The following is a 56585-nucleotide window of genomic DNA, read 5'->3' as shown; positions in this document are numbered from 1 at the left end:
AACGGCTCGTTGAGGGGGTGCGGCTCGTCGGTGGCGATGGTGTGCGCGAAGGAGTAGCCGGCGCCGGGCGTTCCCTTGAACCCGCCCGTGCCCCACCCGCAGTTCACGTACATCTGCTCCACCGGGGTCTTGGACACGATCGGGGAGGCGTCCAGGGTGATGTCCACGATCCCGCCCCACGTGCGCAGCACGTGGGCTCGCGCGAACACCGGGAACAGCTCCACGGCGGCGGCCATCTGCTCCTCGATCACGTGGAACGCCCCGCGCTGGCCGTAGCCGTTGTAGGCGTCCACACCGGCACCCATGACCAGTTCGCCCTTGTGGGCCTGGGACACGTACACGTGCACGTGGTTGGACATCACCACGGTGGGGTGCACCTTCTCGTGCAGCTCCGAGACGAGCGCCTGCAGCGGGTGGGACTGGATGGGCAGCCGGAACCCGGCCAGCTCCGCGAGCACCGAGCTGTGGCCGGCGGCGCACAGGCCCACCTTGCCGGTGCTGATCCGCCCGCGGGAGGTCTCCACGGTCACCACGCGGTCGCCGTCCTTGACGAAGCCGGTGACCTCGCAGTTCTGGATGATGTCCACGCCCATCTCGTCGCACTTGCGGGCGAACGCCCAGGCCACGTGGTCGTGCTTGGCGATGCCCGCGCGCGGCTGGTAGGTGGCCCCCATGACCGGGTAGCGCAGGTCGTCGTCGATGTTGATGATCGGGCACAGCTCCTTGACCTGCTGCGGGTCGATCCACTCGGCGTCGATGCCGTTGAGCTTGTTGGCGTTCACCCGGCGCACGGACTCACGGACGTCCCCGAGGGTGTGGGCCAGATTCATCACCCCGCGCTGGGAGAACAGGAAGTCGTACTCCAGCTCCTCCGGCAGCCCCTCCCACAGCTTCAGCGAGTGCTCGTACATGGCCGCGGACTCGTCCCACAGGTAGTTGGAGCGGATGATCGTGGTGTTGCGCGCCATGTTCCCGCCGGCCAGCCACCCGCGCTCTAGCACCGCCACGTTCGTGATGCCGTGGTTCTTGGCCAGGTAGTAAGCGGTGGCCAGCCCGTGGCCGCCGCCGCCCACGATCACGGCGTCGTAGGAGGGCTTGGGGTCCGGGTTGTGCCACAGGAAGTCCGGGTGCTCCGGGAGCAGGTCGGCCATCGGGAGACTCCGTTCGGATCGGCTTGGGATCGGGCGGCGGGGACGAGCGCGTTGCCGCGGCAAGGGCCTGCCCGGGCTCGACTGCCGGTTGTCGGCATCTGATATATCTGTTGTCCGTACACGGTATGTGAGCCGTGTCACCCTCGTCAACGGGGTGGTCCACCGCCTTGCGGCAGAGCATGTGATCTGGCTAACGTGGCCCAACAGCCTACGGCGGGTCCGGATCGGACTATCTACCGGGCGAGCACACACGCACTGCACTGGTTCCGCGCCAGCGAGCTCCCGGTACGGCTGGGCACTGATCCGCTGCGCGCTGCACCCGGTGGCTTGTCACGAGGAGCCAGCGCCATGAACGACATCCGGTTGACCGTCAACGGACGGGAGCGGGAACTCTCCGCGCTCGCCCCGCACACGCGACTGCTCGACGCGCTGCGGGAGCAGGGCCTGACCGGGGCCAAGGAGGGGTGCGCCGAGGGGGAGTGCGGGGCGTGCGCCGTGCTCGTGGCCCGGCCCGACGGTGACGACCGCACCCGGTGGACCTCCGTCAACGCATGCCTGCCCGCCGCAGCGGCCTTCGACGGCCAGGAGGTGGTCACGGCCGAGGGGCTGGGCACGGCTCCTGGCCCGCGCGGTCCGGGCACCCTTCACCCCGTCCAGCGCGAGATGGCCACGCGCGGCGGCTCCCAGTGCGGGTACTGCACCCCCGGTTTCGTGTGCGCCATGGCCGCCGAGTACTACCGCCCCGAACGCTGCGCGCCCGCAGAACCGGCGTCGCAGGGCGGGGCGGGGGAGACCGGAACGGAGGCGGTGGGCGAGGAGCACGCCACCGACCACGAGTGCGGCCCCAACGGCTTCGACCTCCACGCCCTGAGCGGCAACCTGTGCCGCTGCACCGGCTACCGGCCCATCCGCGACGCCGCCTACGCCCTGGGCCGGCCCGAGGACACGGACCTGCTGCGCCGTCGCCAGGAGGATCCCGCCCCTGCAGCGCGCCCCACCCGGCTCGAGGTGGACGGCGCCCGTTTCGTGCGCCCCGCACGCATGGCGGAGCTGTTCGAGGCCCTCGCCGAGGATCCCGAGGCACGGCTCGTCGCGGGCTCCACGGACCTCGGGGTGGAGGTCAACATCCGTCACGTCCGGCCCCGCACGGTGCTGGCGGTGGACCGGCTGGAGGAGATGCGCGATCTCACCGTCAGCGCGGACCGGCTCGAGATCGGCGCCGGGCTCAGCCTCTCCGAGGTCGAGCGGGCCCTGGAGCACCGGGTGCCGCTGCTGGACGAGCTGTTCCCCCAGTTTGCATCCCGCCTGATCCGCAACGCCGCCACGTTCGGCGGCAACCTGGGCACGGGCTCGCCCATCGGCGACTCCGCCCCGGTGCTGCTGGCCCTGGGCGCGTCACTGGCCCTGGCGTCGTCGTCCGGGGAGCGGGAGGTGCCGCTGGACGAGTACTACACCGGGTACCGAGAGAGCGTGCGCCGCCCGGACGAGATCATCCGCGCGGTGCGCATCCCGCTGCCGGTCGCGAACACGGCCGCGTTCCACAAGATCGCCAAACGCCGCTTCGACGACATCTCCAGCGTCTCGGTGGCCATCGCCCTGCAGGTCGACGACGCCGCCGTGACCCACGCGCGGATCGGCCTGGGCGGCGTCGCCGCCACGCCCCTGCGGGCGCGGGAGGTCGAGGAGGAGCTGACGGGCAGGCCGTGGAACCGGGAGACGGCGGTGGCCGCGGCCCTCGCCCTGAGCCGGCAGGGCACCCCGATCGACGACATGCGTGCGAGCTCCCGCTACCGCTCGGCCATGCTCCAGCAGTCCATGCTCAAGTTCTGGGCTGGTGCGCAGCCCGTGCAGGCCCAGGAGGTGCGCTCATGACATCGCTCGCGGATCGTCCCGAGAACCCGGTGGTGGGCCGCGCCGTGGCCCACGACAGCGCGGCGGAGCACGCCACCGGCGAGGCGCTGTACACGGACGACCTGATCCACCGGAGCCAGAACGTGCTGCACGCGTGGCCCGTGCAGGCCCCGCACGCCCATGCGCGGATCACGTCCCTGGACGCCGCTCCCGCGCTGCAGGTCCCCGGCGTGGTGCGCGTGCTGACGGCGGAGGACGTCCCCGGGACCAACGACTCCGGGATCAAGGGGGACGAGCCCCTGTTCCCCCGCGAGGTGATGTTCCACGGCCAGGCGGTGTGCTGGGTGCTGGGCGAGACCCTCGAGGCCGCGCGCCTCGGGGCGCAGGCCGTGGCCGTGGAGTACGAGCCCCTGGAATCGATCGTCACCCTCACGGAGGCGATCGCGGCCGGGAGCTTCCAGGGCGGTCAGCCCACGGTCAGCCGGGGGGACGCAGAGGCCGGGCTCGCGGGTGCGCCCCACCGTTTCAGCGGCGAGTTCGAGTTCGGCGGACAGGAGCACTTCTACCTGGAGACGCACGCGTCCCTCGCGCACGTGGACGAGGGCGGGCAGGTGTTCATCCAGTGCAGCACGCAGCACCCCACCGAGACCCAGGAGATCGTGGCCCACGTGCTGGGCCTGCACAACCATGACGTGACGGTCCAGTGCCTGCGCATGGGCGGCGGGTTCGGCGGCAAGGAGATGCAGCCCCACGGCTTCGCGGCGGTCGCAGCACTGGGCGCCACCCTCACCGGCCGGCCCGTGCGGGTGCGGCTCACGCGCAACCAGGACATCACCCTGTCCGGCAAGCGCCACCCGTACCACGCGCAGTGGGAGGTGGGCTTCGACGAGGACGGCCGCCTCCTCGCGCTGCGGGCCACCGTCACGTCCGACGGCGGGTGGAGCCTGGACCTGTCCGAGCCGGTGCTGCAGCGCACCCTGTGCCACATCGAGAACGCGTACTGGATCCCGGACATCGAGGTGCACGGCCGGGTCGCACGGACGAACAAGACCTCTCAGACGGCCTTCCGCGGCTTCGGCGGACCCCAGGGGATGCTCGTGATCGAGGACGTCCTGGGCCGCTGCGCGCCGCTGCTGGGTCTGGACCCCACGGAGCTGCGCAGCCGCAACCTCTACACCCCCGGCCAGCTCACCCCCTACGGGCAGCCCGTCCGCCACGCGGAGCGCCTGAGCGCCATCTGGAACGAGCTGCACCGGCGCGCGGACATCACCCGGCGGCGTCGGGAGATCGATGAGTTCAACGCCACCCACCCGGACGTGCACCGCGCGCTCGCGGTGACGCCCGTGAAGTTCGGGATCTCCTTCAACCTCACCGCCTTCAACCAGGCCGGGGCCCTGGTGCACGTGTACCGGGACGGGTCCGTGCTGATCAACCACGGCGGCACCGAGATGGGCCAGGGGCTGCACACCAAGATGCGCCAGGTGGCGGCCACCGCACTGGGTGTCCCGCTGGAGGCCGTGCGGCTCGCCCCCACCCGCACCGACAAGGTCCCCAACACCTCGGCCACCGCCGCCAGCTCCGGCTCGGACCTCAACGGCGGGGCCGTGAAGAACGCGTGCGAGCAGATCCGGGAACGGCTCGCCGAGGTCGCGGCCCGCGAGTTCACCATCCACCCGGACGACGTCCGCTTCGTGGACGGGATCGTCACCGGGCTCGGTTTCCACGACCGCGAGATGACGTTCGCGGAACTGGCCCACACGGCCTACTTCCAGCGGATCTCCCTGTGGGCCGCGGGCTACTACCGCACCGACGGGCTGCACTGGGACGCCCAGCGGATGCAGGGCGAGCCCTTCAAGTACTTCTCCTACGGGGCCTCCGTGTCCGAGGTGGAGGTGGACGGCTTCACCGGGGCGTACCGGCTGCTGCGCACGGACATCGTCCACGACGTGGGAGACAGCCTCTCCCCGCTCATCGACGTGGGACAGATCGAGGGCGGATTCGTGCAGGGCACCGGGTGGCTCACCCTGGAGGACCTGCGCTGGGACGAGTCCGACGGGCCCGCCCGCGGTCGGCTCACCACCCAGGCGGCGAGCACCTACAAGCTCCCGAGCTTCTCCGAGATGCCCGAGGAGTTCAACGTGCACCTCTTCGAGAGGGCGACCGAGAGCGGCGTCGTCTACGGCTCCAAGGCCGTGGGGGAACCGCCGCTGATGCTCGCGTTCAGCGTGCGCGAGGCGCTGCGCGACGCGGCGGCGTCGTTCGGGCCGGAGGGGCACAGTGTGCGGCTCGCGAGCCCGGCCACCCCCGAGGCCGTGTTCTGGGCCGTCCAGGAGGCGCGGGAGGCCGCCGACGCCGCAGAGCCCGCCCGGTCGCCGGACGCCCCGGCAGCCGTCTGACGTGGACTGGCTGGACGCCCTGCAGCTGCTGCGCGAGGAGGGCTCGCCGGGCGTGCTCGTGACCGTCACGGACGTGCGGGGCCACGCGCCACGACGGGCCGGGACCAAGATGGTGGTGGCGGCCGAGCGCACGTGGGACACCGTGGGCGGCGGCAACCTCGAGGCCACGGTGGTCGAGCGGGCACGGGCCCTGATCGCCGCGGACACGGACGAACCGCAGACCCTGGAGTTCTCCCTGACCGAGCACGCGCCCGTGGAGCACGCCCGGCAGTGCTGCGGAGGCGTGGTGAAGGTGCTGATCGAACCGCAGCGCGCCCGCCCCGTGGTGGCGGTCTTCGGCATGGGGCACGTGGGCTGGGAGCTGGCGCACGTGCTGTCCCGGTTCCCCGTGCGCGTGCACCTGGTGGACAGCCGCGCCGAGCACGTGGCGCCCGCCCGGTTCGAGGGGCTCACCGGCGGTCCGGCGCGCCTGGAGCCGCGGCACAGCCCAGCGCCCGAGAACGCCCTGGGCGAGCTCCCCGCCGGGGCGCACGTTCTGATCATGAGCCACGACCACGCCGAGGACTTCATCCTGTGCGACGCCGCGCTGCGCCGGGGGGACCTGGCCACCGTGGGACTCATCGGGTCCTCCGCCAAGTGGGCGCGGTTCCGCAAACGGCTCGTGGCCGAGGGGCACCCGGCGGCCGTGGTGGACGCCATCACGTGCCCCATCGGGCTCCCCGGTGTGCCGGGCAAGTCCCCCGCGGCGATCGCGGTGAGCGTCGCGGCCGCGCTGCTCGAGCAGTTCGGGCCGTAGGGGTCCCTGACCGGGCCGGTCAGTAGGTGGTGCGCTGCGCGTTCGCCGCCCACCGCTCGAAGGGCTCGGTGCGGGTGTCCAGGGCCACGTGGCGCACGGGCAGCAGCGCGTCCTTCTGCTCGGGGGTGGCGGTGAAGAAGTCGTAGAAGGCGGCGTCGTCGAAACCGCCCGCCGCGGCGTCGTGCCGGTCCGCGGCGAAGAAGACCCGCTCCAGGCGCGCCCAGAGGGCCGCGGAGAGGCACATGGGGCACGGCTCGCGGCTCGAGTAGAGGGTGGCGCCGCCGAGGTCGTGCGTCCCCAGCGCGGAGCACGCGGCGCGGATGGCGCAGACCTCGGCGTGGGCGGTGGGGTCGTTGTCCGCGGTCACGCGGTTCACGGCGGTGAACTCGCGCCCGTCAGCCGTGACGAGCAGGGCACCGAACGGGCCGCCGTCCGCGGCCGCGTTGCGCGCGGCGGCGTCGATGGTGGTGCGAAGGTGCCGGTGGACGCTGTCCTGCTCAGGGGCGTTCGTCATGGCGGGCTCCTTCCGCACCGGGCTCGCCCCGGAGCTCGTCCTGGGCGTAGACCCGGTGGATCTGGCCGGTCTCCGTGAGTTCGCCGCTCTCCACGCGGCGGCGGGCGTCCTCCACCAGGTGGTCCTCGACAACCGCCACCTCCTGACCGTCCCCGGCCACCAGGCGGCCGCCCAACACGGTGTCGCCCTCCTCCAGGCCCTGCACGAAGGAGCGGGGCAGCACGCGGGGCGGAGCGGCCGCGAACACCGAGGAGTCCGGCCGCGAGCCCCACGTGATCTCGTTGAAGAGGATGTTCAGCAGCACGGCGGTGAGCGCGGCGGCGCTGATGCCGGAGCCCAGCACCACCTGGGTCCACGCGGGGAACTGCTCGTAGAAGCCCGGGGAGACCACGGGGATCAGGCCCATGGCCATGGCCACCGCCACGACCACCAGGTTCAGCCCCGAGCGGTAGTCCACGCCGCCCAGCGTGCGGATTCCCGACGCCGCCACGGTCCCGAACAGCACGATGCCGGCACCTCCCAGCACGGGCGAGGGCACCGCGGCCACCACGCGGCCGAGCACGGGCAGCAGGCCCAGCACCACCATGATCACACCGGCTCCGGCCACCACGAAGCGGCTGCGGATCCCCGTGATGGCCACAAGCCCCACGTTCTGCGCGAAAGCGGTCTGGGTGAAGGAGTTGAACACGGGGGACACCGTGGAGGAGAGCATGTCCGCACGCAGCCCGTTGGCGATGCGCTTCGAGTCCACGCGGGTCTCGGCCACCTCGCCCACGGCCACAATGTCCGCGGTGGTCTCGGTCATGGTCACGATGATCACCACGAACATGCCCAGCACGGCCGAGGCCACGAACAGCGGGGTCCCGAAGGCGAACGGGGTGGGGAACCCGACCACGGGCCCCTCTCCCACGCCGGAGAACGAGGCCTGACCGGTCACGGCGGCCACCACGGTGCCGATCACGATGGCCAGCAGGATGGACAGCCGGGAGATGGCGGCGGAGCCCACCTTGGACAGCAGCAGCACCACCAGCAGGGTGAACGCGGCCAGTCCGATGTTGCCCACGGAGCCGTGCCCGGGACTGTCCTGGGGGCCAAGGGCCCATCCGGCGGCCACGGGCATCAGCGTCACGCCGATGGTCGTGATGACCACGCCCGAGACCACGGGCGGGAAGAAGCGGATGATCTTGGCGAAGAACGGTGCGAGCACGAACCCCAGGGCGGAGGCCACCAGGATGGCACCGAAGACCACGCGCAGTCCCTCGTCCCCGGGGGTGCCCTGGAGGATGGTGAGCATGGTGGCCACGCCCGCGAAGGACACGCCCTGCACCAGGGGAAGCTGCGCCCCCAGGAACGGCACCCCCACGCTCTGCAGGATGGTGGCGAGGCCCCCGGTGAACAGGGCGGCGGCCACCAGGATCCCCGTGGCCGTGGCGTCCAGGCCGGCGGCGTTGCCGATGATGAGCGGCACGGCGATCACCCCGCCGTACATGGTGAGCACGTGCTGGAGTCCGTACGCGAGGGACTTGCCGACCCCCAGGTAGGCGTCCTCCGGGCGGCGGGGCGCACCCGCTGCATCTGGTGCGGTGCTGGTCTTCGGGAGGCGCTTCACAGCGATCGACCCCTCATTCTTGAGCCGCTGGGCCGGGTGCACACGCCGGTGGTGGTCCGTACCTGCGCGTCCTCCGACCCGGAACCGGTCTGGTGGATCCGCGTCCCGAGGGTGGACCGCGGCGACGTGGAGGGAGTTGAGCGTAACCGGCTGCGAGTGTGAGGTGCAACACGCCCGCTTTTCGGATCGAGGCGGGTGACTTCCAGGATGCGGAAGCAGGTGGAGTCTCTGCGGGCTCCCGCCCAGTGGTTCGCCACTGCTCGACCCGGCAGCGGTTCCGATCCTCGCCAGCCCGTAGGCTCACCCCCATGACCCACCAGCTGCCTCCTCCCCGCCGCATCCTGGTGGCCGGGGTCAGCGGCGCGGGCAAGACGACGCTCTGCCGGGAGGTCGCGCGGCGGTCCGGGATCCCACACACCGAGGTCGACGCCCTGTTCCACGGCCCAGGCTGGACGCCGCGCCCCGAGTTCGCGGCGGAGGTGAAGTGCCTGGCAGCCCAGGAGGCATGGGTCACGGAGTGGCAGTACGACGCCGCACGGCCCCTTCTCGCCGAGCACGCCGACACGCTCCTGTGGCTCGACTTCCCCTTCTGGGCGGTGACGTTCCCGCGCGTCGTGCGCCGGACTGTGCGGCGCAGTCTGTGCCGCGAGGTGCTGTGGAACGGCAACAGGGAAGCCCCGCTGCGCAGCATCCTCACGGACCCGGAGCACATCATCCGCTGGGCGTTCGTCACCCGGCACGCCTACCGGGAGCGCATCCCCGCTGTGGAACGCACCCATCCGGCCCTGCGGGTCGTGCGGCTGCGCACCCCGCGGGAAGCCCGCGCGTGGGTCGCGGCCGCGTGGCCCCTCGACGACCACGCGGCGGTCTGATTCTCTCCGCAGGTACGGCGCGCACTGGTGCGGCAACAACAAACTGCCCCGGGACGGGACGTGGCCGCCGAACGAGGTGTTCGGCGGCCACGTCGTGCCTCGGGCGGGTGCGCCGGGCGCGGCCCCGCTCAGATCTTCAGGTGCACCAGGCTCGGCCCCTTGGTGGCGAGCGCCTTCTGCACGGTCTCCGCGAGGGTGTCCATGGTGGCGGGGAACCCGGTGGCGCCGAAGCCCTCCGCGAGCTTCACCCAGTCGGGCTGCACGAGGTCCACGGCCAGGGGGTCGATGTCCCGGTCCACCATGTTCTGCCGGATCTCCCCGTAGCCCCCGTTGTCCACGCAGATCACGGGCAGGTCCAGGTTCAGCTCCACCGCGGTCATGAGCTCCTGGATGGAGAACATCAGGGCACCGTCCCCCACCAGGCACACCACGGGACGCTCCGGGGCGGCCAGCTTGGCGCCCACCGCCGCGGGCAGCCCGTAGCCCAGGGTCGCGTACGTGCCCATGTAGAGCAGCGAGTGCGGCGCGGGCGCACGGAAGAACGTGGTGGAGCCCATGTAGGTCACCTGGGAGGAGTCACCGGCCAGGATGGTGTCGTCCGGGACCACCTCCATGATGGTCTCGTTGAGCGCGGCGAGGTCCGGGGCCCACTGGCGGCCCTCCTCGTCCATGGCGTCGAAGACCTCGCGCAGGTCGCGCTCGGGGCGGGGCTCGGCGCCCGAGGCCTCGAACGAGGCGCGCAGCCCGTCGATCAGCTGCGGCACCACGGCCGCAGCGTTGCCGGGGACCTCCACGTCCGGGGCCAGGTTGCACAGCATCTGGTCGCGCATGATGTCCACGCGCACGATCGGGCCCTGCGGGGTGATGTCCCCGCCCCACAGCTCGGCCTCGCCCACCTTGGAGCCGATCACGAGCAGCGCGTCCGCGGAGCGCAGGAACTCGTGCGCGGTGCTCAGCCGCAGGTCCGCGCCCAGTGAGAGCCGGTGCTTCTCGGGGATCGCACCCTTGCCGTTGGTCGTGGTGATCACGGGCGCCTCGAGCAGCTCGGCCAGCTCCAGCAGCCGGGGCCCGGCCGCGAGCGAGCCGCCGCCGGCCAGGATGACCGGGCGCTCACTGGCCGCGAGCGCGGAGACTGCCGCGGCGACATCGTGCTCCGGGGCGGGCGTGGGCTCGCCGAGGGGGCGCGGTGCGGTGGCCGACTCGGGTACGTCCGCCGGGGTCTCGAGGATGTCCAACGGAATCTCGATGTGGATGGGGCGGGGCCGCGAGTGCGCGAAGTCCCGCATGGCGTCGTGGATCATGGTCACGGCCTCGGCGCCGGAGGTCACGCGGCGGGAGACGCCCACGATCGCGTTGACGGCGGCGGAGGGGTTCTTGGTCTCGTGCAGCGAACCGATGTCCCGGAAGTCGTGCCCCACGGGCCGCCCCGGGGACAGCAGAATCATGGGTCGGGACTCGGCGTACGCGGTGGCCGCGCCGGACAGCGAGTTCAGCAGGCCGGGACCGGAGGTGGTGATCACCACGCCGGGCAGCCCGCGCACCTGGGACCAGCCGTCCGCGCCGTAGGACGCGCCCTGCTCGTGGCGCGTGGTGATCGCCGTGATCCCGAGCTCGCGCAGCGGCCGGTAGAACTCCAGGGAGTGGGTTCCGGGGATCCCGAACACGGTGTCGATCCCGTAGCCGCGCAGGGTCTCCAGCACGGCCTTGGCCACGGTGCGCTCGGGGTACGACGCCGCCTGGGTCCCCCCGGTCTCGGAGGTGCTGTTCTCGGTGCTCATGCCTTGGACTCCTGGATGCGTCGGTTCCACTCGTGGGAGATCTGGGGTGCGGTGGGTGTGGTGACCAGCGACACCACCACGAATACTACGGCCGAGCTGACGAGCCCCAGGTAGATGGGGGCGTTGGCCAGCACGCCGAAGACGCCCATGCCCGCCACGGTGGCGACGACGCCCGCGGCCATGGACCACATGGCACCCGCCGCGGTGCCCCGGCGCCACACGAGACCGCCCAGCACGGCCACGAGCAGCCCGCCCACCAGCAGGTCATAGGCAATGGTCAGGGCCACCACGGTGGAGCTGACCAGCATGGACAGCACCGTGATCACCAGGCCCACGACCACCACGTAGACGCGGTCCTTGAGAACGGAGGCGTCCTCGGAACGGGCGCGGGCGACGTCGTCCGCCGGGGCGCCGAACATCCCCCGCAGGGTGGGGACCACGTCCACGCGGGCCACCGTGGCCGCCGCGATCGTGGCGCCGGAGGCCGTGGACATCATGGCGGCGACACCCGCCGCGAGCACCACGCCGCCCAGGCCCACGGGCACGTGGTACTGCGCCATGGCGGCGAAGGCCTCCTCCGGGGCGTCGAGCGTGGGCAGCACGGCGGCCGCGGCGGTGCCGATCAGCGCCCCGGCCACCCCGTAGAGCGCCACGTACCCTGCCGCGGCCAGACCGCCCCAGCGGGCCACCCTGGGGGAGCGGGCCGTGAACACGCGCTGCCAGATGTCCTGGCCGATCAGCATGCCGAAGCCGTAGACCACGAACTGGGTGACGATCGCCTGGAAGCCCATCGAGCCCGCGGAGAAGAAGGAGGCGTCCAGCCGCTCGGTGATCCCGGACCAGCCACCCCCGGCCGCGAGGGAGAAGGGCAGCAGGATCGCGAAGATCCCGATGGTCATGAACACGAACTGCATGAGGTCCGTGAGCGTGATGGACCACATCCCGCCCAGCACCGAGTAGGCGATCACCACCGCGCCGCCCAGCAGGATGGCCCAGGGCCGGGAGATGGGGAACAGCACGGAGAAGATCGACGCGTAGGCCGCGGTGGAGGTCACGGCGATCATCACGGTGTACGCGAGCATCACGAACGACGACGCCGTGGCCCCACCGCGCGCGCCGTAGCGCAGCTGCAGCATCTGGGAGACCGTGAACACCTTCAGCGACTGGATGCGCGCGGCGAAGAACAGGCTCAGCACCGCGAGTCCGGTGGCGATGGCCACCACGAGCCACATCCCGGAGATGCCGTACTGGTAGCCCAGGCCCACCCCGCCCACGGTGGAGGCGCCCCCGAGCACCACGGCGGCCATGGTGGAGGTGTAGAGCCCCGCGCCCAGGCGACGGCCGGCCACGCGGTAGTCGGTGGCGGTGCGCGCACGGCGCGCGGCCCACAGTCCGATCACCACCATTGCGGCCAGGTACAGCACGATCACGATCACGTTCACGGGGGTCTCTCCTCGGACGGGGGCCACGGCGCCGGGCGTCCGGGCACGGCTGTGCTCTCGGGTGTGAGCGTGGCGTTAGGGTTTATGCACCAGGTCACAGAAAGTACCACCGACACGGTGGATCGCAGCATGACGGGGCCCCAGCGACGTGGCCCCGGACGTCTCCCGGATGATCCCGGGACGAGAGGAGCACGGGTGGAACCGGAACGCATCGTCGAGACCAACAGCGCTGGTGAGCAGCGGGTGGGGCCCGTGAACGCGGCCCTCACTCCGCGCTGGGCCGGGCCCGCCACGTTCGCGCGGCTGCCCCGCACGGACCAGGTGGAGCACACGGACGTGGCCGTGGTGGGCGTGCCCTTCGACTCCGGGGTGTCCTACCGCTCCGGGGCGCGCTTCGGGCCGAACCACGTCCGCGAGTCCTCCCGCCTGCTGCGCCCCTACAACCCGGCGCAGAACCACTCGCCGTTCGCCAACCTGCAGGTCGCGGACGCCGGGGACATCGTGGGCAACCCGTTCGACATCCCCGAGGCCATCGATTCCATCGAGACCGCGGCCAAGGAGCTCATGGGGGAGTCCACCAAGGTGGTGGCGATCGGCGGTGACCACACCATCGCCCTGCCCCTGCTGCGCGCGGCGCACTCGCGCCACGGCAAGGTGGCGCTGCTGCACTTCGACGCCCACCTGGACACGTGGGACACCTACTTCGGCGCCGAGTACACCCACGGCACCCCGTTCCGCCGGGCGTTCGAGGAGGGGATCATCGACACCGACGCCGTGATGCACGTGGGCACCCGCGGTCCGCTCTACGGCACGCAGGACCTCGAGGACGACGCCCGCTTCGGTTTCGAGATCGTCTCCTCCGCGGACGTCATGCGCTCCGGCGTGGACGCCGTGGTCGCGGCCCTGCGCGAGCGCGTGGGGGACCGCCCGCTCTACATCTCCCTGGACATCGACGTCCTGGACCCCGCCCACGCCCCCGGCACCGGAACCCCCGAGGCCGGCGGCATCACGAGCCGCGAGGTCCTGGAGATCCTGCGCGGACTGCGCGGGCTGGACGTGGTCGCATGCGACGTCGTGGAGGTCTCCCCGGCGTACGACCACGCCGAGCTCACCGGCATCGCCGCCGCGCACGTGGTCTACGAGCTGATCTCCCTGATCAGCCTGGGGGCCGACGCCGCCGCGGACGGTCCCGCGTACGGCATCTCCGGCGCGCGCTACGGATCGGAGCAGTGATGGAGTTCGCATCCCGCGCGGACGAGTTCCGCCCCTCCCCGGTCCGCGCCGTGTTCGAGGTGGCCCGCGACCCCTCCGTGGTCTCGCTGGCCGGCGGCAACCCGGACCTCTCCGTGCTGCCCGCGGACGCCGTGGGCGACGTCGCGTCCCTGCTGCTGCGCGGACGCGCCGGGGAGATCCTGCAGTACGGCTCCGGTGCGGGCGTGGACGGGCTGCGCGAACTGGTCGTGAAGCTCATGGCCCGCGGCGGCTCCGCCGTGACCGGCGCGGACATCCTGCCCACCACGGGCTCGCAGGCCGGACTGGACCTCGTGACCAAGCTCTACTGCAACCCCGGTGACGTGATCGTGGCCGAGGGGCCCACCTACGTGGGGGCGCTGGGTGTGTTCGGCGCCTACGAGGTGGACGTGCAGCACGTGGAGATGGATCACGACGGCATGCAGCCGGAGGCCGTGGCTCAGGCGCTCGATGAGCTGGCGGCCCAGGGAAAGCGCGTGCCGTTCGTGTACGTGATTCCGAGCTTCCAGAACCCGACCGGCGTGACCATGCCGGAGGAGCGGCGTCGTGAGCTCGTGGAGGTGTGCGCGCAGCGGGACGTGATGATCGTGGAGGACGACCCGTACGCGCTGCTGTCCTTCGACCGCAGCGATCCCCGGCCCTCGATGCACGGGATGGCTCCGGAGCACGTGATCCACCTGGGCAGCTTCTCCAAGATCTTCGCGCCCGGGCTGCGCGTGGGCTGGATGGCGGCACCCCCGGAGGTGCGTGGCCGGCTGCAGATCGCCGCGGAGTCCGTGGTGATCCACCCGTCCAACCTGGCGCAGTCGCTCGTGACCTCGTGGGTGGGCTCCGAGCACTGGGAGCCGGCGCTGGACCGGGCCGTGGAGCTCTACAAGGAGCGGTGGACCGCCATGGAGGAGGCGCTCACGGAGTACATGCCGGACTCGGCATCCTGGACCACGCCCTCCGGCGGGTTCTTCACGTGGGTCACCGCGGACGAGCTGCTCGGCAAGGACGTGCTGGCCGAGGCGGTGGCCAACGGCGTGGTGCTCGTGCCGGGTTCCGCGTGCTACATGGACGGCCGGGAGTCCAACGCGGCCCGGCTCGCGTTCTCGGGCGTGGCGCCCGCGCGCATCCGCGAAGGGGTCAGGCGTTTCGCGGAGGTCCTGGGAAGCCTCTGACGGGCACGCGCTCCGACGCATGGTGCGACGGTCTCGGGCGGGAGGGTGAACCCTCCCGCCCGAGGTCTGTCCGGGCGAGGCGCCCGCAGGTAGCAGTGTGGTGCTCGCGGACTTTTCAGGTGACTGCGGACAGCAGCGCGGTAATCAGGGCTTGCCGGCGACGCACGTCGCTCGTGAGGAACAACTGAGGTGCCGTCGTGAACCGCCCGGCAAGCAGGGCAGCATCGGCATTCCTCAGATCGGCGGCGAGTTCAATTCTGACGGGGGTAGAGAAAATCGTGGCCACTTCGCGGGACAACAGCGCTACGGCTGCCAGGTCCTGGTCGAAGTCATGCTCCATGAGCAGCCTCTGTCCACGTTCGGTCTCGTAGAGCTCAGTGCGGACCGCTTCGGATTCCGTGTACCAGTGGCACGCCACCGCTAGATCCCGGGCGTCCTTGGTGTCGTGAAGGGCAGCTCTGACGGCCCAGGAACGCAGCTTCAGCGCGGTGCATCCCGCGGGCGAGGGCATCCGGACGGTGACCTCGCGAGGGCCAATGTCGACGTCCTGGGCATGGCGGTGAACGTCTTGGAAACCGGCGACGGTCCATCCCTCCTTGCGCGGCGGAGGCGTGAGGGTTCCCGGCGGTTCCTCGAGCTGGGCGCCGAGAGGCATGAAGTCCACGGGGATGCCGCCCACGACATCCAGGACTCCGGGATCAGGGACGCCAAAGGTGAGCATGCGTGTCCTTCACGTACTGAGCTGCTTCGAGCTGGCGGGGTTCGCCGGCGGCCTTCAGATCGGCGTACGTCAGGAGCGGCGGGGCAGGAGCCGGGAAGGACGAGGGTGGTGGATCTTCAACGCCCGGGGGACCCAGAACGTGGTGTGGACCATGATGTTCGGCGTCTCGTCCGTCCGCCAGCGGTTGCCGAATATCATCTCGGGCGAGAGGCCCTCCACCTAGCGGGTGGCGGTTTCAGGGTTGTTGATCCACGGGGCCGCCTGCTCGCCGCTCACGTAGACCACCCCGTGACTCGCAAGGCTCAAGTGGCCGGGATCGCCGTGAAACTGCTGTACCAGCGTTTTGGGGCCGAGGCCGGTGACAAAAGCGTCGGCCCACCGTTCGGTGAGGATCTCCCTGCGCATCAGACGCCTGCTGCGGCGATCCAGAAATCCTTGCTCGTCGAGAAGCTTCAGCGTGGACTGGGCTTGACCCAGGGACACCTTTGCGGCGGCCGCGAGTGCCCTGACGGGGGCTTCGAGCAGCTCGGGCCAGGACGGCAGCGCGAAAACGACCTGTGCACGCCGAGGGGTGAAGAGCCCGGCTGACGGTCGGACCGTTCGGCGGTCCTGCACCGTGGCCGGATCGGGCCGTCGGTCACCACAGCGCGGAAACGCTGGGACCCCAGGGGGTGCGTGAGGAGGAGGGGTGTGGGCGTCTCACGTGCCAGGTCTCGCAGTGATGAGGGGCCATCGGCGCCAAGGCGGTACTCGTTCAGACGCCTCTCGATGGAGGTCTGCAGGGTTTCACTCACAGGCCCTCCGTTCATTCATTTCCTGTGTTCGGGATAAACGAACGCGGGTAAAAAATGAACAGACAGGACGTGGCTGCGTTCCCTCATGGGCATGTCAGCATGCCGGAAGGGGCGGCAGGACCGGCGGTCGCCGCCCGTCGATCCGCACGGGGGCCGGCACACAGGTGACCTTTCCGTGCTCGGTGGTCAGCTCAACGGTCTCAGGTCTGGGGTCGGTGCTCGGGGAAGGATGGCTGCGCCCCGCGCCGCCCCCGCCGTCCAGCAGCACCCGCGCGGTGCGCTCCAGGGACAACCGGGCGTGCCCTGACCGCCCCGCGGCCAGCAAGGCACACGCTGCCGCGGCCATGCCGTATCCGGTGGCGTGATCCAGCGCCTGCACTGGCAGCGCACCCGGCCGCCAGAGCCCGGTGCCGTCCGTGGAGCCGTACCGGTGGGCGATCCCGGTGGCCGCCTGGACGATGCTGTCGAAGCCCCGCGTTCCGGCGCGTGGCCCGGTGGGCTCCCACGCACTGAGCTCCACGTGCACGAGGTGGGGGAACCGCTCACCAACGAGGGCGGCGTCGAGCCCCAACGCGGTGAGTGAGCCGGGGCGGTATCCGCTGAGCAGGACGTCCGCCTGGCCGAGCAGCGCCGCCAGGTCCGCAGCTGCGGTCGGGTCGTAGAGGTCCCGCGAGGCGCAGCGCACGCCAAGGTCGGTGTCCAGGTGCTGCCCCAGCAGCTCGGGAATGGCGGGTGGGTCGACGCGGATCACATCCGCGCCCAGTGCCGCCAGGAACTTCGCTGCGGTGGGGCCGGCAATCACCCGGGTCAGCGAGACCACTCGGACGCCGTGGAGGGGCAGAGGGACACCGGCCACGTGCGGGTGCACCGGTCGCCACGGATGGCCGTCCGGTCTGGGGGAGCGGTGGCGTCCACTGGTGTCCAGATCCCCAGCGAGGATGTGCAGCCACGGGCCGGGATCGGAGGGTGCCTCCCGCCGCCACTCGCTCTCACTCACCACACGGGCGGCCACACCTCCCTCTGCGACGATGCGGGACTCAGCGTCCCGGGAGGTGAGGCGAGCCAGTGCGGGCTCCAGCGCGTCGTCGTGGTCGATGCCCAGCGCGTGGAACAATCGTGCCCTGTGGTGCGGGTAGTTGGCGTGGGTGCGGAGCCACCCGTCTGCGGTGCGGAAGAAACCGGAGCACGGTGCGAAGCCGGGGACCGTACGGCCGCCGATACGCAGCTGGGAGACCGAGGCGAAGGCCGCCACGATTTCCGGCAGAGCCGCCGTGATCTCTACCGGTGACCGGCCGTTGGCCCCCGCGAGCTCCCGGGCGGACGCCGCAGCAAGCCCCACACTCGCCGCCGCGAGGGAGCGGACGTCCAGGGCACCGTTCCACCGGTCGTCGTGGCCGTGCACCGAGTCCATCGCCCTGTGGCTGAGGCCCGGTGCGAGCCCGTCTAGGGCCGTGAGGATCTCCCGCATGGGCGAATTCTAGGCCCCGTAGAATAGGACAGCATGGACACCTCCCGCGTCTCCGCCCCCGACGTCGACCGCACTCGGCTGCTCGAGAGCGCGGCTCGCCTGCGGGAGGTGCTGCGCCACGGTGTGTATTTCCTGCGCAGCATGGAAGGGTCCCGGCAGATCACCAGCCAGCAGATCAGCCTGTTGACTATGCTGTGCCCGGGCGGGGTGCGGATGACCACGATCGCCGCGAACCTCGGTGTCCGCACCCCCACCGCCACCCAGGGTGTGGACCGCCTGAGCAGGGCGGGTCTGGTGCGCCGCGATCCCGACCCCACGGACGCCCGCGCCGTGCTCGTGTCCCTCACACCCGCCGGGGAAGAGGTGCTCGCGCGCGAGGACGAGCGCCGCAACGGCTTCGTCGCGGACGTGCTCTCCACGTTGGACGCCCGGGAGGTCGCCGCGCTCGACGCCGCGCTGCCGGTCCTCGCCAAGCTCGCCACGGGAGACGGCGGGGCGGCCACGGGGACGGCAGGGACCAGCCGACAGTAGCGGGGCTCCTGGGACCACGTGGTCCGCGGGAGCGAGCGGCACGACGCCGCTGCGGACAGCGGAGGTGCGGACGGCCGGCGCCCGGGCAGCGGCGCTACGGCGACGGCCCGACTGGCGGGGCCCGGCGGCGTCGTGGCGGCTCAGATGGTCTCGGTGACGTCCTCCGCGGCGAAGCGCGGGTTGCGCTCGTAGCCCGGGGCCTGCGGACGGCCCAGGTTGACCGCCACGATGGAGCGCTTGCCCGTGCCCTCGAAGAATTCCCGGTCCACGGCGGGGGCGTCGAAGCCGGTCATCGGGCCCACAGCCAGCCCGGCGGCGCGGGCGGCGATGATGAAGTAGCCCACCTGGATGTGCGCGTTGGCCGTGCCGCTGGACATGCGCAGCTCCGCGTTCTCGTCGTACATGCCCTGCAGCTGCGGGGCCGCGGGGAGGAAGTCCGGGAAGCGGGTGTGCCAGTTCTCGTCGAAGGACAGGATGGCGGTCAGCGGCGCGTTGCGGGTCTTCTCCTGGTTGCCGCCGCTCATGTGCTGCACCAGGCGCTCGCGGGCCTCGGGGGACTCCACCCACGTGATGCGCAGGGGCTGGGAGTTGAATGCCGTGGGGCCCATCTTGGTGAGCTCGTAGATGGTGTGCTTCTGCTCAGCGGTCACGGGCTCGTCCGTGAAGTGGCTCGCGGTGCGGGCCGTGGTGAACAGGCGGTCGGCGTCCTCGGTGGTGATCTCAAGGGCCAGCTGCTCGATGGTGGCGGTGCTCATGGGGCGTCCTTCCGGGGAGTGCGGGCGACGTGAGCGCCCGAAGTAATTTCCGTGGAAACCATACGCCGATCCGGTGCCGCCCGCGAGCGGATGTCGGCAACGTCACGCCGGGCTGTAGGTTGTCGTGGTGACTTCTGCGTTTCTTCCCGGACTGGTGACCGGGCTCGCCCTGATCGTGGCCATCGGCGCCCAGAACGCGTTCGTGCTGCGCCAGGGCATCCGCCGCGAGCACGTGGGCGCGGTGGTGGCCATCTGCATCGTCTCGGACATCTTCTTGATCGGGTTGGGCACCGCGGGGATCGGGGTGCTCATCGAGCGGGTGCCGTGGCTGCTCAACGCCTTCCGCTGGGCGGGGGTCGTGTACCTCGCGGTGTTCGCGGTGATGTCCTTCAGGTCGGCGCTGAAACCCCAGACCATGGATGCCGCGGGCACCGGGGCGGGGTCGCGGCGCGGGGTGGTCCTCGCGACGCTCGCGTTCACGTGGCTCAACCCCCACGCCTATCTCGACGCCGTGCTCATCCTGGGCAACCTGGCCAACCAGCACGGCGAGCAGCGCTGGATCTTCGCGGGCGGTGCGTTCACGGGCTCGGTCATCTGGTTCACGGCCCTGGGCGCCGGTGCGCGGGCGCTGTCCCACGTGCTGAACACCCCGCTGACGTGGCGGATCGTGGACGTGGGCGTGGGCCTGGTGATGCTGTTCATCGCGGTGCAGCTGGCGCTGATGCCCGCGATCTGAAGCCGGCGGCGGGTGATCCGGCCCACCGGGGGCATGTGCTGAAATGGACCTATGACGCCCACCTCCTCGTACACCAGCAGTGGAACCGGGCGCAGGTCCCAGGAGTTCACCCCCGCCACTGCGGTGCGCGGGTTCCTGGAGCACTCCCGGCGCCGGGCCGCGGACCTCAGCCCTGGCTACGAGCGCGTGTGGGCACGGGTCGCGGAGGTCACCTACGCCGCGGAGGGGCTGCAGCAGGACTTCGTGATGGCCGCGGTGGAGGCCTACCCGGCGCGTCCCACGCGCCCGGTGCTCAACGCCGTGGCGGCGGGTTTCGAGCTGCTCAACACCGCCCTGCTGCTGCGCGGCGAGGGCGTGAGCCCCGGAACGGCGATCGCGGCGGCGTCGTCGGACGCACCGCACGCGGCGGCTCCCGGCCCGGACCGCACGCCACGCGAGGACGCCGTGGCGGGCAACGCTCCCGCCGGGACCACGGCCCCGGGCGGCACGCACTCGGCGGGCACCGACCCTGCGGGCGCGGAACCGGTGGGCTCCGATCAGGTGGGCCCCGGCCGCCCCGCTGCGGACGCGCCGGACCGGGAGCGGCAGAGCCCCGAGGACCCGGTCCACTACACGTCGCTCGCGAGCGAACTTGCCCTGGCCGCCGCCTACCGCATGGTGGCCACGTCCCACGCGCCGGAGACGCGGCTCATCAAACTCCTGGAGATCCTGGACCACTCCGTGTTCCACGCCGCCGCGGGGGAGCGCATCCTGGGGGAGCTCACGCAGCGTGCGGCCACCGTCTCGCACGGTGAGGTGCTGGAGACCCTGCGCATCGGCAGCGCCGTGCCCTGCTACGAGGCGCCGCTGCGCGCGGGCGCCGTGCTGGGTGGGGCGCCCACCGCGCACGTCAACGCCCTGGCGGACACCGGACGCGCCCTGGGCATGGCGCACGGGCTCGCGAAGGAGCTGCGCCTCGCGGCCCACACGCAGGGTGGCCACGGAGCCCGCGAGCTGCTGCGCGCGGACCGGCCCACGGTTCTCGGCACGTTCGTGGCCTCCGGCCCCCACGGCCCCGCGTGGCGCTCCCTGTGCGAGCGCGCGGCGGAGGGCACCCTCACGGACGACGACGCCGTTCACGCCCACCAGCTGCTCGAGCGCTCCGGTTCCGTGCGCGCCGTCGCCCGCATGATGGGCACCGCCCGCACCCGCTCCGAGCACGCGATGGCCGGAGGGGGCCTGCCCCCGGCCCTGGTGGAGCGCCTGCGGGCGTGGGCGGAGCGGGAACTGGGTTCCGCCGCGACCTGACCCCGCGGGGTGCCCGTGGTCCACGGGACGGTTTCTTGTCACCGGGTGTGCCTCGTGACTAGGGCCCCCCCGCAGGACAGACCCGGCACACGGCCCCGGAGCGCGGCCCCGGAAAACGGCTCCGGAACACGGCGACGGCGCCCGGGCCGAAGCCCGGGCGCCGTCGCGCCCCCCTCCGCGCAAACCGGTGGCCGGCGCGCGGTCGATGTCCCCTGGGACCCGAACGGGTCAGATCTGCGTGAGCGCCCCCACGGGGTTCTCGATGCAGTCCGCCACGAAGCGGATGAAGCCGCCGGCCGCGCCGCCGTCGCACACCCGGTGGTCGAAGGCGATGGTCACGGTGGTGACCTTGCGGACGGCCAGCTCACCGTCCACCACCCACGGCTTGTCGATGATCCGCCCGATGCCCAGGATCGCGGCCTCGGGGTGGTTGATGATCGGGGTGGCGCCGTCTGTGCCGAACACGCCGTAGTTGTTCAGCGTGAACGTGGAGCCGCTCAGCTGGGCGGGGCTGGCCTTGCCGGAGCGAGCCACCTGGATGATCTCCCGCATGGCGCCGGTCAGCTCCATGGCGCTGAGCTGGTCCGCGTTGCGCAGATTCGGCACCATGAGTCCGCGCTCGGACTCCACCGCGAGGCCCAGGTTCACGCCCTGCAGGCGGGTGATGGTCCGGGAGCCGTCCTCGGCGGTGTCCACGCGGGCGTTGAGCTGCGGGAACTTCCGCAGCCCGGCCACGGTGAACCGGGCGATCAGCGCGAGCAAGCTCGGCGTGTTCTCCGGATCCTTGGCCTTGAGCTCGGAGCGCAGCTTCAGCAGCTCGGTGGCGTCCACGTCCACCCACACGGTGGCCTCCGGGATCTCCGTGCGGGAGCGGGTCATGGCGTCCGCAATGGTCTTGCGCACACCCTTGACGGGCTCCTGCGACGCGATCGGCAGCCCGGTGCGGGAGTCGGGCCCGGCGGCCGCCGGGGACGACGCCGCCGCGGCACCACCCTGGGGTGCCGCACCTCCCGCGGCGCTCAGGCCGGCGGGGGCGGGAGCCGCGGGCTCCGCGGCGGAGAGGCCCGTGGGGGCCGGCCCGGCGGCGTCGGCGCGCATCCGCTGGTCGTCCACCTGGTCGATGGCCGCGAGGACGTCCTTGCGCATGATCAGACCGCCGGGGCCGGTGCCCTGGAGGGCGGCGATGTCCACGCCGTGCTCCCGGGCGAGCTTGCGCACGAGCGGGGAGATCACGGTGGGGGCCAGGCGCGGGGCCTCGGCGAGCGCCTCGTGGGTCTGCCCGGCGGCGTCGGCACCGGCACCGCGCTTGCGGCGGCGTCGGCGGGACGAGGACGCGGCGGAGGTGCCGTAGCCAATCAGCACGTTGCCGGAGGACTCCTCGTCCTCACCTGCGGTGGGATCGGCTTCGTCCACGGACAGCTCGGCCGAGGGCGTGGTGCCCGCGAGCTCCTCCTCGCGGTAGCTCGCGCCGTGCTCGGCGCCGGGCGCGTCCGCGTCCGTCTCGGAGCCGGCGGGGGCCTCGGGGGACTCCACGCCGTCGGAGATGGAGATCAGCGGCTGGTCCACCAGCATGGTGTCCCCCTCCGCGCCGTGCAGCTTGTGGACCACGCCCTCGAACGGGGTGGGCACCTCCACGGCGGACTTGGCGGTCTCCACTTCCACGATGGGCTGGTCCATGGTGACGGTGTCACCCTCGGCCACGAGCCAGCGGAGGATGTCCGCCTCGGTGAGCCCCTCGCCCAGGTCGGGCAGGTTGAACACATTGATGCTCACGGGTCAGTCCTCCCACTGCAGGTCGTCCAGGGCATCCAGGATGCGCTCGGAACTCGGGATGTGGTGGTGCTCGAAGGACGGTGAGGGGTAGGGGATGTCGAATCCCGTGACCCGCAGCACCGGCGCGGCGAGCGAGTGGAAGCAGCGCTCCTGGGTGCGCGCGGCGATCTCCGAGGCCACGGACGCGAAGCCCTGGGACTCGGCCACCACCACGGCGCGCCCGGTGCGGCGCACGGAGGCGGCCACGGTCTCGTCGTCGTAGGGCACCACGGAGCCGAGGTCGATGACCTCCACGGACATGCCGTCCTTCGCGGCCTCCTCGGCCGCGGCCAGGCACACCGGCACGGACGGGCCGTAGGAGATCAGGGTTGCGTCACTGCCCTCACGGGCGACGACGGCGTGGCCCTCGCGCTTGGGCAGGTTCCCGTTCTCGTACTGCTCGCGCAGCTCCTCCAGGTCCACCTGCGCGGTGGACCAGTACAGCCGCTTGGGCTCGAAGAACACCACGGGGTCCGGGGAGTCGATGGCCTCGCGCAGCATCACGTACGCGTCCGTCACCGAGGCCGGGGTGAAGACCTTCAGCCCGGGGGTGTGCGCGTAGTAGGACTCGGAGGAGTCGCAGTGGTGCTCCACGCCGCCCACGCCGCCGCCGTAGGGGATGCGGATGACCAGGGGCATGCTCAGCTTGCCCCGGGTGCGGTTGTGCATCTTGGCCACGTGCGAGGCCACCTGCTCGAACGCGGGGTACGCGAACGCGTCGAACTGCATCTCCGCCACGGGGCGCATGCCGTTCATGGCCATGCCCACCGCGGTGCCGATGATCCCGGACTCCGCGAGCGGGGTGTCGAAGCAGCGCTCGCGGCCGAAGCGCGCGGTCAGCCCGTCGGTGATGCGGAAGACGCCGCCGAGGGTGCCCACGTCCTCACCGAAGACCACGACCTCCCGGGAGGCCTCCATGGCGTCCGCGAGCGCGGTGTTCAGCGCTTTGGCGAAACTGGTTTTCGAAGCGCTCATCACGCCTCCTCTCGGGAGAGCTCGTCCGCGAGCTGGGCGCCCTGCTCGCGCAGCTGGGGGGTGGGTTCGTGGTACACGAAGCGGAACAGGTCCTGCGGGTCCAGCTCCGGCTTGGAGGACATCGCCTCGCGCAGCCGCTTGGCCATGGCCTCGGCGTGCCCGGAGATCTTCCCGGTGGCGTCCTCGTCCAGGGCGCCCTGGTCCTCGAGGTAGCGCTGCATGCGGGTGATCGGGTCCTTGGCCACCCACTCGCTGACCTCGTCGCGCTCGCGGTAGCGGGTGTCGTCGTCCGCGTTGGTGTGCGCCTGCATGCGGTAGGTCATGGCCTCCACGAGCAGCGGACCGCCGCCCTGGCGGCACAGCTCGATGCCGCGCCCCAGCACGGAGAGCATGGCCGCGAGGTCGTTTCCGTCCACGCGCTCACTGGCCATGCCGTAGCCCACGCCCTTGTGGGCCAGGGACGGCGCGCGCGTCTGCGAGGACAGCGGCACGGAGATCGCGTAGCCGTTGTTCTGCACCAGGAACAGCACGGGCAGCTGGAACACGGCGGCGAAGTTCAGGGCCTCGTGGAAGTCCCCCTCCGACGTCGCCCCGTCGCCGCACATGGCCAGCGTCACCGTGTTCTCGCCGCGCAGCTTGGCGGCGTGGGCCACGCCCACGGCGTGCAGCAGCTGGGTGGTGAGCGGGGTGGCCTGGATGGAGACCTTGTACTTCTTGGGGTCGTAGCCGCCGTGCCAGTCACCGCGGTAGGTGCTCATGACCTCCAGCGGGTCCACGCCGCGGGACATCACGGCCACGGAGTCGCGGTACGTGGGGAACAGCCAGTCGTCGTCCTCGAGGCACAGGGCGGCGGCCACCTGGCACGCCTCCTGACCGTGGCTGGACGGGTACACGGCCATGCGGCCCTGGCGCACCAGCGCCATGTTCTGGTCGTTGATGCGACGGCCCACCACGAGCTTCTCGTAGGCGTTGAGCAGCCGCTCGGTGTCCGGCATGGGGTACTCGTGGCCGGGCTCCTGGCCCTGCTCGGACTCGGGGACGGCGGTGCCGTCCGGGTTGAGCAGACGGATCTCCTTGCTCGCGGGCAGCATGTACTGCTCGGGGGTGATCCCGAAGTTCTTCGAGGCCTCCACCGCCGGATTCACGGGCGGGGTGGGCTCCCGGGTGGCGGACTCGCCACCTGCGGGGGTGGGCTCGCTCATGGTGCGTCCCTTTCTTCTCTGGGTGGAACTCGGTGGTGTCGCGGCGGCCGTGGGCAGGATCGAACGGCGTCGTGCCGGACACGTCGTCCGGTCAGTATGGGCAATTCGGGCGCTCCGTCTCCACACCGGGGGGAATCCGTGGACGGTACAGTGGCAGAAAGGCTGTGGCGTGGACGAATTGTCTGCGAGTGACGGGCGCCATGCTAAAATGTCTTGCACGTCACACCGGGACGGCCGGTCCCGTGGGGCCGCCCCGCGCGCACCGGCCCCGGACCGGGGGCGGTGCCGACGCGAGCGGCCCCGGGAACGGACGGTGCGGCGTCGTCATCGGGTGCTGCGGCGCGGGCCGTGGAAGGGACGACGGCGCAGGGTGCCGCCCGGCGGCGTCGTCGCCGTGACAGGGCCGGACGGTGACGGGAAGGGTGGAGCGGATGGCGCAGAGCAAGCGCGTGGAGCTGGACGAGACGGACCGGCGGATCCTGGACGAGCTCACGCGGGACGCGCGGCAGTCCGTCACGGCGCTCGCGGCCAAGGTGCACATCTCACGTGCCCACGCGTACGAGCGGATCCGCCGGCTGCACGAGCAGGGCGTGGTGCTGCGCTACACCGCCGTGATCGACCCCGCCAAGGCGGGCCTGGAGGCCTCCGCGTACGTGACGCTGCGCCTGAAGCAGAACACGTGGGACACCCTGGGGCCCAAGCTGCGCCGGATCCCGCAGGTGCAGCACGTGGCGCTGGTGGGCGGCACGTTCGACGTGATGCTGCTGGTGCGTGCGCGGGGCACGGCGGAGCTGCGGGACGTGATCTTCGAGCGCATCCAGCCCATGCCCGAGGTGGTGGACACGCAGACGTTCCTGATCTTCGAGGACGTGGACGTGGGCGGCTGAGCACGTGACGTCCCGCCGCGGGCCCGTGGCCCAACCCCTCAGCACGCTGACATACTGGCACCGACAACGGCGGTGCGGCACCGCCTCCGGGTCACCCACCCGGCCACGACACGGACGATGCGGGGACGACACATGAGTGAGAACGCACGGCTGGCACTCGTCACGGGCGCCACGGGCTACATCGGCGGCCAGGTGGCCCAGGAGCTGCTGCGCCGGGGCTGGCGGGTGCGCCTGCTCAGCCGCAGCGCGGAGAAGGTGCGCAACCTGCCCTGGGGGGACAGCGTCGTCGCCGAGGGGCGCTCCGCCGGACCCGGTGAGGCCGAGGTGGTGGAGGGCAACGCCTCCGAGGCGGCGGACGTCTCCCGCGCCCTGCAGGACGTGGACGTCGCGTGGTACCTGCTGCACTCCATGGGCGATTCCAAGGACTTCGTGCACGAAGAGGTGGAGATGGCCCGGACCTTCGGCGCCGCCGCGCACGAGGCCCACGTGCAGCGCATCGTGTACCTGGGCGGGCTGCACCCGGAGGACGAGCCGGTCGAGGAGCTCTCCGACCACCTGCGCTCCCGCGTGGAGGTGGGCCGGGCGCTCATGGACTCCGGGGTGCCCACCGCCGCGCTGCAGACCGGTGTGGTGATCGGGGACGAGTCCTCCTCCTTCATCATGATCCGCCACCTCGCGGAGCGGCTGCCCGGTGCGATCGCGCCCCAGTGGGTGCGCAACCGCATCCAGCCGATCGCGGTGGCGGACGTGGTGCACTACCTGGTGGGCGCGGCGGACCTGCCCGCGGACGTGAACCGCACGTTCGACGTGGGCGGGCCCGAGTCCATCGAGTACGCGGACATGCTGGACCAGTACTCCCGCGCCGTGGGCAAGGGCCCGCGGTTCATGATCACCGCCCCCGTGACCACCGCGGAGCTCGCGGCCAACTGGATCGGGATGGTGACCCCCATCGACACCAAGCTCGCCCGACCCCTCGTGGGCAGCCTGCAGCACGACACCGTGATCCACGAGCGGGACCTCGACGACTACATCGGGGCGCCCCCGGGCGGGCACACCCCGTTTGCGGACGCGGTGCGGGCCGCCGTCACGGACCTGGACCTCAACCGCTGGCGCCGCGTGTTCCTCTCCACCGTGGCGGCCGTCGCGGCCACGGCCACGGTGGGCACGCTCGCGAGCGACCCCGGCTCCCGGTGGTACGAGAAGCTGCGCAAGCCGCGCTTCCAGCCCCCGGGCTGGGTGTTCCCCGTGGCGTGGACCGCGCTGTACGCGGACATCGCCGCCATGGGCTCGCTGTCCATCGCGGACCTCGGGGAGGAGGGCCGCACCGCCGAGCAGCGTGCCTACATCGCCGCACTCGGGGTGAACCTGGCGCTCAACGCCGGGTGGAGCGTGCTGTTCTTCCACCGCAAGCAGCTGCGGGCGGCCTCCGTGGAGTCCGTGCTGCTGGCGGTGAGCAGCGCAGACCTCGTGCGCCGCAGCGCCAGGGTCTCGCGGGAGAAGGGCGTGGCCCTCAGTCCGTACGCCGGGTGGACCGCCTTCGCCTCGGTGCTCTCCACCACCATCAGCGTGCTCAACCCGCGCCGCAAGTAGCCCGGGCGGCGCGGCGGGCGCCGCACCGGGTGCCGGAGCGCGGCCCCCGCGCCTCGAACGTCCCCGGCGGTGCCTACCGCCGGATGGAAAGGAACCTCGGTGAGTCAACATCGGGTCAGCCCCTACGGGGACACCACGGCAGCCACCCGCAAGCGCACGGTGTGGGTGGTGGCCGCCACCGGCGTGGTGGCCGCGGTCTGCCTCGCGTGGTCCCTGCGCATCCCCGCGGGGGACCCGTGGTTCTACCCCGCCACGTTCATCCTCGCGGGGGTGTACATCGCGGGAAGCTCCGCGGCCATCCGCATGACGGGTGAGCGCCTGCCCTGGAAGGTCACCCCGCGGGGCATGCGGGACGCCGTGCTGGGCGGGATCGTGCTCGCCGTGATCTTCGTGGCCGGCGGGTTCATGGTGCGGTTCATCCCGTTCCTGGGCGAGCCGGTGCACGAGCTGCTGAACCACGCCCGCGTGGGCAGCCTGTTCATGGTGGCCCTGACCACCGCGGTCAACGGCGTGGCCGAGGAGACCTACTACCGCGGGGCCCTGTGGCGGGTGCTGCCCCGCGGCCGGCGGATCCTGGTCACCACCATTGCCTACACCGCCGTGACCTCGCTCGTGGGCATCCCGCTGCTCGCCTTTGCCGCCGCGGCGCTCGGTGCCTTCGTGGGCTACCTGCGCGAGCGCACCCGCTCGCTCGTGCCCCCGATCGTGGCGCACCTGGTGTGGTCCCTGACCATGCTCTTCGTCCTGCCGTACGTGGTCTGACGGGCATGACGCCGCACGGCACCGCATCCGGGCACGTCCCGGCCCGCCGCGGGCGCGCTGGCGCCCGGGGTGCCTGCCGCGCGTGGTGGGCCACGACGGCGCCCCGTGCGGGACCCGCGACCCGGGCCGCCGGGTGGCCCCGCGGCGGCGTCGTCGTCGGGGCGTGGAACGGGAACCCTGGCGCTCAGGCGGGGCGCGTGAAGGCCAGCCACATGGTGGGGATCACCTGCTGCGCGCCGTGCCCGGAGCCACCCATGGCCATGTGGTCCGTGAGCTGACCCGAGTAGCTGGTGAGCAGCATGCGGGCCACGTCACCGGGGGAGACCAGGAACTCCAGGTGCTGGGTCTCGGCGACCCGCACGAGGGCCTGCTCGATGGCGTGGTAGACCCGGGCGCGGATAGGCGCCATCTGCTGGCGCACCTCCGGGGAGCGGAACGCCGCGATGGACAGTTCCACGCGCAGCGCCTGCTGGTTCACATTGGCCACCTGGTCCGTGACCCCCTCGATGATGCGGGTGACCACGTCCTCCACGTCCAGCCCTGAACCGAGCCAGTGGTCCAGCTCGGTGCCGAGGGTCTCCACGAGCTGCATGGCGAGGTCGTCGAACGCGAGGATCGCGAGCTCCCGCTTGGACTCGAAGTTGGAGTAGAACGCACCGCGCGTGAAACCGGCGGCCGCGCAGAGGTCGTTCACGGAGGCGCCGTCGATGCCCTGCTGCGCGAAGACGGCCGGGGCGCTGCGGATCAGCTTGAGCCGCGTGGCGCTGCGGGAACGCCTGTCCCGCGCGGCCTGCTGTGTGGCAGGGTCACTCGTGAGGGGCTGCGGGCCCCCCGCGAGGTCCGCAGCGGGTGCGCCAGGTGTCTCTGTCTGGTTGCTCACGTATCCATCGCCTCGTCTTCACATCTCGATACATCAGTGTATCGTGATCAGAAACCCCCAAGACACGTCGTGCATTCCCTGCGCCAGGAGAAACCTGTGACACCCAAACACGCTCCCGCCCACTCCTTCCGGGCCCGACTCGGCCGGCCGTTCGGCCAGCTCGGGTTCTGGCTGCTGCCCATGCTGGCGATCATCGCCGTGGGCGTGATCGGCACCGCCCTCTACCTGGGAGGCCTGTCCAGCCCGGACAAGCACTTCAAGGAGTTCCCCATTGCCGTGATCAACCAGGACAAGGGCGCCGAGGTGCCCCAGGCCGACGGCAAGGCCACCCAGGAGAACCTGGGCAAGGACCTCGTCCAGAAGTTCGCGGACAAGGCCGCCGAGGAGGACAAGATCGACCTCCGCCAGCTCAGCATGGACGAGGCCAAGGAGCAGCTGGACCGCGGTGAGCTCTACGCCGCCGTGGTGGTGCCCGAGTCCTTCTCCGAGGACACCGTGAGCCTCATCGAGGGCTCCCTCACCCGCGGCAACGCCGCACGCCCCGAGGTCACCCTCTACACGGACCCGCAGGCCGGCTCCCTGGGCACCCGACTGGCCACGGGCGCCGTGGAGCCCGGCGTGCGCGAGGCCAGCAAGAAGCTCGGCGAGCAGCTCACGGAGTCCGTGGCACCCGCCGAGGACCAGGCCTACAACCAGGTGCTCCAGCAGCTGCAGCAGTCCCAGCAGCAGCAGTCCCAGCAGCTCCAGCGCCAGGCGGCGCAGGGCGGGCCCGAGGTCCAGCAGTTCGCCCAGCAGGTGCAGAAGTCCCAGGAGGGCTCCGCCGAGCAGATCGCCAAGGAGCTCTCGCCCACCGTCAGCTCGGTGGCCAAGGACACCCTCAAGGACCCCGTGGACATGGTGTCCAAGGCATACAACGACCTCCCCGAGGGCACCGCCCTGGGCATGAGCGCGTTCTACTACTCGATCCTGCTGCTGGTGGTCGGCTTCTCCGGCTCCGTGGCGCTGAACCTGCTCATGGACGCCCGCATGGGCATGGCCCCGTTCGAGATGGGTCCGTTCTTCAAGGACTACGAGCGGGCCGTGCTGCCCCGCCCCGTAGGCTTCCTCATGAAGTGGCTGACGTTCGTGGTCGCGGCCGCCCCGGCCTCCGCGCTCATGATGTGGGTGGCGTCCGCGGTGGGCATGCCCGTGCCCCACGGGTTCCTCGTGTTCCTGCTCGGCTGGCTCGCGATGTCCACCGTCTCGGCCATCGTGCTGGCCCTGATCTCCGTGGGCGGCAGCGTGGGCATGCTGCTGTGCCTGGTGTACCTGGTGTTCATGGGCCTGCCCTCGGCCGGCGCCGTGGTGCCGCTCGAGGCGGTCCCCGGCTTCTTCCGGGCCATCGCCCCGATCGAGCCCCTGCACCACATCTTCACGTCCGTGCGCTCCGCGCTGTTCTTCGACGCCATTCCGGAGGCCGGGCTGACCACCGGGCTCATCGGGCTGTTCGTGATGCTCGCGGTTGCGCTGCTCGTGGGTGTGCTCGGCGGCTGGGGCTACGACAAGTGGGTGGGTCTGCGCGGTTCCGACGGCGCCGCCAAGCACAGCGCCGAGGCGCCCGTGCCCGCCGGTGAGAAACCCCTCTCCAAGACTGCGGATAACCCCTCCGTGCCGGACGGCGCGTCCGCCTAGGCTGGAGTCAGGGCACGACCAGAGAGCCTCCCCGGCTCGGACACCACGGAGATGACATGAGCTACGAACCGCAGCAACCGCGTCCCGACTACCGCTCGCAGGGCCCCACGGGCCCCGGTGGGCCCGACCCCCGCGGTCAGCAGCCCCCGCAGGGCGGCGGCTACGGGCAGGGCCCCCACGGCCAGCAGTACGCGCAGGGCGGGCCGTACGCCCAGGGCCCGGACGGCTACCGCACGGGCTCCTCGGGGCCCCGGGACGACGAGCGCACGGTGGCCGTGCTGACCCACCTGGCCGGGCCGATCGCCGCGATCGTCTCCGTGGGTTGGCTCGGCTTCCTGGGCCCGCTCATCGTGTGGTTCATCTACAAGGACAAGAGCCCGTTCCTGCGCACGGCCGCCGCGGGCGCGTTCAACTTCAACGTGACCATGTGGCTCGTCAACCTGGTGGGCTGGGTCCTGCTGTTCACGGTGATCCTGGCGCCCATCGGCATCCTGCTGATCGCGGTCTACTGGGTCATGCTCTTCGTGTGCCACATCATGGCCGCGATCAAGGCCAGCCGCGGGGACGTCTACCGCTACCCCATGCAGCTGCCCATCCTGCGCTGATCCGACGCCGCCCGCTCACCCCGAGCGCGAGCGTTTCCTCCACCACGAACCGCCCGGGCGGGAGCCGACACGGCTCCTCCGGGCGGTTCGTGCATGTGCGGGTGCCCGGCCCACCTCTGGGCAGATTGTTCAACAACCTGTAGGGTGCAGTGGTCAGCCGCCGTGTGACTCCGCTCACGCCGACCCAGGGATGGATCCATGTCCTCTGCCTCACCACAGCCGCGCGATGCCGAGCGGCGCCACGAGACCGACCGCCCGCAACCCGGTCTTGCAGGCCCCGGCCCCTCGGGGGCTGCCGGCCCGGGCCCGGAGCACGCGCCGGACACCGGAGGCCTCCCCGCCCCCGGGCGGCCGTCGCGGGCCCGGCAGGGCGCTGCGGCGTCCTCGGGCCACCGCAGCGCATTGCTGGGCGCGATGTTCCTCATGGCCACGAGCGCGATCGGCCCCGGCTTCATCACCCAGACCACGGTGTTCACGGTGCAGCTGGGAGCGGCGTTCGCCTTCGCGATCCTGGTGTCCATCCTGGTGGACATCGCCGTGCAACTGAACGTGTGGCGGGTCATCGGCATCTCCGGCATGCGCGCGCAGGAGCTGGCCAACAAGGTGCTCCCCGGGGCCGGACACGTGCTGGCGGCCCTGGTGTTCCTGGGTGGTGCGGTGTTCAACATCGGCAACATCGCGGGAACGGGGCTCGGACTCGATGCCATGCTGGGCATGGATCCCAAGCTCGGCGGAGCCGTCTCGGCGGTGATCGCCATCCTGGTCTTCCTGTCCAAGCGGGCCGGGCTCGCCCTGGACCGGATCGTGGTGGGCCTGGGCGCCGTCATGATCCTCATGATGCTGTACGTGGCCGTGGTGGCCGCACCCCCGGTGGGTGACGCGCTGAAGAACACCGTGCTGCCCGAGCACGTGGATTTCCTGGTCATCACCACGCTGATCGGTGGGACCGTGGGCGGGTACATCACCTACTCGGGGGCCCACCGCATGATCGACTCCGGCGTCACGGGGGTCGAGAGCGTCCAGCACATCACGCGCACGTCCGTTCTGGGCATCCTGGTCACGTGCGTGATGCGCGTGCTGCTGTTCCTGGCGATCTTCGGTGTGGTGGCCGGTGGCGTGGCGCTGTCCGGGGACACCATGGCCGCTGACGCCTTCCGGGCCGCCGCCGGGGAGATCGGTGTGCGGATCTTCGGCGTGGTGCTGTGGGCCGCGGCGTTGACCTCCGTGATCGGCGCGGCGTTCACGTCCATCTCCTTCGTCACCTCCTCCACGGGGCGCCCCCGCACCCGGAACCTGCTCACCGTGGCGTTCATCCTGGTGTGCGGGGTGATCTACCTGGTGCTGGGGCAGGCTCCGCAGACTCTGCTGGTGTTCGCTGGGGCGTTCAACGGGCTCATCCTCCCGTTCGGCTTCGCCATCCTGCTGTGGGTCGGCTGGCGCCGTCGGGACCTGCTGGAGGGCTACCGGTACCCCGCGTGGCTGCTCGTGGTGGGCGTGATCGCGTGGTTGTTCACCGTGTTCCTGGCCGTCAACTCCCTGGCAGGGCTGTCCAAGCTCTGGGCCTGAGCGCGCGCCCGGTCCCCGGTGCGCTGGGAGCCGCGCGGCGGCGTGGTTCCCGGGCGGACGACGTCGCACGGTACGTTCGCACCGACGCCTCCCGACCCGCCTCCGCACGGCCACGAAAGGACACCCCATGGACGAGACCACACTGACTCCAGATCGGGCCCGGCAACGATTCCGTGCCGGGCTCGTGCGCCCCACCGCAGGCATGGCTCCGGGGCACGCCCAGGCCAACCTCGTGATCGTGCCCCGCGAACTGGCCTTCGACGTGCTGCTGTTCGCACAGCGCAACCCCAAACCCTGTCCCGTGCTCGGTGTCCTGGACGCGGGGGAGACCACCGGGGCGCTCCTGCCCGGCGGGGACATCCGCACGGACGTGCCGCAGTACGTGGTCTATGAGAACGGCGTGGAGGTGGCCCGCCCCCATGACATCACCCCGTACTGGCGCGAGGACCTGGTGACGGTGATGCTGGGCTGCTCCTTCACGTTCGAGGACGCGCTGCAGGCGCACGGCATCCGGCTCGCCCACATCGACCAGGGCGTGAACGTGCCCATGTACCGCACCTCACGGCGCTGCGAGTCGGCGGGGCGGTTGTCCGGCCCGCTGGTGGTCTCGATGCGTCCTGTCCCGGCCGCCAGGGTGGCCGACGCCGTGCGGATCACCTCCCGCTACCCCGCCGTCCACGGCGCGCCCGTGCACGTGGGGGACCCCGGGGCACTGGGGATCACGGACCTGGGGTCACCGGACTTCGGCGACGCCGTGCGGATCGCCCCCGGCGAGATTCCCGTGTTCTGGGCGTGCGGGGTCACGCCGCAGGCCGCGGTGGTGGAGTCGGCTCCGCCGTTCGCCATCACCCACGCCCCGGGCCACATGCTCATCACCGACGCCCGGGACGCCGACTACCAGGTGCCCTGACGGCGCCCGGGAGCGAGGTGGCCGTGCCCTGGTGCACCCCTGCGGAGTTCGTTCCGTCCCGACACGTCAACCGCAGCCCCGGCCGGCGGTGTCGCGAGGCTCGCCCGTGACACCCGTGGCGCGTCGCCGGAGGATCTGGCTGGCCGCCCTCACCCGAGCCGGTCGAGGATCTCGTCCCGTGCGGCACCCAGGGAGTCCCGCAGCAACCGTGCCGCCCGGTCCCGGTCGTAGGACTCCAGCGCCGCGAGCACCTCGGCGTTGCGCACCGCGTAGCGGGCGTGGAACTCCCTGTCGGCGAGCATCGCGTGGAACACCAGGCGCATCCTCGCGAGGGCCCGGTCCATGTCCGCGAGCATCGCCCGTGAGGCGGCGGCCTCCACCAGCGCCCGGTGGAAGCGCTGGTTCGCGTCCGACATGGCGGCCACGTCGGCGGTCTCCCGCGCTGCCAGCGCCGCGGACACGATGCCCCGCAGTCTCTCGTTGAGAGCGTCGTCCACGTCTCCCCACAGCACGGCTCCGGGTTCGAGAATGCGTCGGGCGGCATAGAGGTCCCGCACGTCGTCCGCGGTGGGGCGTGCCACGAACACACCCCGGTGGGGGATCCGCAGCACGAGGCCCTCCGCGGCCAGCATGGCGAAGCACTCCCGCAGGGTGTTGCGGGAGATCCCCAGCTCGGCGGACACGGCGTGCTCGGACAGCTTCGCGCCCGGTGCCAGGGCGCCGTCGGCGATCTCCGCGCGCAGGCGGGCAGCGGCGTGGGCACTTGCCTGGGTCTCGTCCCCGGCCCCGAAATCGCCGACGTGCCCGGCCATCCGGGGGCTCACGCGATCTCCCCGAGGGCCTGACCCGCGCGCACGGCGTCTCCCTCGGCCACGTCCCCGCGGCGCAGGGTCCCGGCTCGGTGGGCCTTCACGGGGGTCTCCATCTTCATGGCCTCGACCACCAGCACCGACTGTCCCTCCGCCACGTCCTCGCCGTCCTCGGCAAGCCACGTGACCACGGTGCCGTTCATGGGCGCGCTCAGTGTTGTCACGTCCTCCGACGACGACGCCGCGTCCGCCCCGCCATGCCCCGGCTCACCGGCTGCGCCGCGGCCGTGCAGCAGGGCCCGCACGAGGTCACCGGGAAGTCCCAGCCGGACCGCGCGACCGTCCACCTCCACCGTGAACGTGGTGCGCTCGGCCGCCCCCGGCTCGAGGTGGGGGGAGGCCTCGAGGGTCTGCGCGAACTTGTCCTCGATCCACGTGGTGTGCACGCGCAGGCCCTCGGAGGAAGTGAACGCGGGCTCGTCCAGCACGGCGCGGTGGAACGGCACCACGGTGGGCAGCCCGCGGATCGTGAGCTCCCGCAGGGCGGCGCAGGAGCGCACGAGGGCCTGCTGCCTGTCCTCGCCCCACACGATGAGCTTGGCGAGCAGCGAGTCGTACTCGGCGGGGACCACGGACCCGGAGCGGACCCCGGTGTCCACGCGCACGCCCGCGCCCGTGGGGGCCTCGAACACCTCCACGGTGCCCGGCGTGGGCAGGAACCCCAGGGCGGGGTCCTCCGCGTTGAGCCGGAACTCGATGGCGTGCCCCCGCGGGGCGGGATCCTCGGTGGTGCTCAGCGGCAGTCCCTCGGCCACCCGGAACTGCTCGCGCACCAGGTCCACGCCGGAGGTCGCCTCGGTCACGGGGTGCTCCACCTGCAGCCGCGTGTTGACCTCCAGGAAGGAGATCAGCCCGTCCGGGGCCACGAGGTACTCCACCGTGCCCGCGCCGGTGTACCCGGCCTCGCGGCAGATCGCACGGGCGGAGCCGTGCAGGGTGTCGCGCTGGTCGTCGGTGAGGAACGGTGCCGGGGCCTCCTCCACGAGCTTCTGGTGGCGGCGCTGCAGAGAGCAGTCCCGCGTGCCCACCACCACGACGTTGCCCTGGGTGTCCGCGAGCACCTGGGCCTCCACGTGGCGCGGGCGGTCCAGGAAGCGCTCCACGAAGCACTCCCCGCGTCCGAACGCCGCGGTGGCCTCGCGCACGGCGGCGTCGAACGCGGACTCCACCTCCGCGAGGTCACGGGCGATGCGCATGCCGCGACCGCCCCCGCCGAAGGCCGCCTTGATGGCGACCGGCAGGCCGTGCTGCTTTGCGAACGCGCGGGCCTCGGCGGCGTCGGCCACCGGACCGTCCGTGCCCGGGACCAGCGGGGCGCCCGCTCGCACGGCGATCTCCCGGGCGGTGACCTTGTTGCCGAGCGCCTCGATCACCTCCGCGGACGGACCGATCCATGTGAGGCCCGCCGCCACGACGGCGCGCGCGAAGTCCGCGTTCTCCGAGAGGAACCCGTAGCCCGGGTGCACGGCGTCCGCGCCGGAGCGTTCCGCGACGGCGAGCAGCGCGGGAATGCTGAGATAGGTGTCGGCGGAGGCCGAGCCGGGGAGGGCATATGCCTCGCCGGCCATGTGCACGTGGAACGCGTCCGCGTCCGGCTCGGAGTACACGGCCACGGAGCTGAGTCCGGAGTCCGCGCAGGCACGCGCGATGCGCACGGCGATCTCCCCGCGGTTGGCGATCAGAACTTTCTTCATGCGGTGTCTCCTGACGTGGGCTGCTCCGCGGGGGCGGTCGCGGCGGGTGGGGGCGGGACCGGGTGGAACCGCACCGGGGATCCGGGGAGCAGCTGCGCCGCGCGCGGCAGGTCCTGCGGCAGCACCACCGCGATCACGGGATAGCCCCCGGTCACGGGGTGGTCCGCGAGGAAGAGCACGGGCACGCCGGAGTGGGGGACCTGCAGGGAGCCGGCCACCACGCCCTCGCTGGCCAGCTCGTCCTCCCGGCTGCGGGCGAGACCGCCCTCCGGTGGTGTCTCGAAGCGCACGCCCACGCGGTTGGAGTCGCTGCTGACCCGCCACGTCCGCTCGCGCAGCGCTGAGAGCGCCTCGGGGGTGAACCAGTCCTCCCGGGGGCCCGGGAGCACACGGAGCACGGTGGCGGCCCCCGCGGCGGGAACGTGCACCGCCGGTTCCTCGGGGTGTCCCACGGCCCGGCCCGGGGCGGTGGGGTGCACCGGGAGCAGGTCCCCGGCGGCCAGGGGAGCGGGTCCAATGCCGGACAGCACGTCCGTGGCGCGGCTGCCGAGCACCTCGGCCGCAGCCACACCGCCGGACACGGCGAGGTAGCTGCGCAGTCCCGCGCTCGGGGTGCCCAGGCTCAGCTGCTCGCCGTCGTAGAGTGCGAAGGGTGCGCAGAACGGAGCGGGGCGGGAGCGCTCCCCGTTCGTGATGCGGGCGGTCACCGGCGCCCCGGAGAGACCGAGCACGTGGTGGCCCCGGGCGGTGAGCCGCAGCCCGCCCATCGTGACCTCGAGCAGGGCGGCGGTCGAGGGGTTGCCCACGAGCCGGTTGGCCTGCCTCGCGGAGGCGTGGTCCGCGGCTCCGGAGGCCACCACACCAAGATCTCCCAGTCCAGGGCGGCCCAGGTCCTGGATCAGCGACAGCATTCCGGGGTCGTCGACCCCCAGGGCGTGGTCGGCGTCGTCCGCCGGGGAGGCGTGCGCCGCGCTGACGGCTTCGAGACCGTCCGCGTGCTCACGGCCCGCGGTGTCCCGCCCCGGGTCGTCCTCCGGCTGGACGGCGGGAGCCGGGTCCCCGGGGAGCTGCGGGTCGCCGGGCAGGCCCGGGGCGGCGTCGTCGGCCACCGTGACGAGCTCGCGGACGGCCCGGAAGCGCACCGTGTCCCCGGGGCGGACCAGCGCGGGGGAGTCCCGGTGCGTGTCCCACAGGATGGCGTCCGTGCGCCCGATCAGCTGCCACCCGCCGGGGGACCGCTGGGGGTAGACCGCGGAGAACGTGCCCGCCAGCGCCACGGATCCGGCGGGCACCGCGGTGCGCGGAGTGTCCCGGCGGGGGACGTCCAGGGGCTCGCCCGGGGCGCTGAGGTACGCGAAACCGGGCGCGAAGCCGCCGAACGCCGCCGTCCACGCGGTGCCGGTGTGGGCGTCGAGCACTCCCTGCTCGCCGAGTCCCGTGAGCCGGGCGACCTCGGCGAGGTCCGCGCCGTCGTACACCACGGGGATCTCCACGCTCTTGCCCGCGGCCTCACTGCTCCCGCCGGAACGGACGGTGACGACGGCGCTCGCGGCCGTCCGCGCCGACCGCTCGTCCGCGAAGACCACCAGCACGGTGCGGGCGGCGGCAACGAGGTCGGTCTGACCGGTGAAGGGGTGCTCCGCGAGGTGGGCGTGCCAGCGCAGCACGTCCGCCAGTTCGCCGCAGACGAGCAGGAACGCGCGGGTTCCTGCCCACCGCAGGTCCGGGACCGCGGCGTCGTCGGACGACCCGGACGGATGTGTGCCGCTGGCGGCATGCTTGGGGCTGCCCGCCCGACGTCTCGTGCCGGTTGCCGGACGGGTGGGGCGGCGACTGCGGGACGCGCTCATGCGAAGGACCGGACGGTGATGCCGGCACGGTCCAGGCCCGCGCGGACCTCGGCGGCCATCGCGGCGGCGCCGGGGGTGTCCCCGTGTACGCAGATGCTCTCGGCGTGGATCCGCACAGTGGAGCCGTCCACCGCGGTGAGCGTGCCGTCCTCGGCCAGGCGGACCATGCGCTCGGTGACCTGGGTGGCGTCGTGCAGCACCGCACCCGGCTCGCGACGGGAGACGAGCGTGCCCTCGGGGGTGTAGCCGCGGTCTGCAAAGGCTTCGGGCACGGCGCGCAGCCCGGCCTTCTCCGCCGCGCGCAGGGCCGCGGAGCCGGGCAGCAGGAGCAGGGGGAGGTCCCCGCCGAAGGCCTTCACGGCATTCACCACGGCCTGGGCGTGGGCCTCGTGGTGCACGATCGTGTTGTAGAGGGCACCGTGGGGCTTGACGTAGCGCACGGTGGTGCCCGCGGCGCGGGCCACGGCCTCCAGTGCGCCCATCTGGTAGAGCACGTCGTCCGCGAGCTCGGTGGGGGAGCAGTCCAGGAAGCGACGGCCGAAGCCCACGAGGTCCCGATAGGCCACGTGGGCACCCACGGTGACCCCGGCGGCCACGGCGTCCCGGCAGGTCTGCGCCATCACGGAGGGGTCCCCGGCGTGGAAGCCGCAGGCCACGTTGGCGCTGGAGACGGAGCGGAAGACGGCGGCGTCGTCCCCCATGCCCCACGCGCCGAAGGACTCGCCCACGTCGCTGTTCAGATCCATGACCGTCATGCGTGACCTCCGTCTCACTGGTGTGGTCCCCCAGCATGCACGATGGTCCGCAAATTGTTCAACAATCCACCCCGGAATATTTCCCGGGGGCGCCGCATTGCAGAGGTAGTTCAAATTTGAAATATCAGGGCGGGCACGCGGCCCGCCGAGGAGGAGGCAGGGACCATGCAACTCGGAGTCTTCACCATCGGGGACGTCACCCAGGACCCCACCACGGGGCGCACTCCCACCGAGAACGAGCGCATCAAGGCCACGGTGGCCATGGCCCGCAAGGCCGAGGAACTGGGCATGGACGTGTTCGCCACCGGCCAGCACCACAACCCGCCGTTCGTGGCCCCCGCGAACCCGCCCGTGCTCATGGCGGCGGTTGCGGCGCAGACCGAGCGGATCCAGCTCTCCACCGCCACCACGCTGATCACCACCACGGACCCGGTGCGGATCGCGGAGGACTACGCGTACGTGCAGCACCTCGCGGACGGCCGCGTGGACCTGACCATGGGCCGCGGCAACACCGGCCCGGTCTACCCGTGGTTCGGCAAGGACATCCGCCAGGGCATCCCGCTGGCCGTGGAGAACTACCAGCTGCTGCACCGGCTGTGGCGCGAGGAGGACGTGAACTTCTCCGGGCGCTTCCGCACGCCGTTGCAGGGCTTCACGTCCACCCCGCGGCCCCTGGACGACGTCCCGCCGTTCGTGTGGCACGGCTCCATCCGCTCCCCGGAGATCCCGGAGCAGGCGGCGTTCTACGGGGACGGGTTCTTCCACAACAACATCTTCTGGAACAAGGAGCACACCGAGCGCATGGTGGCGTTCTACCGTCAGCGCTACGAGTACTACGGCCACGGCTCCGCGGACCAGGCGATCGTGGGTCTGGGCGGTCAGGTGTTCATGGCCAGGAACTCGCAGGACGCGGTGCGCAGGTTCCGCCCGTACTTCGACAACGCGCCGGTGTACGGCCACGGGCCCTCGCTCGAGGAGTTCACGGCCCAGACGCCGCTGACCGTGGGCTCGCCCCAGCAGGTCATCGAGCGGACGCTGTCCTTCCGGGAGTACGCGGGCGACTACCAGCGCCAGCTGTTCCTGGTGGACCACGCGGGTCTGCCGCTCAAGGACGTCCTGGAGCAGATGGACTTCCTGGGCGAGGAGGTCTTCCCGGTGCTGCGCAAGGAGTTCGACGCCGCCCGGCCGGCCCACGTGCCGGAGGCCCCCACCCACGCGTCCCTCGTGGCGCGCCGCGCGGCGGGGGAAGATCCCATCCCGGGCGGCGGGCCGGACTCGCAGGCCGCCAGGGACCGGGCTGCCAAGGCGGAGGCCGCCTCCCGTGGAAACGCCGGGGCGGGGCAGGAGCCCACCGCGTAGCCCGTCCCGCGGGTGCCGCCCCGTGCGGGGCGGCACCCGCGCCGCAACGAGGTGGAGCACAGGGCAGTCAGAAACACCGAGCAGTCAGGAGACACGAGATGACCGAGCGACAGAGCATTGCCGTGGTGACCGCGGGCCTGTCTGAGGACGCGTCCACCACGCGCCTGGCGCGGGCGATCGCGCGGGCCGCGAGCGGCGTCGTCGCCCGGGGTGGTGAGGAGCCCGAGGTGCGCGTGGTGGCCCTGCGGGAGATCGCCCACGGGATCACGGACGCCATGCTGACCGGCACGGCACCCGCCGCGGTGCAGGACGCGCTGGACGCCGTGCTCACCGCGGACGGGCTGATCGCCGCCACGCCCACCTACAAGGCGAGCTACTCCGGGCTGTTCAAGGCGTTCTTCGACCTCTTCGACGAGGGTGCCCTGGAGAACCTGCCCACCGTGGTGGCCGCGACCGGCGGCTCCCCGCGGCACTCGCTGGTCCTGGACACCGCCCTGCGCCCGCTGTTCAGCTACCTCAAGGCGCTCACGCTGCCCATCGGCGTGTACGCCGCCACGGAGGACTGGGCGGATGCGTCCCTGCAGGGCCGCATCGAGCGGGCCGGGGCGGCACTCGCGGGCATGCTCGGGGCCGGCTCTGAGGGTGGCGGCGGCGCGGCGTCGGGCCCCGGGCGCCCCGAGCGCACCGTCGTGGACGAGTTCACGGACGTCCCCAACTTCGAGGATCTCCTCGCCTCGGTGCAGCGGTGACGGCAGCAGGGGGCGCCGCCGAGGACTCGGGGGCTGGTGCGGGAGGCGACGACGCCGCGGGCGCGCCTCCCGCCCGCTCCGGGCGGTGGGATGCGTGGCAGCTCTACTTCGAGACCACTGCACGCCTGACCGCCAGGATCGAGGAGCGGCTCAAGGCGCAGGGCTGCTCGACCATGGAGTACCAGCTGCTCCTGCTGCTCTACGAGGCCCCCGGTCGGCGCATGCGCCTGGGTGAGCTGGCGCGACGCCTGGTGTTCTCGCCGTCGCGGCTGAACTACCAGGTCAGGGTGCTGTGCGAGCGGGGCTGGCTGCAGCGGCGTCGTGCCGAGGGTGACGGCCGTGGCTGGGAGGCGGTGCTCACGACGGAGGGCGCGCAGGCATTCCGGCGGCTGCGCCCCGCCCACGCGCGGGACGTGGAGGAGCTGTTCTTCGCGTCGCTGACGGAGGACGATGTCGCCCGGCTCGGCGATCTCATGAGCCGGGTTGCGCGGGGGCTGGGAGAGGCCTGACCTCTCGGGGGATCCAGAGAGGCCCAGGCAAACCCATGCCGTTGGTGGAATGTATGCCAGCAGCCGCCGGGGTGGAGGCGCGCAGAAGCGGGAGGGCGCCCGCTGCTGGGCTAGCTTTCTCAGTCGATCCAGTAGCGACGGGTCGGGCGGCCGTTCCCGTCCTGGACCACGTTCTCCAGCACCCCGCCACAGGCCTCGATGGTCGCGGCGGAGCCCGCGTTGTCGTCGGCGCATGTGACGAGCACCCGCTCCACGCCGGCCGTGTTCAGCCGTTCCACCGACTGCCGCAGGATCTCCCTGGCGTAGCCTCGCCGCCGGAACGCGGGGCCCACGCCGTATCCCACGTGCCCGCCCACGCGTCGCAGGTAGTCGTTGAGCTCGTAGCGGATGGATGTGCGGCCCACGATCTCGCCGTCCACCTCCGCGAGCAGGTAGTCCGCCCGGACGAACCCCGGAGGCAGGTCCTCTCCCCGGGACGCGCGGTCCACGGCCGCCAGCACCTCGGGCCACGTCCCCTCGTCCAGGACGAACGAGAAGTCGTCGCGCAGCAGTTGCTCGTGCAACGCGCGGACCCCCGACTCGTCCTCGGGAGTGGGGCGTCGCAGCGTGAGCGTCATGGCCCCATGGTGGCACGCTCGCACCTGGTGCCCCACCCCGTCACGTGGCACACTTCCCGTGTCGAGATCCCCCCGACAGTCCCCACCACGGCAGGGAAAGCACCGTGAGCGACACCCCGCAGATGACGACGCCCGCGCCCGGCAGCGCGCCCAGCGCCGCGGCGTCGTCCCCCGAGCAGGCCCCCGCCCTCCCCGGCGGCGTGGTCCACGAGCTGCCCGCGGACCTCGTCGAGGCCCTGCTGGCGGAGCCGGAGACCGCCGAGCTGTGGCGCGGGCTGACGCCCCTGGGCCGCAACGAGTTCGTGTGCTGGGTGGAGGACGCCAAGAAGCCCGAGACCCGTGCCCGCCGCATCCGGCGCACGGGCGAGGAGATGCACGAGGGCAAGCGCCGCCCGTGCTGCTGGCCCGGGTGCGAGCACCGGGAGCGCACCGGACGCTGAGGGTCACGGACCGGGAGGGTGCCCCGGTGGTGGAGGTGCGCGCGTAGGCTTCCCCTGTGCGCTGACCGCTTCGCCGGTGCCGCGCACCCTTCCCACCAACCGACAAAAGGTGTTCTCCCATGGCTTCGCACCCCTCCGATCCCCTGCCGTCCGGCGGGGAGGAGACGCGCACCCAGTACGTCGCCGAGCAGGAGGGGTACAGCAAGGGACTCACCGCGCGCCAGATCAACATGATCGCGATCGGCAGCTCGATCGGCACGGGTCTGTTCCTGGGCGCCGGTGGCGGTCTCGCGGACGCCGGCCCCGCCCTGTTCCTGCTGTACGCGGTCGCCGGGTTCTTCGGCTACCTGATCCTGCGCCAGCTCGGGGAGCTGGTGATGCACCGGCCGTCCTCGGGCTCCTTCGTGTCCTACACGCGCGAGTTCTACGGGGAGAAGGGCGCGTACTTCGTGGGCTGGATGTACTGGCTCTCGTGGGCCTCCACCACGGTGGTGGACGCCACCGCCATGGCCATCTACGTCAAGTGGTTCGGGCAGTACAGCCAGTTCGTCGCGGACCTGCCGCAGTGGCTGCTGGCCGCGGTGGTGCTCGTGGTGGTCATGGCCACCAATCTGATCTCCGTGAAGGTCTTCGGGGAGATGGAGTTCTGGTTCGCGGTGGTCAAGGTCTCCGCGCTGGTGGTCTTCCTGGTGGTGGGCGTGGCGTTCGTGCTCTTCGGGACCCCCACGGGTGCGCCCACCGGGTTCTCGCTGATCACCGAGAACGGCGGGATCTTCCCCAACGGTCTGCTCCCCGCCCTGGTGGTCTCGCAGGGCGTGGTGTTCGCGTACTCGGGCATCGAGCTGGTGGGCATCACCGCCGGTGAGACCCAGGACCCGCGCAAGACCATTCCCAAGGCCATCAACACGGTGATCCTGCGCATCGCGCTGTTCTACGTGGGCTCCATTCTGCTGCTCACGCTGCTGCTGCCGTACACGGCGTACTCGGCGGACGAGTCCCCGTTCGTCACGTTCTTCAGCTCCATCGGCATCGACGGCATCGGGCCCATCATGCAGCTCGTGGTGATCACCGCGGCGCTGTCCTCGCTCAACGCGGGCCTGTACTCCACGGGCCGGATCGTGCACTCCATGGCCATGGCCGGTTCCGCGCCCAAGTTCACCGGGAAGATGACGCGCTCGGGTGTTCCCGCGGGCGGCATCCTGCTCACGGTGGGCGTGGGGGCGCTGGGCGTCATCCTCAACTACTACGTCCCGGAGGAGGCGTTCAGCATCGTGCTGAACATCTCCGCGATCGGCATCCTGGTGGGCTGGGCCGCCATCACCCTGCCGCACCAGAAGTTCGTGCGGCTCTCCAAACAGGGCCTCTACCAGCGCCCCGCGTACCGTGCGCCGTTCGCGCCGTACACCAACTGGCTCACCATGGCGTTCCTCGTGGGCGTGATGATCCTCGTGGCGCTGGACTACCCGCTGGGTACCCTCACCGTGGCCTCGATGGCCGTGGTGGTCCCCGTGCTGATCGTCGGCTGGTTCCTGGTGCGGGACCGCGTGCGCGCCATCGCCGCCGAGCGCGAGGGCTACACGGGTGCGTTCCCCGTGGTCGTGGGTCCGCCGGTCGCGGAGGGCGAACGACGCCGCGCGGCCCGCCGCACCGACCGTCCCACCGACGGCACCGGGGACGCGGACGCACAGTAGCCGCCCCCCCACCCAGCTCACGACGACGCCGCCCCGGTCGCCCCCGGGGCGGCGTCGCCGTCCGTGGGGTCCAGCGGGGACGCCCTCAGCGGCCCCGCAGCGCGGTGGCGGTCGCGAGTGCCACGAGCAGCATGGCGGCCACACCCAGCCCCGAGAAGCCCACCGCGGCGAGCACGGGACCGGCGAGGGCGCCGCCCGCCGCGCCGCACAGGTTCATCACGAGGTCCGAGGTGCCCTGCAGCCCGGGCCGGTCATGGGCCGCCACGGACTCGGTGACCATGGTGGATCCGGCCACGGTGGACGCGGACCAGCCGAGCCCCAGCAGGACCAGGGCGACGAGCACGAAACCGTGCTGGTCCGAGCCCAGCCACGTGAGCAGCAGCGCCGCCACGAGCAGCCCCTGCCCCAGCAGCACCGTGCCCACGCGCCCGATGGTGTCCGCGAGCCAGCCGAACACCGGCGAGAGCGCGTACATCCCGGCCACGTGCAGGGAGATGGTCAGGCCCACCACGGACAGCGTGGCGCCGTGGCTGGTCAGGTGCACCGGGGTCATCGACATCACGCTCACCATCACCGCGTGGGGCAGCGCGACCACCAGCACGGCACGCCGCGCGGCGGGGACCGTGCGCAGGAGGGTGAACCCGCCGGCAGGATCGGGCCTGTTCGCCACCGGTCCGCCCCGGGCGAGCGCCACGGCCAGGGGGTCCGGGCGCAGCCCCACGAAGTAGACACCGGCACCCAGGCACTGCGCGCACAGCGCGATCACGAACCCGCCCGTGAACGGCGGCAGCCCCAGAGCGCGCCCGATCGCCTCACCGGGGCCGAAGAGGTTGGGGCCCACCACGGCCCCCACGGTGGTGGACCACACCACCAGGGACAGGTCCCGCGCCCGCGTGCGGGCGGCGGCCGCGTCCGTGGCCGCGAAGCGGGACTGGAGGTTCAGGGCGGTGCCCGCACCCAGCAGCCCCATGCCCACGAGCAGGACCGGGAGCAGGTCCAGGGTGGCGGCCACCACGATCACGGCCGCGCCCAGGACCGCCACGAGGGCACCGGTGCTCAGTGACACCCGGCGGCCCCGGCGCTGCGCGAGGCGCGCCAGCGGGATGGCCACCAGGGCGGCACCCAGGGTGTTCATCGTGGACGCCGTGCCGGACAGCGCACTGTTCCCGGAGACCTCCGTGATCAGCAGTGCGCCGAGGGCCAGCGTGGCACCGGTGCCGAGCCCGCCCAGGATCTGCCCCAGGGCGAGCACGCTTAGCACCCGGCGCTGGAACCCCGGCCCGGGGTCCTGCAGTTCTGCGCTCGCGGCCCGCGTGGTGGCACTCATGACCGCATCATCGTGGACGACGCCGCCGCGCGCCACCGTGCCGCCCGCACCGGACGCGCGTCGGCAGTGGTGCGCAGCGTGCGGGAGCCCCGGCGGGCGGGTGCGCGTGCGGCGTGCGGGTGCGCGCGCGGGGGAGACCCGCACTCCCGCCAGGGGCGGACGGCGGGACAGGACCCGGTGCGCGGCGTGCGGGGGCCGCGGAGCGGCGTCGTCGTTGCGCGGCCCCGAGCCCGCCCGCATAGGCTGGGGCGCATGAGACAGCCCGGCGACATCTCGTTCCGCACCCGCAAGTGGGTCAAGCCCGAGGACCTCAACGCCAACGGCACCCTGTTCGGGGGTTCGCTGCTGCGGTGGATCGACGAGGAGGCCGCGATCTACGCGATCGTACAGCTGGGCAACCGGCGGGCGGTCACCAAGTACATGTCCGAGATCGAGTTCGTGTCCTCCGCGGTGGAGGGGGACCTCATCGAGATGGGCCTCACCGCCACCCGGTTCGGGCGCACGTCCCTGACCATGCGCGCGCAGGTGCGCAACATGATCACGCGCGAGCTGATCCTGAGCATCGACAAGATCGTGTTCGTGAGCCTGGACGAGAACGGCGAGCCCGTGCCGCACGGCTACACGCAGATCACCTACGACCGTGACCGCATCCCCGCACCCACCAGCCCGAGGAGGCCGCAACTGTGAACCAGCTGACAGCGCAGAGGATCACCCCGTCCTGGATGCACCACGCCGAGGGGCCGTGCTGGAGCCGGCAGTGGGGCGGGCTGGCCTGGGTGGACATGCTCGCCGGGGACGTCATGACGTTCACCCCGGAGGACCAGCCCCGCCGGCAGCACGTGGGGGACGTGGCCGCGTGCGTGCGTCCCCGGGCGGGCGGCGGGCAGATCGTCGCCGTGGAGCGCGGGGTGCTCCTCACGGACGCCCACGGTGCGGTGGAGCGGGAGACCACGCTGTGGCAGACCCCAGAGATCCGCATGAACGAGGGCGGTGTGGCCCCGGACGGCTCGTTCTACGTGGGGTCCATGGCGTATGACCAGGCGGAGGGCGCCGCCACGCTGTACCGCGTGGCCACGGACCTCAGCTGGGAGCCCGTGCTCGAGGGCGTGAGCATCTCCAACGGCATCGCGTGGTCCCCGGACGGCACGCTGGCCTACTACAACGACACCCCCACCCACGAGGTCTCCGTGTTCGACTGGAGCGCCGAGGGCGGGCTGCGCAACCGCCGCACGTTCGTGGCTCCGGTGCTGGACGAGCACGCCGCCGCGGCGGCCACTGACCCGGAGGAGAGCTACGAGCCGGGCAGCGTGTCCGTGAGCCCGGACGGGCTGACCGTGGACTCCGAGGGTGCCGTGTGGGTGGCCCTCAACGGCGCGGGCCAGGTGCACCGCTACCTCCCGGACGGCACCCTGGACACCGTGGTCACGGTGGGCGCCAAGCAGACCACCGCGTGCACCCTGGGCGGGGAGGACCTGCGCACGCTCTACATCACGACGTCGCGCGAGAACCTCCCGGAGGACGTCCAGCCCACCGCGGGCTCGCTCTACGCCGTGCGCGTGGCGGTCCCGGGTCAGGTCACCGCGGCGTTCGGGGGCTGAACCGCGCGGCGGGGCGCTGGCTGAGACCGCCCACCAACGACGACGCCTTGGTTCCCCTTTCGGGGGAACCAAGGCGTCGTCGTTGCCGCCGGGTCGTCCCGGCCCGGCACGGCGGTCGAACCGCCGGGGTCAGGCTGCGGTGCTCAGACCGCGTTGATCAGACCCGCACCGGGGATCGCCGCCAGCAGCTGGCGGGTGTAGTCGGTCTGCGGGTTCTCGAACACGGAGTCCGTGGAACCGCGCTCCACCAGCGAGCCCTTCTGCATCACGCACACGTTGTCCGCGATCTGGCGGACCACGGCGAGGTCGTGCGTGATGAACAGGTAGGTCAGCCCGAGGTCGTGCTGCAGCTCGGCCAGCAGGTTGAGGATCTGCGCCTGCACCAGCACGTCCAGAGCGGAGACCGCCTCGTCGCACACCACCAGCTCGGGGTTCAGCGCGAGCGCACGGGCGATCGCCACGCGCTGGCGCTGACCGCCCGAGAGCTCGTTGGGGTAGCGCGCGAGCATGGACTGGGGCAGGGAGACCTGGTCCATGAGCTCACGGACCTTCTTCTCCCGTTCCTTGGACGTCCCGACGCCGTGGACCTTCAGGGGCTCCTCGATGGTGCGGTAGATGTTGTACATCGGGTCCAGGGAGCCGTACGGGTCCTGGAAGATGGGCTGCACGCGCCGACGGAAGGCGAACATCTCCTTGCCCTTCAGCCGGGCAACGTCCTGCCCGTCGAAGACGATCGACCCAGAGGTGATCGGCTCCAGCCCGAGCATCATCTTGGCCACCGTGGACTTGCCGGAGCCGGACTCGCCCACCACGGCCGTGGTGGTGCCCCGGGGAATGGAGAAGGACACCTTGTCCACCGCCGTGAAGTCCTCGGAACGGCCCCAGGACCCGCGCAGCTTGTAGACCTTGGTGAGGTCCTGGACCTGCACGAAGTCCTGCTTGAGCGCCGTCTGCATCGCCGTCTTGGGATGTTCGGCCAGCAGGTCCTCGGACTCCACCCCGCGGGTGCGGGCCACCTCGATGCGGCGGGAGGCCAGCGAGGGTGCGGAGTCCACGAGCTTCTGGGTGTACGGGTGGCGCGGGTTGCGCAGCAGCTGCAGGGCGGGCCCCGCCTCCACCACGTGACCCTTGTACATCACCACCACCTTCTGGGCGCGCTCCGCGGCGAGGCCGAGGTCGTGGGTGATCAGCAGCACCGCGGTGCCGAGCTTGTCGGTCATCGTCTGGAGGTGGTCCAGGATGGTGCGCTGGACCGTGACGTCCAGGGCCGAGGTGGGCTCGTCCGCGATCAGCAGCCGCGGCTGGCAGGACAGACCGATCGAGATCAGCGCACGCTGGCGCATGCCGCCGGAGAACTCGTGCGGGTATTGCTTCGCGCGCTTCTCCGCGTCCGGCAGGCCGGCCTGGCTCAGCACGCGGGCGACGTCCTCATCCTTCGCGGGCAGCCCGTTGGCCTTGAGGGTCTCCCGGACCTGGAAGCCCACCTTCCACACGGGGTTCAGGTTGGACATGGGGTCCTGGGGGACCATGCCGATCTGGCTGCCGCGCAGCTTGACCTTGCGCTTCTCGCTGGCGTGGGTGATGTCCTCGCCGTCGAAGATGATCTTGCCCGCGTTCACGCGGCCGTTCGCGGGCAGCAGCCCGATCGCGGCCAGCGCGGAGGTGGACTTGCCCGAACCGGACTCGCCCACGATCGCCACGGTCTCACCGGGCATCACGGTGAAGTTCGAGTCCTCCACGGCCTGCACCTCACCCGTGGCCGTGGTGAACGCGATCCCGAGATCACGCACTTCCAGCAGGGGGCGGTTGTTCTCCTGGGACATGCTCATCACTTCTTCCGGGCCTTCGGGTCCAGCGCGTCGCGCAGCGCGTCACCGAGCATGATGAAGCTCAGGACGGTCAGCGACAGCGCCAGGCCGGGCCAAAATACGGGCATCGGGTTCGAGCGGAAGGCGTCCTTCGCGTCCGAGATGTCGTTGCCCCAGCTCATCATGCTGGGTGGCAGGCCGATGCCGAGGTAGGACAGAGTGGACTCGGCCACGATGAACGTGCCCAGCGAGATCGTGGCGATCACGATCACCGGCGCCATCGCGTTGGGGATGATGTGGCGCATCAGGATCCCGAAGGAGGACACGCCCAGCGAGCGGGCACTGACCACGTAGTCCGCGTTGCGCACCTCCACCACCGCGCCGCGCATGATGCGCGCGATCTGCGGCCAGCCGAACAGCACCAGCACCACCACCAGGGTCAACACCCCGCGGTTGGCCTTGAAGAACGGCAGCTGCATGACCACCAGGGCACCCAGGATCAGGGGCAGGGCGAAGAAGATGTCGCCCAGGCGCGCGAGCACGCCGTCGATCCAGCCGCCGAAGTAGCCGGCCAGCGCACCGATGATCCCGCCGATGACCACCACGCCGATGGTGGTGAACAGACCCACCATGAGCGAGGCCCGGGTCCCGGCGATCACGCGGGAGTACACGTCGCAGCCCTGGGCGGTGAAGCCCATGGGGTGGCCCGCGGAGGCCTTGCCGTTGGAGTTCTCCAGCAGGCACTGCGAGGACGCCGCGGAGGGGTCCTGGGTCCAGAACAGCTGCGGGAAGAGGGCCACCACGATCACCAGCACGATCAGCAGGGCCGCGATGATGAACGTGGGCTTCTTGCGCAGCTGCCGCCACGCGTCGCGCCACAGGCTCACGGGAGCGCCCTCGGCGGAGCGGGAGTCGGTGGCCGAGACCGGGGTCTGGGCCACGTCCGCGACGAAGTGCTCCATCATGATCCCGGTGCTCACCCCGCCGAGGTCCTTCTGGTGGGAGCCGGCCGGGGTGTCGGCGGTCTCCCGGACCTCGCGCACGGCGGCCTCGTGGGAGCGGGCCTCGGGGTTCAGGTCCCGGCCCGCGGCGTCGTTGTTCTCGAAGTTGTTCTCAGGCATAACGGATCCTCGGGTCGAGCCAGGCGTAGAGGAGGTCAACCAGCAGATTGGCCACGCAGAAGATGATCACCATCACGGACACCACGGAGACCACCATGGGTGCGTCCCCGAGCGTGAGTGCCTTGTAGAGCTGGTTGCCGATGCCGGGGACGTTGAAGATGCCCTCGGTGACGATCGCGCCGCCCATCAGTGCACCCAGGTCCATGCCCAGGAAGGTGGCCACGGGGATCATCGAGTTGCGCAGGATGTGCACCCGGATCACGCGGCCGCGGGTCAGGCCCTTGGCGGTGGCGGTGCGCACGTAGTCCGCGCTGGCGTTCTCGGCCACGGCCGTGCGGGTCAGGCGCAGCACCTGGGCGAAGGAGACCAGGCCCAGCACGATGCCGGGCAGGATCAGGTCGCTCCAGTCCGCGGCGCCGGAGACGGTCGGCTTGGCCAGCCCCCACTTCACGCCCACGAAGTACTGCATCACGAAGCCGAGCACGAAGATCGGCACGGCGATGACGATCAGGGAGACCACTAGCACGGTGGAGTCGAACCAGCCGCCCTTCTTCAGCCCGGCGTACAGGCCGAAGGTGATGCCGAAGATCGCCTCGAACACCAGGGCGATGATCGCGAGCCGGACGGTCGCGGGGAACGCGCCGGCGAGCACGTCGCTGATCTCGCGTCCGGAGAAGTTCACGCCGAGGTCGCCGGTGAGCAGACCTCCGATGTAGCTGAAGTACTGCACGAAGAACGGGTCGTTGAGGTGGTACTGCGCGGTCAGCGCGGCGGCGACACCGGGCGTGCAGCCCTTGTCCCCGCACAGCGCGTCGAGCGGATCACCGGGGGTCATGAAGACCAGGAAGTAGACCAGCAGCGTGGCGCCGAAGAAGACGGGGATCAGCTGCAGCAGTCTTTTGACCAGATACCAGGCCAAGAGGGGCTCCTCTCTATGACACGGTGACAGGGAGGCGCGGACTTCACGCGCCTCCCTGTCACCACGTGTGCATCGGGGTCAGAAGATCAGTTCTTGGTCTTCTCGACCTTGTAGTACTCGGGAACGCCGTCCCAGCCGGTGCCCACGCCGGACACGTTCTCGGACCACGCAGTGTTCGCCTGGTTGTACCAGAGCGGGATGGAGGGGAGGTCCTTCAGCAGCATGGAGTCCGCCTCCTGGAACTTCTTCACCCCGTCCTCGGAGCTCTTGGCCTCGAGACCCTCGTTCAGCTTCGCCTCGAACTCCGGGTTGTCGTAACGGGAGTCGTTGGAGGAGGCGCCCTTGGAGAAGGTGGGGCCCATGAAGTTGTACATCGAGGGGTAGTCGGCCTGCCAGCCGGAGCGGGTGGCTCCGGTCAGCTTGCCGGCCTTGGCGTCGGTGCGCAGCTCCTTGAAGGTGGAGTAGGACTTGCCCTCCACCTCAATGCCCAGGTTGTTCTTAACCTGGTTGGCAACGGCGTCCACCCACTTCTTGTGCCCACCGGCGTCGGCGTTGTACGCGATGGTGAGCTTCTGGGACTTGTTGTAGGGCTGCATCTTCTCGGCCTTGGCCCACAGCTCCTTGGCCTTCTCCTTGTCGAACTTGGTGTTCTCGGAGTTGGGGATGCTCTCGTCGTAGCCCTCGATGGTGGGGGCGGTGAAGTCCGTGGCGGGGGAGCGCGTCTCGTTGAAGATCACCTTGGTGATCTCCTGGCGGTCGATGGCCATGGACAGGGCCTGGCGGCGCAGCTTGCCGGCCTCGCCCTTCCAGTTGTCCTGGTACTCGGGCACGGCGAGGGTCTGGATGCCGGCGTAGGGCTTGTCGGAGTAGCGGTCGCCGAGGTCCGACTTGTAGTTGCCCAGTGCGCCGGTGGGGACCTGCTGCAGGACGTCCAGGTTGTTGGAGATCAGGTCCTGGTAGGCGGTGTCCGGGTTCTGGTACAGCTTGAAGGTGATGCCGCCGTTCTTGGCGGCCTCCGGGCCCTTGTAGTCGTCGTTCTTGACCAGGTCGATGCTGGAGTTGTGCTGCCAGGCGCCGTCCTTGGCCATCTTGTAGGGGCCGTAGCCCACGGGGTTCTCGCCGAAGGCCTTCATGTCCTTGAATGCGGAAGAGGGCATCGGGGCGAACGCGGTGTAGCCCAGGCGCTGCTCGAAGTCCGACTGCGGGGAGACCAGCTTGACGGTGAAGGTGTGGTCGTCAACGGCCTTCAGCCCGGACATCTTGTCCTCGGTGCTGCCCTCGGCGGAGACCTTCTCATAGCCCTCGATGGGCTCGAAGAAGGTCGCGGTGCCCTGGGCGTTCTTGGCCGCGGCGCCGTAGTTCCAGGAGTCCACGAAGCTCTGGGCGGTGATCTCCTCGCCGTTGGTGAACTTCATGTCCGGCTTGATCTTGATGGTCCAGGTCTGCTTGTCCTTGGACTCGATGGACTCCGCGAGGTCGTTCTGGGTCTTGCCCTCGGAGTCGTAGCTCACCAGACCGTTGAAGATCTGCTGGATCACCACGCCGCCACCGGTCTCGGTGGTGTTGGTGGGCACCAGCGGGTTCTGGGGTTCCACGGAGTCCGCGGTGATGATGGCGCTGCCATCGGCGGAGCCGTTGGAGTCGCCGCCGCCGCTGCAGGCGGTCAGGGAGATGGCCGCCACTGCGGCGACACCGAGAGTCTTGGAAATGCGGGAGTAACGCATCTCGCGTCCTCAAAAGCGAAGTGGAACGAGGGCTTATGAGGCCAGCGTCCGGGAATTCGAAATGGATATGACGACATCCGGTGATCGGTTGCTGGGGTTGTGCCCCAAGAACACCGCTGAGTGTAGCCCACGTCACCCCGGGTCGAGCGTTGCGCACCGGCGTGTCCGACGCGCTCGCCGCAGGGCCGGCAGACCGGTTCCCGTGCGACTCCGTCTCAATGCGGCTACCCTCGATCCCACAGCCGCCCGTCGTCGTGTGAGGAGACCCAGATGAGTGAGGCCAGCGCCGTCACCGAGGACGTGGTCACGCGCTCCATCCGCATGCTCGCGGACCACGGGTACATGGAGACCACCGTGGAGCAGCTCGCCCAGGCCGCGGGCATCAGCCGGGCCACGTTCTTCCGCAAGTACGGCAGCAAGGAGGACGTCGTCTTCGCGGACCACGCGGCCACCCTGGAGCGGCTGGAGGCCCTGCTGCAGCGCCCGGGACTGTCCCCGCAGGACGGCCTGGTGGAGGGCGCGCAGCTCGTGTTCCGCCACAACCTGGACCACGCGCAGCGCGCGTTCGCCCGGCACGACCTCCTGCAGCGCGTCGAGTCCCTGCGGGACCGTGAGATCGCCATGTCCTCGCGCTACGAGCGGGTCTTCCATGCCTTCCTGCGTGCCGCCCTGCCCGACTCCCCGGACCGCCGCGTCACGGCAGTGGCGCTGCCCGCGGCCACCGTGGCGGTGCACAACGCGTTCCTGCGCACGTGGCTGCGCGGTCCGAGGCCGGGGCAGGGGGAGCAGCTCGCGGCTGCGCTGAGCAGGCGGGTCGTGTGGCTGTGTGCGCTGTTCGGCGTGGCCCATCAGGAGACTGCCCCGTCCGGCTCGCCGGCGGACCTCTCGTTCTCGTCCGCACAGGTCTCCCTCGAGCTCGACGACGCCGCGGCGCCCCCGTACGCTCACGGCTCCCCGTCCCCGGCGGGTCGCCCGACCGCGAACGACGCCGCGTCGTCGGGTGCCGGCGCACCCGGATCCTGGTCCCCTGCCGGGGCCACGGCCCCGGCAGGAACCTCGTCCTCGTCGGACGCCTCGGCCGGTGACGCCGCAGCGCCCCCGGGGGCTGCCCCGTCGGGCCCGCCGTCCTCGGGCGGGACCCCGTCCTCTCCTGACGTTTCCGCCGACGACGACGCGGCGACTCCGGAAGCTGCCCCATCGGGCCCGCAGCTGTTGAGGGGGACGCCGTCCGCGCTGTACGCCCCGGCCGAGGACGATGCCGCGACCCCGGAGGCTGACCCGCCCGGGTCCTCGGCCGGTGCGCCGGTCGGGGGCGGGGTGGACACCGCACGCGGGCGTGACGTGGGCGCGGACCCGGACGGGTCTGCGGCGGGACCGGGGGAGCACGGCGAGCCTGCGCTCGCGAACCCGCGCGGCGGCGTCGTGGGCGGGAACCGGACCGACACGGTGTGGGTGGGCGGCGATGCCCCGATCGTGGTGCTCGTGCCCCGGGGCGGGGACCCCGCGGACGTCGCCGAGCGCACGGCACGCTCCGTCTACGAGGCGCTGCGCGGCTGACGCGCGCCCCTCCGCCACGCTGCGGGGCCCGTTGTCGGGCGCGCCCGGGGAGGTGGGGCCGGGATGGTCGGACCGCGGCGGGATGTCTTGACGTGAGACTGCGTCTCAGGGCAGACTTCGAGACGAATCATGTGGCCCAGGCCACCCCTCACCCAGACTCAGGAGCAAGCGTGAGCGATCAGTCCTTCCCATCCACCGTGACCATCACCGTGACCCACCCGGTGCTGCCGGGCCGGGAGAAGCCCATCGCGCTGGTGTCCCTGGACTCCACGGCACCCAACGGGCTGGTGATCTGGGGTTCGGAGGCCATGCGGGATCTGCAGCGCGAGCTGTCCGCGATCGACACCTCCCAGGTGGAGGCCGTGGTGGTCACCGGCAACACCAAGTCCTTCGGCGCCGGAGCCAACCTCAAGGAGATCCGCGCGGCCCAGCTCAGCGGCACCTCGGACGAGTACGTGGGCTCGGGCCACGACGCCTTCGGGGTGCTCGCGGAGATGGACGTCCCCACGTTCTCGCTCATCACGGGCGTGGCCCTGGGCGGCGGCCTGGAGCTCGCGCTGCACACGGACTACCGCCTCTCCACCTCGGGCAAGGCACCCATGGGCCTGCCCGAGTGCCACCTCGGGTTCTTCCCCGGCTGGGGCGGCGTCTACCTGCTGCCGCACCTCGTGGGCGCGGAGGCCGCGCTCAGCATCATCGTCACGGACTCGATGCGCGGTAAGAACCTCAACCCCGCCAAGGCCGCTCAGATCGGTCTCGTGGACGCCGTGCTGAACGGTGCCCCCGGCACGGACGAGTGGGAGACCTCGTGGCAGACCTGGGTCGTGGAGACCCTCGAGGGCAAGCACGAACCCCGCCGCACCACCGACGACGAGCAGACCTGGACCGCCGCCGTGGAGAAGGCCGCCGCGAAGGCCGAGAGCGCCTGGCACGGTGCCGCCCCCGGCCCGGTGGCTGCCATCGAGCTCGTGGGCCGCGCGCGCACCGAGTCCCGCGTGGTCAACGGCGAGGCCGCCGTGGAGGCGTTCACGCAGATCGTGCAGTCCGACGCCGCCCGCGCGTCCCTGTACGCGTTCGAGCTCGTGAGCGCGCGCAGCAAGCAGGCCGCCAACGTCCCGGACGCCCCCGTCCGCGAGATCAAGAAGGCCGCCGTGATCGGCGCGGGCCTCATGGCGGGCCAGCTGGCGTCCCTCATCGCCCAGGGCGCGCGCATCCCGGTGGTCATGACCGACCTCGACGACGAGCGCCTGGCCGCCGGTGTGCAGCGCACCCGGGACCGCTTCGCGGCTCAGGCGGAGAAGGGCCGGATGACCCCGGAGCAGGCCGAGCAGCTCGGCTCGCTCATCACGGGCGCCCGGAGCCCGGAGGACCTCGCGGACGCGGACTTCGTGATCGAGGCCGTGTTCGAGGAGCTGGACGTCAAGCGCCAGGTCTTCGCCCAGTGGGAACCGGTCATCAAGGAGGACGCGATTCTCGCGACCAACACCTCCTCCCTCTCCATCACCGCCATGGGCCGGGACCTGCAGCACCCGGAGCGACTCGTGGGCTTCCACGTGTTCAACCCCGTGGAGGTCACCCCCCTGCTTGAGATCGTGGCGGGCGAGAAGACCGACGACTCCACCCTGGCCACCGCGTTCGACCTCGCGGCCAAGCTGCGTCGCATCGCCGTGCGCGTGGAGGACGCCCCGAGCTTCGTGGTCAACCGCGTGCTCACGCGCATGTTCGACTCGATCGGCCGCGCCATGGACGCCGGGGGAGACCCCGAGACCGTGGACCACGCCCTGGACGCCATGGGGCTTCCCATGACCCCCCTGCAGCTGCTGGACTTCGTGGGCCCCGCCGTGCTGGTGCACATCACCCACACCATGAACGACGCCTACCCGCAGCGCTTCACGCTCTCCCCGTGGCTGGACGCCGTGGCGGACGCCGGTCTCAAGAACACCCTGCCGGCCCGCGGGGAGTCCTCCGAGACCTACCTGTCCGAGGGCGCCAACGAAGCCCTGGAGCGCACGCGGCGCGAGAA

49 protein-coding genes (2 of these 49 only partly in view) are annotated in these 56585 nt (G+C 71.5%); 25 read left to right on the top strand and 24 right to left on the bottom strand.

All coding sequences use genetic code 11. The features are described 5' to 3' along the window. Window positions 1–1151 carry the 5' portion of a sarcosine oxidase subunit beta family protein gene (locus DNL27_RS11560; protein WP_112235635.1) on the bottom strand. It extends 67 nt beyond the left edge of the window, so only the first 1151 of its 1218 coding nucleotides appear in the window; its start codon is at window positions 1149–1151; its stop codon lies off the left edge, out of view. 348 nt (window positions 1152–1499) lie between these two features. On the opposite strand from DNL27_RS11560, the gene DNL27_RS11555 reads away from it, so the two are divergent. From DNL27_RS11555 to xdhC, 3 genes are read left to right on the top strand one after another with little or no spacing between them, the layout of a single operon-like run. Further along, on the top strand, window positions 1500–3023 hold the full coding sequence (locus DNL27_RS11555) for a xanthine dehydrogenase small subunit (RefSeq protein ID WP_012399211.1): 1524 nt from the start codon (window positions 1500–1502) through the stop codon (window positions 3021–3023). Then, on the top strand, window positions 3020–5398 hold the full coding sequence (gene xdhB, locus DNL27_RS11550) for a xanthine dehydrogenase molybdopterin binding subunit (RefSeq protein ID WP_112235634.1): 2379 nt from the start codon (window positions 3020–3022) through the stop codon (window positions 5396–5398). The genes DNL27_RS11555 and xdhB overlap by 4 nt, the downstream gene beginning before the upstream one ends. A 1-nt stretch (window position 5399) precedes the next feature. Beyond that, window positions 5400–6194, top strand: coding sequence for a xanthine dehydrogenase accessory protein XdhC (gene xdhC, locus DNL27_RS11545; RefSeq protein WP_112235633.1), 795 nt, complete (start codon window positions 5400–5402; stop codon window positions 6192–6194). Between the two features lie 19 nt (window positions 6195–6213). Here xdhC and DNL27_RS11540 read toward each other — a convergent pair whose 3' ends face one another. Both DNL27_RS11540 and DNL27_RS11535 read right to left on the bottom strand, forming a co-directional pair. Then, window positions 6214–6708 (bottom strand): nucleoside deaminase, encoded by a 495-nt coding sequence (locus DNL27_RS11540; RefSeq protein ID WP_204360297.1) that lies wholly within the window; start codon window positions 6706–6708, stop codon window positions 6214–6216. Beyond that, window positions 6692–8317, bottom strand: a complete 1626-nt coding sequence (locus tag DNL27_RS11535; RefSeq protein ID WP_112235632.1) for a nucleobase:cation symporter-2 family protein — start codon at window positions 8315–8317, stop codon at window positions 6692–6694. The genes DNL27_RS11540 and DNL27_RS11535 overlap by 17 nt, the downstream gene beginning before the upstream one ends. Window positions 8318–8625: 308 nt before the next feature. Between DNL27_RS11535 and DNL27_RS11530 the strand changes: the two genes are divergently transcribed. Continuing rightward, window positions 8626–9189, top strand: coding sequence for an AAA family ATPase (locus DNL27_RS11530; RefSeq protein WP_112235631.1), 564 nt, complete (start codon window positions 8626–8628; stop codon window positions 9187–9189). A gap of 128 nt (window positions 9190–9317) precedes the next feature. Here the strand turns inward: DNL27_RS11530 and DNL27_RS11525 are convergent, their stop codons facing one another. Further along, complete coding sequence (locus DNL27_RS11525; protein WP_112235630.1) at window positions 9318–10967, bottom strand: thiamine pyrophosphate-binding protein; 1650 nt, start codon at window positions 10965–10967, stop codon at window positions 9318–9320. Next, window positions 10964–12409 (bottom strand): sodium:solute symporter, encoded by a 1446-nt coding sequence (locus DNL27_RS11520; protein ID WP_012399204.1) that lies wholly within the window; start codon window positions 12407–12409, stop codon window positions 10964–10966. The genes DNL27_RS11525 and DNL27_RS11520 overlap by 4 nt, the downstream gene beginning before the upstream one ends. Before the next feature lie 195 nt (window positions 12410–12604). On the opposite strand from DNL27_RS11520, the gene speB reads away from it, so the two are divergent. Both speB and DNL27_RS11510 read left to right on the top strand, forming a co-directional pair. After that, on the top strand, window positions 12605–13642 hold the full coding sequence (gene speB / locus DNL27_RS11515; protein WP_012399203.1) for an agmatinase: 1038 nt from the start codon (window positions 12605–12607) through the stop codon (window positions 13640–13642). Next, window positions 13642–14823, top strand: a complete 1182-nt coding sequence (locus tag DNL27_RS11510; protein WP_041297745.1) for a PLP-dependent aminotransferase family protein — start codon at window positions 13642–13644, stop codon at window positions 14821–14823. Before speB ends, DNL27_RS11510 begins: the two co-directional genes overlap by 1 nt. Before the next feature lie 115 nt (window positions 14824–14938). Here DNL27_RS11510 and DNL27_RS11505 read toward each other — a convergent pair whose 3' ends face one another. From DNL27_RS11505 to DNL27_RS11490, 4 genes are all read right to left on the bottom strand, one after another. Beyond that, a complete protein-coding gene (locus DNL27_RS11505; protein WP_112235629.1) occupies window positions 14939–15544 on the bottom strand; it encodes a hypothetical protein in 606 nt (201 codons plus the stop codon). Then, window positions 15522–15617 carry a hypothetical protein gene (locus DNL27_RS12655; protein WP_370447114.1) on the bottom strand — a complete coding sequence of 32 codons (96 nt, stop codon included), beginning with the start codon at window positions 15615–15617 and terminating at the stop codon, window positions 15522–15524. The genes DNL27_RS11505 and DNL27_RS12655 overlap by 23 nt, the downstream gene beginning before the upstream one ends. Window positions 15618–15763: 146 nt before the next feature. Continuing rightward, complete coding sequence (locus tag DNL27_RS11495; RefSeq protein ID WP_112235628.1) at window positions 15764–16159, bottom strand: type IV toxin-antitoxin system AbiEi family antitoxin; 396 nt, start codon at window positions 16157–16159, stop codon at window positions 15764–15766. Window positions 16160–16432: 273 nt separating this feature from the next. Further along, on the bottom strand, window positions 16433–17806 hold the full coding sequence (locus DNL27_RS11490) for a CoA transferase (RefSeq protein WP_112235627.1): 1374 nt from the start codon (window positions 17804–17806) through the stop codon (window positions 16433–16435). 33 nt (window positions 17807–17839) lie between these two features. On the opposite strand from DNL27_RS11490, the gene DNL27_RS11485 reads away from it, so the two are divergent. Beyond that, on the top strand, window positions 17840–18337 hold the full coding sequence (locus tag DNL27_RS11485) for a MarR family winged helix-turn-helix transcriptional regulator (protein WP_112235626.1): 498 nt from the start codon (window positions 17840–17842) through the stop codon (window positions 18335–18337). Window positions 18338–18477: 140 nt separating this feature from the next. Here DNL27_RS11485 and DNL27_RS11480 read toward each other — a convergent pair whose 3' ends face one another. Next, a complete protein-coding gene (locus DNL27_RS11480; protein ID WP_112235625.1) occupies window positions 18478–19092 on the bottom strand; it encodes a malonic semialdehyde reductase in 615 nt (204 codons plus the stop codon). A 127-nt stretch (window positions 19093–19219) separates the two neighbouring features. On the opposite strand from DNL27_RS11480, the gene DNL27_RS11475 reads away from it, so the two are divergent. Together DNL27_RS11475 and DNL27_RS11470 are read left to right on the top strand one after the other, a co-directional pair. Next, window positions 19220–19828 (top strand): LysE/ArgO family amino acid transporter, encoded by a 609-nt coding sequence (locus DNL27_RS11475; RefSeq protein ID WP_112235624.1) that lies wholly within the window; start codon window positions 19220–19222, stop codon window positions 19826–19828. A 51-nt stretch (window positions 19829–19879) separates the two neighbouring features. Next, window positions 19880–21115 carry a hypothetical protein gene (locus DNL27_RS11470; protein ID WP_112235623.1) on the top strand — a complete coding sequence of 412 codons (1236 nt, stop codon included), beginning with the start codon at window positions 19880–19882 and terminating at the stop codon, window positions 21113–21115. 228 nt (window positions 21116–21343) lie between these two features. Here DNL27_RS11470 and DNL27_RS11465 read toward each other — a convergent pair whose 3' ends face one another. Genes DNL27_RS11465 through DNL27_RS11455 form a run of 3 tightly spaced genes read right to left on the bottom strand, consistent with a single transcriptional unit; the run spans window position 21344 to window position 25104 of the window. Further along, on the bottom strand, window positions 21344–22888 hold the full coding sequence (locus DNL27_RS11465; protein ID WP_112235622.1) for a dihydrolipoamide acetyltransferase family protein: 1545 nt from the start codon (window positions 22886–22888) through the stop codon (window positions 21344–21346). A 3-nt stretch (window positions 22889–22891) separates the two neighbouring features. After that, entirely contained in the window at window positions 22892–23902 is a 1011-nt protein-coding gene (locus DNL27_RS11460) for an alpha-ketoacid dehydrogenase subunit beta (protein ID WP_112235621.1), read from the bottom strand. Further along, on the bottom strand, window positions 23902–25104 hold the full coding sequence (locus DNL27_RS11455) for a thiamine pyrophosphate-dependent dehydrogenase E1 component subunit alpha (protein WP_112235620.1): 1203 nt from the start codon (window positions 25102–25104) through the stop codon (window positions 23902–23904). The genes DNL27_RS11460 and DNL27_RS11455 overlap by 1 nt, the downstream gene beginning before the upstream one ends. Before the next feature lie 431 nt (window positions 25105–25535). Between DNL27_RS11455 and DNL27_RS11450 the strand changes: the two genes are divergently transcribed. From DNL27_RS11450 to DNL27_RS11440, 3 genes are all read left to right on the top strand, one after another. Then, window positions 25536–25991 (top strand): Lrp/AsnC family transcriptional regulator, encoded by a 456-nt coding sequence (locus tag DNL27_RS11450; protein ID WP_012399192.1) that lies wholly within the window; start codon window positions 25536–25538, stop codon window positions 25989–25991. A gap of 132 nt (window positions 25992–26123) precedes the next feature. Then, window positions 26124–27581: a tryptophan-rich sensory protein gene (locus DNL27_RS11445; RefSeq protein ID WP_112235619.1), complete on the top strand. Its 1458-nt coding sequence runs from the start codon at window positions 26124–26126 to the stop codon at window positions 27579–27581. A 99-nt stretch (window positions 27582–27680) separates the two neighbouring features. After that, entirely contained in the window at window positions 27681–28343 is a 663-nt protein-coding gene (locus DNL27_RS11440; RefSeq protein ID WP_105590572.1) for a CPBP family intramembrane glutamic endopeptidase, read from the top strand. 184 nt (window positions 28344–28527) lie between these two features. On the opposite strand, the gene DNL27_RS11435 is transcribed toward DNL27_RS11440, so the two are convergent. Beyond that, entirely contained in the window at window positions 28528–29223 is a 696-nt protein-coding gene (locus DNL27_RS11435; protein ID WP_112235618.1) for a TetR/AcrR family transcriptional regulator, read from the bottom strand. A gap of 96 nt (window positions 29224–29319) precedes the next feature. Between DNL27_RS11435 and DNL27_RS11430 the strand changes: the two genes are divergently transcribed. From DNL27_RS11430 to DNL27_RS11415, 4 genes are all read left to right on the top strand, one after another. Further along, complete coding sequence (locus tag DNL27_RS11430) at window positions 29320–30894, top strand: YhgE/Pip domain-containing protein (protein WP_112235617.1); 1575 nt, start codon at window positions 29320–29322, stop codon at window positions 30892–30894. 56 nt (window positions 30895–30950) lie between these two features. Continuing rightward, a complete protein-coding gene (locus DNL27_RS11425; protein WP_112235616.1) occupies window positions 30951–31499 on the top strand; it encodes a DUF4870 domain-containing protein in 549 nt (182 codons plus the stop codon). Between the two features lie 198 nt (window positions 31500–31697). Beyond that, window positions 31698–33065: an NRAMP family divalent metal transporter gene (locus DNL27_RS11420; RefSeq protein WP_239494372.1), complete on the top strand. Its 1368-nt coding sequence runs from the start codon at window positions 31698–31700 to the stop codon at window positions 33063–33065. 127 nt (window positions 33066–33192) lie between these two features. Then, a complete protein-coding gene (locus tag DNL27_RS11415) occupies window positions 33193–33975 on the top strand; it encodes a putative hydro-lyase (RefSeq protein ID WP_112235614.1) in 783 nt (260 codons plus the stop codon). 149 nt (window positions 33976–34124) lie between these two features. Here DNL27_RS11415 and DNL27_RS11410 read toward each other — a convergent pair whose 3' ends face one another. The 4 genes from DNL27_RS11410 to DNL27_RS11395 are packed head-to-tail and all read right to left on the bottom strand — an operon-like array spanning window position 34125 to window position 39143. Further along, window positions 34125–34799, bottom strand: a complete 675-nt coding sequence (locus tag DNL27_RS11410; protein WP_112235613.1) for a GntR family transcriptional regulator — start codon at window positions 34797–34799, stop codon at window positions 34125–34127. Then, window positions 34796–36538 carry a biotin carboxylase N-terminal domain-containing protein gene (locus DNL27_RS11405; RefSeq protein WP_112235612.1) on the bottom strand — a complete coding sequence of 581 codons (1743 nt, stop codon included), beginning with the start codon at window positions 36536–36538 and terminating at the stop codon, window positions 34796–34798. The genes DNL27_RS11410 and DNL27_RS11405 overlap by 4 nt, the downstream gene beginning before the upstream one ends. After that, window positions 36535–38388 carry a 5-oxoprolinase/urea amidolyase family protein gene (locus DNL27_RS11400; protein WP_204360295.1) on the bottom strand — a complete coding sequence of 618 codons (1854 nt, stop codon included), beginning with the start codon at window positions 38386–38388 and terminating at the stop codon, window positions 36535–36537. Before DNL27_RS11400 ends, DNL27_RS11405 begins: the two co-directional genes overlap by 4 nt. Further along, on the bottom strand, window positions 38385–39143 hold the full coding sequence (locus tag DNL27_RS11395) for a LamB/YcsF family protein (RefSeq protein ID WP_112235611.1): 759 nt from the start codon (window positions 39141–39143) through the stop codon (window positions 38385–38387). The genes DNL27_RS11400 and DNL27_RS11395 overlap by 4 nt, the downstream gene beginning before the upstream one ends. Window positions 39144–39308: 165 nt before the next feature. Here DNL27_RS11395 and DNL27_RS11390 point away from each other — a divergent pair, with 165 nt between their 5' ends. The 3 genes from DNL27_RS11390 to DNL27_RS11380 all read left to right on the top strand — a co-directional run bounded on the left by DNL27_RS11390 (window position 39309) and on the right by DNL27_RS11380 (window position 41760). Next, window positions 39309–40502 (top strand): LLM class flavin-dependent oxidoreductase, encoded by a 1194-nt coding sequence (locus tag DNL27_RS11390; RefSeq protein WP_112235610.1) that lies wholly within the window; start codon window positions 39309–39311, stop codon window positions 40500–40502. Between the two features lie 98 nt (window positions 40503–40600). Further along, complete coding sequence (locus DNL27_RS11385) at window positions 40601–41251, top strand: CE1759 family FMN reductase (RefSeq protein ID WP_112235609.1); 651 nt, start codon at window positions 40601–40603, stop codon at window positions 41249–41251. Continuing rightward, window positions 41248–41760: a MarR family winged helix-turn-helix transcriptional regulator gene (locus DNL27_RS11380; protein ID WP_112235608.1), complete on the top strand. Its 513-nt coding sequence runs from the start codon at window positions 41248–41250 to the stop codon at window positions 41758–41760. Before DNL27_RS11385 ends, DNL27_RS11380 begins: the two co-directional genes overlap by 4 nt. A 119-nt stretch (window positions 41761–41879) precedes the next feature. Here DNL27_RS11380 and DNL27_RS11375 read toward each other — a convergent pair whose 3' ends face one another. After that, the gene (locus DNL27_RS11375; RefSeq protein WP_112235607.1) at window positions 41880–42377 is read right to left on the bottom strand and encodes a GNAT family N-acetyltransferase; all 498 of its coding nucleotides are present in this window, start codon (window positions 42375–42377) and stop codon (window positions 41880–41882) included. Between the two features lie 104 nt (window positions 42378–42481). Between DNL27_RS11375 and DNL27_RS11370 the strand changes: the two genes are divergently transcribed. Next, the gene (locus DNL27_RS11370) at window positions 42482–42817 is read left to right on the top strand and encodes a YdeI/OmpD-associated family protein (protein WP_112235606.1); all 336 of its coding nucleotides are present in this window, start codon (window positions 42482–42484) and stop codon (window positions 42815–42817) included. Between the two features lie 119 nt (window positions 42818–42936). Further along, complete coding sequence (locus tag DNL27_RS11365) at window positions 42937–44508, top strand: amino acid permease (protein WP_012399173.1); 1572 nt, start codon at window positions 42937–42939, stop codon at window positions 44506–44508. 85 nt (window positions 44509–44593) lie between these two features. Here DNL27_RS11365 and DNL27_RS11360 read toward each other — a convergent pair whose 3' ends face one another. Next, the gene (locus tag DNL27_RS11360; RefSeq protein WP_239494370.1) at window positions 44594–45835 is read right to left on the bottom strand and encodes an MFS transporter; all 1242 of its coding nucleotides are present in this window, start codon (window positions 45833–45835) and stop codon (window positions 44594–44596) included. A gap of 252 nt (window positions 45836–46087) precedes the next feature. Here DNL27_RS11360 and DNL27_RS11355 point away from each other — a divergent pair, with 252 nt between their 5' ends. Together DNL27_RS11355 and DNL27_RS11350 are read left to right on the top strand one after the other, a co-directional pair. Next, a complete protein-coding gene (locus tag DNL27_RS11355) occupies window positions 46088–46522 on the top strand; it encodes an acyl-CoA thioesterase (protein WP_112235605.1) in 435 nt (144 codons plus the stop codon). Beyond that, window positions 46519–47433, top strand: a complete 915-nt coding sequence (locus DNL27_RS11350) for an SMP-30/gluconolactonase/LRE family protein (RefSeq protein WP_112235604.1) — start codon at window positions 46519–46521, stop codon at window positions 47431–47433. Before DNL27_RS11355 ends, DNL27_RS11350 begins: the two co-directional genes overlap by 4 nt. A 143-nt stretch (window positions 47434–47576) precedes the next feature. Here the strand turns inward: DNL27_RS11350 and DNL27_RS11345 are convergent, their stop codons facing one another. From DNL27_RS11345 to DNL27_RS11330, 4 genes are all read right to left on the bottom strand, one after another. Next, a complete protein-coding gene (locus tag DNL27_RS11345) occupies window positions 47577–49262 on the bottom strand; it encodes an ABC transporter ATP-binding protein (protein ID WP_112235603.1) in 1686 nt (561 codons plus the stop codon). Further along, entirely contained in the window at window positions 49262–50362 is a 1101-nt protein-coding gene (locus DNL27_RS11340) for an ABC transporter permease (RefSeq protein ID WP_082682007.1), read from the bottom strand. Before DNL27_RS11340 ends, DNL27_RS11345 begins: the two co-directional genes overlap by 1 nt. Further along, window positions 50355–51281, bottom strand: coding sequence for an ABC transporter permease (locus DNL27_RS11335; RefSeq protein ID WP_012399167.1), 927 nt, complete (start codon window positions 51279–51281; stop codon window positions 50355–50357). Before DNL27_RS11335 ends, DNL27_RS11340 begins: the two co-directional genes overlap by 8 nt. A gap of 86 nt (window positions 51282–51367) precedes the next feature. Then, window positions 51368–53005 (bottom strand): ABC transporter substrate-binding protein, encoded by a 1638-nt coding sequence (locus DNL27_RS11330; protein ID WP_112235602.1) that lies wholly within the window; start codon window positions 53003–53005, stop codon window positions 51368–51370. Between the two features lie 270 nt (window positions 53006–53275). Here DNL27_RS11330 and DNL27_RS11325 point away from each other — a divergent pair, with 270 nt between their 5' ends. Then, window positions 53276–54562, top strand: a complete 1287-nt coding sequence (locus DNL27_RS11325) for a TetR/AcrR family transcriptional regulator (protein WP_112235601.1) — start codon at window positions 53276–53278, stop codon at window positions 54560–54562. A gap of 170 nt (window positions 54563–54732) precedes the next feature. Then, window positions 54733–56585 carry the 5' portion of a 3-hydroxyacyl-CoA dehydrogenase NAD-binding domain-containing protein gene (locus DNL27_RS11320; RefSeq protein WP_112235600.1) on the top strand. 247 nt of this gene lie beyond the right edge of the window, so the window shows 1853 of its 2100 coding nt (coding positions 1–1853); the start codon lies at window positions 54733–54735; the stop codon falls past the right edge of the window.

Origin of the sequence: Kocuria sp. BT304, from assembly GCF_003290245.1 — a bacterium.
GTDB classification, from domain to species: Bacteria; Actinomycetota; Actinomycetes; order Actinomycetales; family Micrococcaceae; genus Kocuria; species Kocuria rhizophila_A.
The sequence above is the reverse complement of the archived record's forward strand: the minus strand, read 5'-3'. Positions and strand labels throughout refer to the sequence as shown.

Bases quoted from the DNA above. Each gene is read 5' to 3' on its own strand.
- DNL27_RS11470 (WP_112235623.1), top strand. From the start codon at position 19,880: ATGACGCCCACCTCCTCGTACACCAGCAGTGGAACCGGGCGCAGGTCC.
- DNL27_RS11505 (WP_112235629.1), bottom strand. From the start codon at position 15,544: ATGCTCACCTTTGGCGTCCCTGATCCCGGAGTCCTGGATGTCGTGGGC.
- DNL27_RS11360 (WP_239494370.1), bottom strand. From the start codon at position 45,835: ATGAGTGCCACCACGCGGGCCGCGAGCGCAGAACTGCAGGACCCCGGG.
- DNL27_RS11445 (WP_112235619.1), top strand. From the start codon at position 26,124: ATGAGTGAGAACGCACGGCTGGCACTCGTCACGGGCGCCACGGGCTAC.
- DNL27_RS11490 (WP_112235627.1), bottom strand. From the start codon at position 17,806: ATGCGGGAGATCCTCACGGCCCTAGACGGGCTCGCACCGGGCCTCAGC.
- DNL27_RS11525 (WP_112235630.1), bottom strand. From the start codon at position 10,967: ATGAGCACCGAGAACAGCACCTCCGAGACCGGGGGGACCCAGGCGGCG.
- DNL27_RS11450 (WP_012399192.1), top strand. From the start codon at position 25,536: ATGGCGCAGAGCAAGCGCGTGGAGCTGGACGAGACGGACCGGCGGATC.
- DNL27_RS11400 (WP_204360295.1), bottom strand. From the start codon at position 38,388: ATGAGCGCGTCCCGCAGTCGCCGCCCCACCCGTCCGGCAACCGGCACG.
- DNL27_RS11405 (WP_112235612.1), bottom strand. From the start codon at position 36,538: ATGAAGAAAGTTCTGATCGCCAACCGCGGGGAGATCGCCGTGCGCATC.
- DNL27_RS11390 (WP_112235610.1), top strand. From the start codon at position 39,309: ATGCAACTCGGAGTCTTCACCATCGGGGACGTCACCCAGGACCCCACC.
- DNL27_RS11425 (WP_112235616.1), top strand. From the start codon at position 30,951: ATGAGCTACGAACCGCAGCAACCGCGTCCCGACTACCGCTCGCAGGGC.
- DNL27_RS11395 (WP_112235611.1), bottom strand. From the start codon at position 39,143: ATGACGGTCATGGATCTGAACAGCGACGTGGGCGAGTCCTTCGGCGCG.
- DNL27_RS11330 (WP_112235602.1), bottom strand. From the start codon at position 53,005: ATGCGTTACTCCCGCATTTCCAAGACTCTCGGTGTCGCCGCAGTGGCG.
- DNL27_RS11540 (WP_204360297.1), bottom strand. From the start codon at position 6,708: ATGACGAACGCCCCTGAGCAGGACAGCGTCCACCGGCACCTTCGCACC.
- DNL27_RS11455 (WP_112235620.1), bottom strand. From the start codon at position 25,104: ATGAGCGAGCCCACCCCCGCAGGTGGCGAGTCCGCCACCCGGGAGCCC.
- DNL27_RS11365 (WP_012399173.1), top strand. From the start codon at position 42,937: ATGGCTTCGCACCCCTCCGATCCCCTGCCGTCCGGCGGGGAGGAGACG.
- DNL27_RS11555 (WP_012399211.1), top strand. From the start codon at position 1,500: ATGAACGACATCCGGTTGACCGTCAACGGACGGGAGCGGGAACTCTCC.
- DNL27_RS11485 (WP_112235626.1), top strand. From the start codon at position 17,840: ATGGACACCTCCCGCGTCTCCGCCCCCGACGTCGACCGCACTCGGCTG.
- DNL27_RS11325 (WP_112235601.1), top strand. From the start codon at position 53,276: ATGAGTGAGGCCAGCGCCGTCACCGAGGACGTGGTCACGCGCTCCATC.
- DNL27_RS11340 (WP_082682007.1), bottom strand. From the start codon at position 50,362: ATGCCTGAGAACAACTTCGAGAACAACGACGCCGCGGGCCGGGACCTG.
- DNL27_RS11385 (WP_112235609.1), top strand. From the start codon at position 40,601: ATGACCGAGCGACAGAGCATTGCCGTGGTGACCGCGGGCCTGTCTGAG.
- DNL27_RS11460 (WP_112235621.1), bottom strand. From the start codon at position 23,902: ATGAGCGCTTCGAAAACCAGTTTCGCCAAAGCGCTGAACACCGCGCTC.
- DNL27_RS11415 (WP_112235614.1), top strand. From the start codon at position 33,193: ATGGACGAGACCACACTGACTCCAGATCGGGCCCGGCAACGATTCCGT.
- DNL27_RS11420 (WP_239494372.1), top strand. From the start codon at position 31,698: ATGTCCTCTGCCTCACCACAGCCGCGCGATGCCGAGCGGCGCCACGAG.
- DNL27_RS11355 (WP_112235605.1), top strand. From the start codon at position 46,088: ATGAGACAGCCCGGCGACATCTCGTTCCGCACCCGCAAGTGGGTCAAG.
- DNL27_RS11375 (WP_112235607.1), bottom strand. From the start codon at position 42,377: ATGACGCTCACGCTGCGACGCCCCACTCCCGAGGACGAGTCGGGGGTC.
- DNL27_RS11530 (WP_112235631.1), top strand. From the start codon at position 8,626: ATGACCCACCAGCTGCCTCCTCCCCGCCGCATCCTGGTGGCCGGGGTC.
- DNL27_RS11510 (WP_041297745.1), top strand. From the start codon at position 13,642: ATGGAGTTCGCATCCCGCGCGGACGAGTTCCGCCCCTCCCCGGTCCGC.
- DNL27_RS11480 (WP_112235625.1), bottom strand. From the start codon at position 19,092: ATGAGCACCGCCACCATCGAGCAGCTGGCCCTTGAGATCACCACCGAG.
- xdhB (WP_112235634.1), top strand. From the start codon at position 3,020: ATGACATCGCTCGCGGATCGTCCCGAGAACCCGGTGGTGGGCCGCGCC.
- DNL27_RS11345 (WP_112235603.1), bottom strand. From the start codon at position 49,262: ATGAGCATGTCCCAGGAGAACAACCGCCCCCTGCTGGAAGTGCGTGAT.